The 57,671-nt window shown below is 46.8% G+C and carries 42 protein-coding genes (1 of these 42 cut by a window edge); 32 read left to right on the forward strand and 10 right to left on the reverse strand.

From position 1 onward, the window contains the following. The 6 genes from argJ to argH form a co-directional block, all read left to right on the forward strand. On the forward strand, positions 1-257 hold the 3' end of the coding sequence (argJ, locus tag B9N86_RS01865; protein WP_208917519.1) for a bifunctional glutamate N-acetyltransferase/amino-acid acetyltransferase ArgJ. 970 nt of this gene lie to the left of the window's left edge; only the last 257 of its 1,227 coding nucleotides appear in the window; its start codon lies off the left edge, out of view; its stop codon occupies positions 255-257. Positions 258-293: 36 nt separating this feature from the next. Beyond that, complete coding sequence (gene argB, locus B9N86_RS01870; RefSeq protein WP_208917520.1) at positions 294-1,130, forward strand: acetylglutamate kinase; 837 nt, start codon at positions 294-296, stop codon at positions 1,128-1,130. Positions 1,131-1,198: 68 nt separating this feature from the next. Next, positions 1,199-2,443 carry an acetylornithine transaminase gene (locus B9N86_RS01875; RefSeq protein ID WP_208917521.1) on the forward strand — a complete coding sequence of 415 codons (1,245 nt, stop codon included), beginning with the start codon at positions 1,199-1,201 and terminating at the stop codon, positions 2,441-2,443. Positions 2,444-2,501: 58 nt separating this feature from the next. After that, on the forward strand, positions 2,502-3,458 hold the full coding sequence (argF, locus tag B9N86_RS01880) for an ornithine carbamoyltransferase (protein ID WP_208917522.1): 957 nt from the start codon (positions 2,502-2,504) through the stop codon (positions 3,456-3,458). 61 nt (positions 3,459-3,519) lie between these two features. Further along, a complete protein-coding gene (locus B9N86_RS01885) occupies positions 3,520-4,752 on the forward strand; it encodes an argininosuccinate synthase (protein ID WP_208917523.1) in 1,233 nt (410 codons plus the stop codon). A gap of 421 nt (positions 4,753-5,173) precedes the next feature. Beyond that, on the forward strand, positions 5,174-6,592 hold the full coding sequence (gene argH / locus B9N86_RS01890; RefSeq protein ID WP_208917524.1) for an argininosuccinate lyase: 1,419 nt from the start codon (positions 5,174-5,176) through the stop codon (positions 6,590-6,592). Between the two features lie 142 nt (positions 6,593-6,734). On the opposite strand, the gene B9N86_RS01895 is transcribed toward argH, so the two are convergent. Next, positions 6,735-7,511 (reverse strand): alpha/beta hydrolase, encoded by a 777-nt coding sequence (locus B9N86_RS01895; RefSeq protein WP_208917525.1) that lies wholly within the window; start codon positions 7,509-7,511, stop codon positions 6,735-6,737. 769 nt (positions 7,512-8,280) lie between these two features. On the opposite strand from B9N86_RS01895, the gene B9N86_RS01900 reads away from it, so the two are divergent. Both B9N86_RS01900 and B9N86_RS01905 read left to right on the forward strand, forming a co-directional pair. Beyond that, positions 8,281-9,006 carry a bactofilin family protein gene (locus tag B9N86_RS01900; protein ID WP_208917526.1) on the forward strand — a complete coding sequence of 242 codons (726 nt, stop codon included), beginning with the start codon at positions 8,281-8,283 and terminating at the stop codon, positions 9,004-9,006. A gap of 73 nt (positions 9,007-9,079) precedes the next feature. Next, positions 9,080-9,805 (forward strand): hypothetical protein, encoded by a 726-nt coding sequence (locus B9N86_RS01905; RefSeq protein ID WP_208917527.1) that lies wholly within the window; start codon positions 9,080-9,082, stop codon positions 9,803-9,805. 138 nt (positions 9,806-9,943) lie between these two features. On the opposite strand, the gene B9N86_RS01910 is transcribed toward B9N86_RS01905, so the two are convergent. Beyond that, the gene (locus B9N86_RS01910; protein WP_208917528.1) at positions 9,944-11,374 is read right to left on the reverse strand and encodes a VanW family protein; all 1,431 of its coding nucleotides are present in this window, start codon (positions 11,372-11,374) and stop codon (positions 9,944-9,946) included. A gap of 206 nt (positions 11,375-11,580) precedes the next feature. Between B9N86_RS01910 and ftsE the strand changes: the two genes are divergently transcribed. From ftsE to B9N86_RS01935, 5 genes are all read left to right on the forward strand, one after another. Continuing rightward, positions 11,581-12,267, forward strand: a complete 687-nt coding sequence (gene ftsE / locus B9N86_RS01915) for a cell division ATP-binding protein FtsE (protein ID WP_208920045.1) — start codon at positions 11,581-11,583, stop codon at positions 12,265-12,267. Next, positions 12,257-13,174 (forward strand): permease-like cell division protein FtsX, encoded by a 918-nt coding sequence (gene ftsX, locus B9N86_RS01920; RefSeq protein ID WP_208917529.1) that lies wholly within the window; start codon positions 12,257-12,259, stop codon positions 13,172-13,174. The genes ftsE and ftsX overlap by 11 nt, the downstream gene beginning before the upstream one ends. Positions 13,175-13,269: 95 nt before the next feature. Continuing rightward, positions 13,270-14,580: a murein hydrolase activator EnvC family protein gene (locus B9N86_RS01925; RefSeq protein WP_208920046.1), complete on the forward strand. Its 1,311-nt coding sequence runs from the start codon at positions 13,270-13,272 to the stop codon at positions 14,578-14,580. Positions 14,581-14,689: 109 nt separating this feature from the next. After that, positions 14,690-16,159, forward strand: a complete 1,470-nt coding sequence (locus tag B9N86_RS01930) for a S41 family peptidase (protein WP_208917530.1) — start codon at positions 14,690-14,692, stop codon at positions 16,157-16,159. A 142-nt stretch (positions 16,160-16,301) separates the two neighbouring features. Beyond that, complete coding sequence (locus B9N86_RS01935; RefSeq protein ID WP_208920047.1) at positions 16,302-17,630, forward strand: PDZ domain-containing protein; 1,329 nt, start codon at positions 16,302-16,304, stop codon at positions 17,628-17,630. Positions 17,631-17,876: 246 nt separating this feature from the next. Here the strand turns inward: B9N86_RS01935 and B9N86_RS30545 are convergent, their stop codons facing one another. From B9N86_RS30545 to B9N86_RS01945, 3 genes are all read right to left on the reverse strand, one after another. Beyond that, entirely contained in the window at positions 17,877-18,008 is a 132-nt protein-coding gene (locus B9N86_RS30545) for a hypothetical protein (RefSeq protein ID WP_280174964.1), read from the reverse strand. 536 nt (positions 18,009-18,544) lie between these two features. Next, positions 18,545-19,192, reverse strand: coding sequence for a response regulator (locus tag B9N86_RS01940; RefSeq protein ID WP_208917531.1), 648 nt, complete (start codon positions 19,190-19,192; stop codon positions 18,545-18,547). Between the two features lie 275 nt (positions 19,193-19,467). Further along, the gene (locus tag B9N86_RS01945) at positions 19,468-20,637 is read right to left on the reverse strand and encodes a sensor histidine kinase (protein ID WP_208917532.1); all 1,170 of its coding nucleotides are present in this window, start codon (positions 20,635-20,637) and stop codon (positions 19,468-19,470) included. A gap of 193 nt (positions 20,638-20,830) precedes the next feature. Here B9N86_RS01945 and B9N86_RS01950 point away from each other — a divergent pair, with 193 nt between their 5' ends. From B9N86_RS01950 to B9N86_RS01960, 3 genes are read left to right on the forward strand one after another with little or no spacing between them, the layout of a single operon-like run. Continuing rightward, complete coding sequence (locus tag B9N86_RS01950) at positions 20,831-21,766, forward strand: ABC transporter ATP-binding protein (protein ID WP_208920048.1); 936 nt, start codon at positions 20,831-20,833, stop codon at positions 21,764-21,766. A 43-nt stretch (positions 21,767-21,809) separates the two neighbouring features. Continuing rightward, positions 21,810-22,979, forward strand: a complete 1,170-nt coding sequence (locus B9N86_RS01955; protein ID WP_208917533.1) for an ABC transporter permease — start codon at positions 21,810-21,812, stop codon at positions 22,977-22,979. Then, on the forward strand, positions 22,972-24,129 hold the full coding sequence (locus B9N86_RS01960; protein WP_208917534.1) for an ABC transporter permease: 1,158 nt from the start codon (positions 22,972-22,974) through the stop codon (positions 24,127-24,129). Before B9N86_RS01955 ends, B9N86_RS01960 begins: the two co-directional genes overlap by 8 nt. A 208-nt stretch (positions 24,130-24,337) precedes the next feature. On the opposite strand, the gene B9N86_RS01965 is transcribed toward B9N86_RS01960, so the two are convergent. Both B9N86_RS01965 and B9N86_RS01970 read right to left on the reverse strand, forming a co-directional pair. Continuing rightward, the gene (locus tag B9N86_RS01965) at positions 24,338-25,126 is read right to left on the reverse strand and encodes a flagellar motor protein MotB (RefSeq protein WP_208917535.1); all 789 of its coding nucleotides are present in this window, start codon (positions 25,124-25,126) and stop codon (positions 24,338-24,340) included. Further along, positions 25,110-25,904 carry a flagellar motor protein gene (locus B9N86_RS01970; protein WP_208917536.1) on the reverse strand — a complete coding sequence of 265 codons (795 nt, stop codon included), beginning with the start codon at positions 25,902-25,904 and terminating at the stop codon, positions 25,110-25,112. Before B9N86_RS01970 ends, B9N86_RS01965 begins: the two co-directional genes overlap by 17 nt. A 201-nt stretch (positions 25,905-26,105) precedes the next feature. On the opposite strand from B9N86_RS01970, the gene uvrB reads away from it, so the two are divergent. After that, entirely contained in the window at positions 26,106-28,097 is a 1,992-nt protein-coding gene (uvrB, locus tag B9N86_RS01975) for an excinuclease ABC subunit UvrB (RefSeq protein ID WP_208917537.1), read from the forward strand. A 103-nt stretch (positions 28,098-28,200) separates the two neighbouring features. After that, positions 28,201-31,086: an excinuclease ABC subunit UvrA gene (gene uvrA, locus B9N86_RS01980; protein WP_208917538.1), complete on the forward strand. Its 2,886-nt coding sequence runs from the start codon at positions 28,201-28,203 to the stop codon at positions 31,084-31,086. Positions 31,087-31,395: 309 nt separating this feature from the next. Here uvrA and B9N86_RS01985 read toward each other — a convergent pair whose 3' ends face one another. Then, a complete protein-coding gene (locus tag B9N86_RS01985) occupies positions 31,396-33,024 on the reverse strand; it encodes a nitrite/sulfite reductase (RefSeq protein ID WP_208917539.1) in 1,629 nt (542 codons plus the stop codon). A 398-nt stretch (positions 33,025-33,422) separates the two neighbouring features. Between B9N86_RS01985 and B9N86_RS01990 the strand changes: the two genes are divergently transcribed. The 5 genes from B9N86_RS01990 (at position 33,423) to B9N86_RS02010 (ending at position 40,920) form a co-directional block, all read left to right on the forward strand. Beyond that, a complete protein-coding gene (locus B9N86_RS01990; protein ID WP_208917540.1) occupies positions 33,423-33,638 on the forward strand; it encodes a DUF2759 family protein in 216 nt (71 codons plus the stop codon). 285 nt (positions 33,639-33,923) lie between these two features. Beyond that, positions 33,924-34,955, forward strand: a complete 1,032-nt coding sequence (locus B9N86_RS01995) for a S1C family serine protease (RefSeq protein ID WP_244563115.1) — start codon at positions 33,924-33,926, stop codon at positions 34,953-34,955. Beyond that, positions 34,955-36,889: a copper amine oxidase N-terminal domain-containing protein gene (locus tag B9N86_RS02000; protein ID WP_208917541.1), complete on the forward strand. Its 1,935-nt coding sequence runs from the start codon at positions 34,955-34,957 to the stop codon at positions 36,887-36,889. The genes B9N86_RS01995 and B9N86_RS02000 overlap by 1 nt, the downstream gene beginning before the upstream one ends. A gap of 160 nt (positions 36,890-37,049) precedes the next feature. Continuing rightward, entirely contained in the window at positions 37,050-38,135 is a 1,086-nt protein-coding gene (locus B9N86_RS02005) for a DNA alkylation repair protein (protein WP_208917542.1), read from the forward strand. A gap of 271 nt (positions 38,136-38,406) precedes the next feature. Then, positions 38,407-40,920 (forward strand): U32 family peptidase, encoded by a 2,514-nt coding sequence (locus B9N86_RS02010; protein ID WP_208917543.1) that lies wholly within the window; start codon positions 38,407-38,409, stop codon positions 40,918-40,920. Between the two features lie 94 nt (positions 40,921-41,014). Here the strand turns inward: B9N86_RS02010 and B9N86_RS02015 are convergent, their stop codons facing one another. Continuing rightward, entirely contained in the window at positions 41,015-41,785 is a 771-nt protein-coding gene (locus B9N86_RS02015; RefSeq protein WP_208917544.1) for a MerR family transcriptional regulator, read from the reverse strand. Positions 41,786-41,873: 88 nt separating this feature from the next. Between B9N86_RS02015 and B9N86_RS02020 the strand changes: the two genes are divergently transcribed. Together B9N86_RS02020 and galU are read left to right on the forward strand one after the other, a co-directional pair. Next, a complete protein-coding gene (locus B9N86_RS02020; RefSeq protein WP_208917545.1) occupies positions 41,874-42,578 on the forward strand; it encodes a CPBP family intramembrane glutamic endopeptidase in 705 nt (234 codons plus the stop codon). 95 nt (positions 42,579-42,673) lie between these two features. After that, positions 42,674-43,564, forward strand: coding sequence for a UTP--glucose-1-phosphate uridylyltransferase GalU (galU, locus tag B9N86_RS02025; RefSeq protein ID WP_208917546.1), 891 nt, complete (start codon positions 42,674-42,676; stop codon positions 43,562-43,564). 65 nt (positions 43,565-43,629) lie between these two features. On the opposite strand, the gene B9N86_RS02030 is transcribed toward galU, so the two are convergent. Then, on the reverse strand, positions 43,630-46,089 hold the full coding sequence (locus B9N86_RS02030; protein ID WP_208917547.1) for an O-antigen ligase family protein: 2,460 nt from the start codon (positions 46,087-46,089) through the stop codon (positions 43,630-43,632). Between the two features lie 718 nt (positions 46,090-46,807). Here B9N86_RS02030 and B9N86_RS02035 point away from each other — a divergent pair. From B9N86_RS02035 to B9N86_RS02065, 7 genes are read left to right on the forward strand one after another with little or no spacing between them, the layout of a single operon-like run. Next, on the forward strand, positions 46,808-49,843 hold the full coding sequence (locus B9N86_RS02035) for a glycosyltransferase (protein WP_208917548.1): 3,036 nt from the start codon (positions 46,808-46,810) through the stop codon (positions 49,841-49,843). Beyond that, on the forward strand, positions 49,840-50,784 hold the full coding sequence (locus tag B9N86_RS02040; RefSeq protein ID WP_208917549.1) for an NAD-dependent epimerase/dehydratase family protein: 945 nt from the start codon (positions 49,840-49,842) through the stop codon (positions 50,782-50,784). The genes B9N86_RS02035 and B9N86_RS02040 overlap by 4 nt, the downstream gene beginning before the upstream one ends. Positions 50,785-50,793: 9 nt before the next feature. Further along, positions 50,794-52,401 (forward strand): glycosyltransferase family 61 protein, encoded by a 1,608-nt coding sequence (locus tag B9N86_RS02045; protein WP_208917550.1) that lies wholly within the window; start codon positions 50,794-50,796, stop codon positions 52,399-52,401. Position 52,402: 1 nt separating this feature from the next. Then, positions 52,403-54,337, forward strand: coding sequence for a class I SAM-dependent methyltransferase (locus tag B9N86_RS02050; protein ID WP_208917551.1), 1,935 nt, complete (start codon positions 52,403-52,405; stop codon positions 54,335-54,337). Positions 54,338-54,368: 31 nt separating this feature from the next. Beyond that, positions 54,369-55,148 (forward strand): ABC transporter permease, encoded by a 780-nt coding sequence (locus B9N86_RS02055; protein WP_208917552.1) that lies wholly within the window; start codon positions 54,369-54,371, stop codon positions 55,146-55,148. A gap of 15 nt (positions 55,149-55,163) precedes the next feature. Beyond that, positions 55,164-56,471 carry an ABC transporter ATP-binding protein gene (locus B9N86_RS02060; RefSeq protein ID WP_208917553.1) on the forward strand — a complete coding sequence of 436 codons (1,308 nt, stop codon included), beginning with the start codon at positions 55,164-55,166 and terminating at the stop codon, positions 56,469-56,471. 11 nt (positions 56,472-56,482) lie between these two features. Continuing rightward, the gene (locus tag B9N86_RS02065; RefSeq protein ID WP_208917554.1) at positions 56,483-57,667 is read left to right on the forward strand and encodes a glycosyltransferase family 61 protein; all 1,185 of its coding nucleotides are present in this window, start codon (positions 56,483-56,485) and stop codon (positions 57,665-57,667) included. Positions 57,668-57,671 lie beyond the last annotated feature (4 nt).

Below are 57,671 nucleotides of genomic sequence, written 5' to 3' on the forward strand. Positions count from 1 at the left end.
GGGGCCGGATTATCGCCGCTGTCGGCCGTGCAGGTAGACCGGTGAACCCGGAAACGGTGGACATTGCCATCGGCCCGATTCAGGTGTTGGAGCAGTCCAGCCCGATTCCTTTTGATGAGGATGCTGCACTCGCATACCTGCAAGGAGATACAGTTAATATCGATGTGAATCTCCATATTGGAAGCGGGAGTGCAACGGCATGGGGCTGTGATTTGACTTATGATTACGTTCGAATTAATGCGGCTTACCGGACATAAGAGCTGCATCTGAGAGTGACATAGGAGGGGAACGGTATGGAGACGATCGCTGACAATCGTACGGAGCAGCCGCAAAACGCGGCAATCGTAGAGAATTTTGTGATGAAGTGTGGAGGGAGTACGCTTGCTGCGCTGCCTGAAGCTTTTTTTGAAGATCTGAAGAAGCTGCAGCAGAAGGGTGTGACCCCTGTCATCGTGCATGGAGGCGGACCTGCCATTTCCGAGAATCTGGAGAAGCTCGGGATCGAGACGGAGTTCGTGAACGGTCTGCGTAAAACAACTGAAGAAGTGCTGGATGTGGTGGAGATGGTGCTTGCGGGTAGCATTAACAAACAGATTGTACGCCGTATTCAGAGTGCCGGAGGGCAGGCACTTGGGCTGTCCGGTTCGGATGGAGGATTGATTCAGGCCAAACTGGTAGTGGGTAGCGCGAAGGTCGGCTGGGTCGGCGATGTAACTGAAGTGAAATCATCTATTATTACAGGTGTGCTGGATATGGGATATATGCCCGTCATTGCTCCAATCGGCGTCGATGCTTCGGGACAGCGTTACAACATTAATGCCGACACGGCCGCAGGAGCAGTTGCTTCTCATCTCGGTGTGAACCGCATGATCGTGGTGACGGATGTACCGGGGATTATGAAAGGCTCTGGCAGCGAGAAAAAAGTTCTTCCTACTGTAACTGTACAGCAAATCGAGGATATGATCGGGACTGGTGAAATCTACGGCGGCATGATTCCAAAAGTGAGAGCAGCGATTAGCTGCATCCACGGCAAAGTCCGCGAAGTCGTGATCGTTGACGGCAGCGAACCAAGCGTGCTGAGCCGAGTGTTGTCCGGAGAGGTCATAGGGACGCGCATCGTACGCATGTAGTCTGGAACGAAATACCCCGGCCGGAACCATCCGGCCAGAATACGTTAAGGGACAGGAGTGTGGCAGGAATGAGCAATAGTGGTGAGGTACAGTTGAGTGGTGGAACAAGCTCGAACGGAGCAGCAGCGGAAAGCTCTTTGTTTCCAACCTATGCAAGATACCCGATCAGCTTGGTCAAAGGGGAAGGCAGCTGGCTCTGGGATGACAAAGGCAATAAATATCTGGACTTCATGTGCGGCATAGCGGTAACGAATCTTGGGCATGCACCGGTGAAGGTAAAGGAAAAGCTTAAGGCACAGCTCGACGAACTGTGGCATGTATCCAACCTATTCCACATTCCCGGTCAGGAGAAAGCAGCTGCATTATTGACTGCAAATACGTGCGCCGATGCCGTCTTCTTCTGCAACAGCGGAGCGGAAGCGAACGAGGCTGCAATCAAGATTGCCCGCCGTTATCATCAGAAGGTAAAGGGCACGGGCCGTTACGAGATTATCACGTTTACGCAATCCTTTCATGGACGTACGCTGGCAACACTGACGGCTACAGGTCAAGACAAGGTGAAGGATGGCTTTCTTCCGCTTCCTGCCGGATTCAAAAGCGTACCACTTCATGATCTCCCCGCACTTGAAGCGAATATCAACAAGGATACAGCTGCAATTATGATTGAAATGGTGCAGGCTGAAGGCGGCGTCTATCTCGTGGAGCCGGAATATATGAAGGCTGTGGATCAACTTTGCCGCAAGCACGGACTGTTGCTCATTATTGATGAGGTACAGACCGGCATGGGCCGTACAGGCAAGTTGTTCGCACATGAGCATTACGGCATTGAACCTGATATTTTTACAGTGGCAAAAGGACTCGGATCGGGATTCCCGGTTGGCGCGATGCTTGGTAAGGGTTATCTGCGTGAAGCCTTTACAGCGGGCAGCCACGGCTCGACCTTTGGCGGAACGCCGCTCTCGATGGCTGTTGTGACCGCAACGATCGAGAGTATACTGGAGGAGCAGGTGCCGCAGCGGGCTGCGGAAATGGGACAGTATCTAACCGAGCGTCTGAACGCGGAACTCGGAGCCCTTCCGTTTGTAAAAGGGATTCGCGGAATGGGGCTTTTGGTCGGAATTGAATGTGCGGAGCCTGTCGGGGATATCGTTCTTGCAGGTCAGCGCCGCGGTCTTCTGTTCGTAACAGCAGGTCCGAATGTGATCCGTCTGCTGCCGAATCTGCTCGTGACGAAATCAGAGATCGATCAGGCAGTGAGCATTCTGGCACAGCTTATTCATGAACATACGGCAGCCGCAGTGAACCCAATGTAAATGTAGTTTTACCGTGATACAATGGATAAATCAAGCAATGGTAAGGAGGATGCAGCATATGACCCCGAGTGGACAAGTGCAGGAGTTGACCTTTAAAGGACGCGATATGATCGAGCTTGATGATTATACGACAGAAGAGATTCAGTATCTTCTCGACTCAGCCATCGAGATCAAGCGCAAGCAAAAGAACGGTGTGGTATACCAGCCGTTCAAAGGCAAGACCATCGGATTAATTTTTGAAAAATCATCCACACGGACGAGAGTCTCATTCGAAACCGGCATGTTCCAGCTGGGAGGCCATGCGCTCTTTTTGAGCAAAAATGATATTCAGCTTGGACGCGGCGAGCCGATCAGCGATATGGCGCAGGTGTTGTCTCGTTACCTGGACGGCATCATGATCCGTACCTTCGGGCATGACAATGTCATCAACCTTGCCCGTTATGCATCGATTCCGGTCATTAATGGACTCAGTGACATGGCGCATCCGTGCCAGGTTCTGGCGGATCTTCAGACGATTCTTGAGCATAAGGGTACGCTGAAAGGTCTTAAGATGGCATTTATCGGAGACGGCAATAATATGGCGAATTCACTGTTGATCGGAGGCGCCAAGATGGGCATGCACGTAGCAGTTTCCAGCCCAGATGGATATGAGCCGGATGAGCGAATCGTTCAGCTGAGCCGGGAAATCGCCAATGAGACCGGAGCAGAAATTACGGTAACGCAGAATCCGCTGGAAGCCGCGAAAGATGCTGATGTGATCTATACGGACGTATGGGCAAGCATGGGCTTTGAAGAAGAGCAGAAGCAGCGGGAAGCTGCGTTTGCGAGCTATCAGGTCAATGAAGAGCTGGCCAAGGTTGCGAAGCCGGATTATCTGTTCTTGCACTGTCTGCCAGCCCACCGCGGCGAAGAGGTAAGCGAGGGGGTCATTGACGGCGCGAATTCGGTTATTTTTGACCAGGCGGAGAACCGTCTGCATGCTCAAAAAGCATTGATGGTTGCTTTGATGGGTTAAATGGCAGCAGTAGAAATAGAATCAGAGGATGTACTAGCGATATAGAGAGGGAGTTTAAATCATGGCAAAACAAAAAATCGTACTGGCGTATTCCGGCGGTCTGGACACGTCGGTTATCCTGAGATGGCTCAAAGAAACCTACGATGCTGAAATTATCGCATTTACGGCTGATATCGGACAAAAGGAAGAGCTTGACGGCTTGGAGGAAAAAGCGTTGGCTACCGGCGCTTCGAAAGTATATATTGACGACCTTCGTGCAGAGTTCGCTGAAGATTTCATCTATCCGATGTTCCAATCCGGCGCTCTTTATGAAGGTCAGTATCTGCTCGGCACGAGCATTGCACGTCCGCTGATCGCGAAGCGTATGGTTGACATCGCCCGCGCTGAAGGTGCAACAATGATCGCGCATGGTGCTACGGGTAAAGGAAATGACCAGGTTCGTTTTGAACTCGGTGTAGCAGGGCTTGCTCCTGACATTGAAGTGATTGCGCCTTGGCGTATCGAAGAATTCCGTAACAAGTTCCCAGGACGTGCCGAGATGATTGCTTATGCAGAGGAGCATGGCATTCCGGTAACCGCATCGGCAGCGAAATCCTACTCTATGGACCGCAACTTGCTGCATATCAGTTATGAGAGCGGCGTGCTTGAAGATCCATGGTTTGATGCGAGTGCACCGGAGAGCAAGGACATGTACCTGCTCAGCGTGTCTCCTGAAGATGCTCCGGATGAAGCTGAATACCTGGAGCTGGAATTTGAAAAAGGGAACTGTGTAGCACTGAACGGCGAATCGCTCAGCCCGCTCCAGGCGATGGAGAAGCTGAACGAACTCGGTGGCAAGCATGGCATTGGACGTGTGGACATGGTAGAGAACCGTTTTGTTGGTATGAAGAGCCGTGGCGTCTATGAGACTCCAGGCGGAACGATTCTGTTCACCGCTCACCGTAAAATGGAGTCCATCACGATGGACCGTGAAGTGATGAACCTGCGCGACAGTCTCATTACCCGTTATAGCACGCTTGTGTATAACGGCTTCTGGTTCGCACCGGAGCGTCTGGCTCTGCAGGCACTCGTCACAGAAAGCCAGAAGAACGTAACCGGAACCGTTCGCGTGAAATTGTACAAAGGCAACGTGATTGCGGCTGGTGTGAAAAGCCCTGTCAGCCTGTACAATCCTGACATCGCTACGATGGAAGCGGACCCGACACAGGCTTATGATCAAGGCGATGCTACCGGATTTATTCGCTTGAACGCATTGCGTTTGAAAGTGGCTACCGGCGTAGACCAGAATCAATAACCATTGCGGACTGACGTTCCGCTATTTTATGGTTTTTGTCTCAATTGAGAAAGAATGAGGACAGTAAAGCCGCTATTTGCTTATAATCGTGTTCATTTGAGCATGATTTAACCTGATAGCGGAATCTGAGTCCTCGAATACATTAAAAAGCTTCTTATTGGCATAAATAGCGGATCTACAGTCCGTAAAGTCTTACCGCGTGCCTTTCCCGGCGCCCGGTGTAATGACAGGCTGCTGCACGATCAGCGCCAGACGTCGGTGGATATCGTAGTTCGGCTAGCAATTACAGTATCAACTATACTTAAACAGGCGAAGGCCGTTTCATGTCAGATGGTAATGTGAAGCATATCTCTTATGGGATGAGTTTCATAGCCGCGGCGGGAGACGGCCCTCTGCCTTAAACGAAAGTGGGGCAAACGTAGTGAGCAAGTTGTGGGGAGGACGTTTTACGAAGCAGACCAATGCTTTGGTAGAACAATACACAGCATCTATCGGTTTCGATAAGCAATTAGCCGAGGAGGATATTCAGGGCAGCCTTGCGCATGTATCCATGCTGGGCAAATGCGGCATTGTGCCGCAGGAGGATGTTGAGAGCATCAAGTCTGGTCTGAACAAAGTGTTAGAACGGATTCGTAAGGGCGAGATTGAGTTCTCGGTTTCCGACGAAGATATTCATATGAACATCGAGAAAAATCTGATCGAAGAAGTGGGGCCTGTAGGTGGCAAGCTGCATACAGGACGCAGCCGGAACGACCAGGTCGCAACTGATATGCATCTGTATTTACGCAACCGCGTTGTTGAGTTGACCGGTATGTTGCATGAACTGCAGACGGCGCTGATCGGACAGGCCAAGGACAATCTCGACACGATTATTCCAGGCTATACGCATCTGCAGCGGGCGCAGCCGATCCTGTTCGCACATCATCTGATGGCTTACGTGTCCATGTTCCAGCGTGACATTGGCCGTCTGATCGACAGCTACAAGCGGATTAACATCCTGCCGCTGGGTGCAGGTGCACTCGCAGGAACAACTTTCCCTATCGATCGGCATTTTGTAGCGGAGCAGCTAGGATTTGACGGTGTATATGAGAACAGTCTGGATGCCGTGAGTGATCGCGACTTCATCCTGGAGTTCTTATCGGATGCTTCCATGATTATGATGCACCTCTCCCGCCTGAGTGAAGAACTTGTGCTGTGGAGCAGCACGGAGTTCAATTTCATCGAGCTGGATGATGCATTCTGCACAGGCAGCAGTATTATGCCGCAGAAGAAGAACCCTGACGTGCCTGAGCTTGTCCGCGGCAAAACCGGACGTGTATACGGAAATCTGATGGGTCTGTTCACAGTCCTCAAGTCGCTGCCGCTCGCCTACAATAAGGATATGCAGGAAGACAAAGAAGGCATGTTCGACACCGTAGCTACACTTGAAGGTGCGTTGCAGCTGTTCGCACCGATGATCGCAACGATGAAAGTGAACAAGGGCCGGATGCGTGAAGCCGTGAATACCGACTTCTCCAATGCGACAGATATCGCAGACTTCCTCGTAGGGAAGGGGCTTCCGTTCCGTCAGGCGCATGAAGTGATTGGCAAAACTGTGTTGTACTGTATCCAGAACAACAAGTTCTTGCTTGACCTGACATTGGAAGAGTTCCAGCAGTTCTCACCGTTATTTGACGACAGCATCTATCAGGTGTTGCAGCCGGAGACGGTCGTTAACGCCCGTAACGTATACGGTGGCACGGCTACGCCTCAGGTGAAGGCAGCTATCGACCGTGCGGAGCAGGCTTTATCGGTGTCGGCTGAATGGATTCAGGCTCATTCCGCAGGAGCGAATAAGTAAAAAATATCAGTTTGACCCGCAAAATATCCGCAGTTTAAAGGGGTGCCCCAAGTAGATTGTTCTACAATGGGCACCCCTGTTTAATGTTCAAAATAGATTTAAAAGTGCATGTAACTTCAACGGGAGTCGGCTCAGTTGTGGCTCAGTCCTTGCGAAGCGGCAGCCAGTTCAATACGTCTTGGATTTTGTCATCCCAATAACCCCAATCATGTGCGCCGGGACCTTCCGCATAGGTTAAATCCAGCGATGTATCCTGGCAGGCTTTCAGGAACGTCTGGTTGTCATCATACAGAAAATCTTCCGTTCCACAGCACTGATACAGTTTTGGCTTTGGTCCTTTGGATTGGTCCAACTGCTGCAGAAGTGACAGAAGATCGTTGTCGCTTCCCTGAATCGGGCTGTCTCCAAAGATCATTTGCATCTCTCGGTTAAGGCCATCGTTCAAAGAACTTCCGGCCAGATCCAATGCACCGGACAAGCTGGCCGCTGCTGCAAACATCTCAGGTTTTCGCAGTCCAAGTTTGAAAGCACCGTATCCGCCCATCGACAGCCCGGCTACGAAATTATCTTCACGCTTATCCGATAGCGGGAAGAAGGAACGGGCCAGAGCGGGAAGCTCCTCACTGATAAAGGTCCAGTATTTGCCGCCGTATTCCATGTCTGTGTAAAAACTGCGATGTACTTGTGGCATGACGACCGCGATTCCCATAGATGCTACATATCGCTCGATGGATGTCCGGCGCAGCCAGATGGAATCGTCATCGGATAAACCGTGAAGCAGATAGAGTGTGGGATGGCGATGCGAGCCTGCACGATTTTCCATGCCGATTTGTGTAGATGTGTTCTGTGGGAGAATGACGGTCATTGTTGTACTAAGTCCGAGTGCTTCCGAGAAAAAATGACATTGCATAAGTGCCATGCGAAAATATCCCCTCTCGTTTCTTATAGTGGTCTATAAAACTAATGTAATCGATGAACATGGCCGTAGAATATATGGCCGAGCTTCCTATTTATCTCAGATGATAGCATAAAAAATGATAATATGTATTATAAGACTTCATATGTAGCAATGAAAGGATGTCTGTTATATGACGAATGACGTTCTTATAGATATTTTGAACAAGTATGGAATACATGAGCCTGTTATTAAATTTCTAAGACATAATGAAAATAGGACATACAAAATTGATGACGCAGTTAGTGGAAACTCATATTTACTTCGGATTCATCAACCCATTAAAGATAATATGACAGACCTGCAGCATACATATCAAACCGCTGCTATGTAAGGTTATCGGTGGGTGTTCTTTTAGTACTTCTCCGTCTCTAGACGGAGATGAACTTCAGCCAAAAGAACGTTTGCTGTTTAGTCGGCTTATGTTACATTACTGGTAAATAGCTTTATGACGGGTAAACCATCTAGTGGAACTATATAGATTGAACTAAATAGAAATACTTCAACGGAGAAGGCGGAATTATTTTGGAGAAGCGTAGCGTTCGACCGAAAGCTTTCCACAGGAAAGCTCGCATCGGAAGCATAAGCTGCCCCCGGGTTTCAACGGTTGTATAAATACATCAAAGAAATCTGGGGGCACAGAGATCGGAAGAATAATCCGCATTCGTAGTGATGCTCAGGCTAAGAATCTTTAGTTCAACTTATATAGCGTGAAGAAACGGGGGATATTGCAGTGGAAGAGTTCGTACAAAAACGTGATAACTTGCATATTGCGGGAGTTGGAAAAACAGAGGGAGGCGTGTACGCCAAGGTTCAGCTGGATGGAATGGGCACGGTCGGCGGGAGTCTGGACTGTGATGATTTTATTGGAAACGGTTCGGTAAGTGTCAAAGGTGCACTTACTGCAAAAAAAGTCCGCATTAATGGTACTGGAAGTGTGGACGGCCCCATGGATGCGCTGGACGTGAATGTGGGCGGTTCCGCCAAAATAAAATCTGATGTACGTGCACGAAAGATGACGGTGAGCGGTCGATGTCATATTTACGGCAAATTGACTTCAAAAAAAATAGAACTGAGCGGAAGTCTGAAAGCGGAAAATATTCAAACGGAAAACATCGAGGTAAAGGGAGGATTTCATGTAGAGGATGTGCTTCAAGCGGATACGATGGAGATTAAGCTGTATGACCGCTGCGAAGCTCGGGAAATCTATGGAAATTACATTACGGTGCGCAAAAAAGGAAAACATATCTGGGAAAAGCTTTCTTTTTCATTTCGGCCATCTCGCTTGTATGTTCGATTCATGGAAGGAAATAGGGTGGAGGTGGAGCATACGGAGGCGGACATTATCCGCGGAAACCGGATCATTCTCGGACCGGGTTGTAATGTGCGATTGGTTGAATACAGAGAAGAGCTTATTCAAGACCCCTCTGCAGAGGTTGGAGAAGTACGCTTAATTTGATCTGCAACCGAAGCGCTGTTCAGCGCTTAGTAACAACACGTATATATTAGGATGCTGAAAGGGGGAACTCTGGGTGACAGTATATGAAACAGAGGTAAGACAAAATGTATCAATCATGGGCAACGGGACCTCTAACGGAGGGATTCTGGGTAAGCTGCGTGTTAATGGAGATGGCCGGATTTATGGAGATGCAGATTGTTTGATATTTCGGTGCAACGGAAGCGCTGAGGTGGAAGGAAGTTTGCGCTCCCGGGAAACCCGGGTTAATGGGCAGCTGAACGTAAATGATAATCTGGAAGCAGAGCAAATGAAGATTAACGGTGGATTGAAGGCGGGCGGCAGTGCCCGTATCGGCCATATTCACGTCAATGGAGATTTGTTGATCGGGAACACGTTGTCATCTGTAAAGCTGACGGTAAATGGAACCTTGGAGGCCCGGGATGAGATTGGTGTCGAGAACTTGACAGTTAGAGGGAAAATTAAGGCTGGCAGAGCGCTGTATGGCAGAGAGATCAATATCAAGCTCCACGGCGGTTCTTCCCAAGTGTCCAGAATGACGGGCGAATCTATTTCAGTATCTATTTCTCGTCTTGCCAGAGTAATCGGATCACTCCACATAACTAGCCTGAAGACCGGACATATTGAGGGTGACGATATCTTTCTAGAAAATACGATAGCAGACACAGTCCGCGGTCGGAGGGTGACTATAGGCCGGGGGTGCGTCATTGGGCTGGTTGAATACAGCGAGGAACTGAGGACGGACAGGAGCGCGGAGATTTTGAATGCTGAACGTATATAAATATAAAAAGTGAAAAGGTGTTAAAAAAAGAACAGAGGCATGAAGTGCCCCTGTTCTTTTTTGTGCGTATTGCTTCGCACCACGTGCAGTTTCCAGCGTGAGGTGTGGCGTTGTATGACGGCGGTCGACCACATGAGACTACGGATTGCTGACTCCATCCTCGACAACGGGTGCTTTAGGCAGGTCTCTTGCGCCAGGCAACTCACCATTCGACGGATTCATACCGACGATTGTGCTTTGTCCCCGATAAATGTCGCGGGAAATTCGAATGCGTTCGGTTACCTTTCCGTTAACCTTCTTGATACGGTAGGTTTCTACGACATACCCGGGTTTGCCATTCTGCAGTACCCTGTGTTTGCCGGGAGATAATGAGCCGTCTCGGACATACTTTAGCGGAGCAGGAATACCCTGCACGATTTTTGATTCGAGTGAATAGACGGTGTCTTTCGGAAAAGTTCCGAAAAACTTGAGTGTCAGGGTCCGACCGGTGACCTCGGCGTGGATCAGCAGATGCTTGCCGGTATTGTTGCGGAATCGGAAATTAATGTACCCTTCAGCAAAGGTGGCGTCCTGACCCTTGGGCAAATAATTGACCGGAAGGGAATGGCTTCGGCGTTCCGTCACTTCGAGTCCGGTCAATAGAACGGCATTGTATACAGTGCTGGACACTTGACAGATTCCTCCGCCAATCCCCGGCACGAGCTTGCCGCTAACGATGACCGGCGCTTGCTTGAAGCCGAATTTTTGCCGGGCTCTCTCCACCACTTCGGCATAGTTGAATTCATCGCCCGGTTTCAGAATCATCCCGTTCACGGCTTTGGCGGCAGCCGTGATGTTATGTACTCGGCCCGGACCGCTTGCGCCTAGTTGGGTAGAGAACTGTATGATTTTCCGTTCGATGCCCTCAGCTTGCAGAGATTTTACCGTTACATCCGGTACAAGCAAAGTGAGAGGCAGCTCAACCATAATGATCTCAGGGGGATCAGACTGCAGAACAGAGAAATCGCTAGGAATGGCTGCCCCAAATCGGTCGCTAAGCGCCGTCCAGTCAATCCGGAACGTCGTCTGCTCAGGTATGTAGCGCACGATGTCGCCGGTAATGCTGCGTACCGCATTGACCGGTTCTCCGAAGCGGTCTTTTTCCCATTCCGTGTGGAATCTCTTCTTTAGAGTATCGAGATCCCAATCAGGGTAGATGCTCCAGATTTTCTCGAACTGGTACCGATATAAAGCCCGTTCCCACAGGTCTCCCTCAGTGAACTTGGATACAGCGCTACGGAAATCGTTCGCTTCATACTTCACCCCGGCTTCCCTAAGGCTAAGCGTCTCCTCCTCTCCATTAAGATGGTCCCCGAAGAATTGCACCTGAATCGATTCCATAGCTTTTAAGCGTTCGTCTAGTTCGTTTAGAACCTCACGAGCGGGCCTTCCTCCGATGTCCCAGCCAGATAGCATGACGCCTTTAGGCAGGATATTTTGATTGGCATAGAGGGCCAGTCCGCCATAACAAATAGACCCGATTAACAGCACACTAATGACAACGATAAGACCAATGTGAATTTTTTTCATGCGAAACCACCTTTTTTGCTTCTGATTAACCGTAGTTCAAGCACCTTTTAATGTATATGTCACAGGGCCGATAAACTTTCGGGTACTCAAAAGGTAACAAATTTGTTACAATGAGTGATGTCATGAGGATTTTTATTGGATTTTAAAGGAATTACATGGAAAGTGTCGAAAGTATAAGGGCTAATCAAGTAATGGGAAGTGATGAAGTGATAGAAATGCAGGATGTGTGGAAGACCTATCCGAACGGCACCCATGCACTTCAAGGGGCCTCGGTAAAAATCGACCGCAATGAGTTTGTTTACGTCGTCGGACCATCCGGCGCTGGTAAATCGACATTTATGAAACTCATCTATAGAGAAGAAGTACCTACCAAAGGGCAGATTTCAGTCAACGGATTTAATATCGGTAAGCTGAAACAGCGCAAAATCCCTTATGTTCGGCGTAATATCGGGGTTATCTTTCAAGATTTTCGACTCCTGCCGAAGATGACAGCTTATGAAAATGTAGCCTTTGCTATGGAAGTAATTGAGGCGCCTACGCGTCTGATGAAAAAGCGGGTCATGGAAGTCCTTGATCTTGTGGGGCTGAAGTCCAAGGCAACCCGCCTACCGGCTCAATTGTCCGGCGGGGAACAGCAGCGGATTGCTATAGCTCGGGCGATTGTGAACAATCCGTCTGTGATTATAGCGGACGAGCCTACAGGCAACTTGGATCCGGAGACTTCGTGGGGAATTATGCAGTTGCTTGATGAGATCAATTTCCGGGGAACAACCATCGTGATGGCAACCCATAACAAAGATATCGTAAATACGATGCGTAAACGCGTTATCGCCATTGAACAAGGACAAATTGTCCGAGATCAGGTGAGAGGGGAGTACGGATATGACTTTTAAAACCTTCCTACGGCACTTGCGGGAAGGGGCCAAAAGCGTATTCCGGAACGGCTGGATGTCCGTAGCGTCTGTAACCTCAATCGTAGTGTCATTATTTATTTTGGGCGTATTTATTTTATTAGTATTGAATGTAAACGCATTGGCCGATAAAGCCGATAGTGAAGTACAGGTGAGCGCTTATCTTAATCTGAACGTCGATGAGAAGATGCGCGAGACTATCCATAAAGAAATCAAGGCGATGCCTGAAGTCAACTCTATCACTTTTGTTTCGAAAGACGAGGGAATGAAGGAGCTTACCGAAAGCCTAGGAGAGGAAGGCAAGGATATGCTGGACGGGTTCAACACTAAAGACCAGAACCCTTTGCCGGACTCATTTGTCATCCAGGTTATCGAACCTACTACAGTTCCTTTTGTAGCCGATAAGATTAGCGCGCTTAACAAGAAACACCCGGAGCAGCCGATCATGAGAGTGAAATACGGGGAAGGTACCGTTGAAACGCTGTTCAAAATTACCCGTACCGTACGTAATATTGGATTTATTTTTGTTGGCGGACTCGGCCTGATGTCGATGTTCCTGATCTCCAACACGATCCGGGTTACGATATTGGCCCGCCGCCGCGAGATTGGCATCATGAAGCTGGTCGGAGCGACGAATAATTTCATTCGCTGGCCGTTCTTCGTGGAAGGTGCCTTGATCGGGTTCATGGGCTCGTTGGTTACAGTTGGCGTGTTATTCTTCGGATACAACCGTCTACATAACGCGGTTAAAGGTGATATTACCCTGTCGCAAAGTTTGATACCGCTGGGAGATATATGGATGCTGCTTGGGGGATTGATACTCCTACTGGGAATGCTGATTGGCATTTGGGGCAGCACGATGTCTATTCGCAAGTTTTTGAAGGTATAACCTTATAACTGTTGAGATCGTCTAATAGTTTCAATTTATTTTTAAGTATCATGAAATCTTTAACTAGAACACTGAAAAAGGATGGGGAGCGCAAGTTGAAAAAGATCGCCGCCGGATTAGCCGCCTTACTATTGGCCGCAGTCGTATTCCAACCCTCAGTCGGATTAGCCGAAAACAAAACATCTGCTGATGTTGATCGTGAAATCAAAGCGCTTCAAGAGCAGGTCCGTCAGGCTCGCAACCAGAAGAACAAAGCTGCAGAAGACAAGCAAGAGGCGCAGCATTACAAGAATAAGACAAACAAAACCTTGAAATATGTAATGGACCAGATCGATATCGTCAGCGGCGAAATTACCAAAATCACGATGAAAATTGATGAAACGGAAGAGGAGCTTCACGTGACTGCGCAAGAACTGAAGTCAGCTGAAGAAAGAATCGCAGCCCGTGAGAAACTTTTAGAGAAGCGTATTCGTTTAATATACATGGATGGGGAAGTTTCCTATCTGGATGTGCTTTTGTCTTCGACAAGCTTTACAGATTTCCTGGATCGTGCAGACTCGCTCAAGACTATTGTCGATCAAGACCAGGATCTTCTGGTTCAGCATAAACAGGACAAGATCCTCGTGCTGGACAAGAAAAAAGAGTTGGAGGGCCAATACGCCAAGGCTAAGGACCTGTACGCTCAGATGGAAGACCATAAACATGAGCTGAATGAGAAAGAAAAAGAGAAGAGAGTTCTCATTGCCGAGTACGACCAGAAGATTGAAATATCTGATGATATTTCTGCTGAGCAGGAGCAAATGCTTGTCGCGCTCGCTACGAAGCGTTCCAATCTCCAACAGCAAAGAAATAAGCTCGCAGCGGAAGAAGCTGCACGCAGAGCGGCTAAAGCAAAAGCTGAAGCCGAGGCAAGAGCTAGAGCAGCAGCTGCAGCAGCTGCTGCTGCGAAGAAAAAGAATACGGTCGCCTCGTCCAGACCTTCAGGCGGTGGAGGTTCGTTTACGGGCAATGGAGGTCCGTTCGCTATGCCTGTATCCGGTGCTTACCTGTCTTCCGGCTACGGACCACGTACTCACCCGGTCACCGGTCAAGTAATGTCGATGCACACCGGGCAAGATCTTGCCGCACCTGAAGGAACAGAAATTAGGGCAGCAGAGAGCGGCACTATCATTCTTGCTGAATGGTGGAGCAGCTATGGCAATACGGTTATTGTCGACCATGGCGGCGGTGTATGGACGCTTTACGGTCATATTCGCAACGGTGGCATCAAAGTAAGTGAAGGACAGCAGGTCAGCCGCGGACAAAAAATTGCTGAGGTTGGTTCTACAGGACGAAGCACAGGTCCTCATTTGCATTTTGAAGTGCGGATTAATGGCTCTGCTGTAAATCCGACTCCTTATCTGTAGTCAAGAAGTATAACCGCTGTATAAATATTCCCCGGAAGTTAATCATATACTAGGATGACCGGGAAGCTGCGAAGCGAAATAGCTGATACGTACAAAGGCGGTGAAATCCATGTTAAGAAAAAGAACGGTCGTATTTCTCGTTGTAGCTGCCATGCTGTGCGGTGGACTTCTGACGATGATGTTCACGCAACTGCCGAATCTTGCAGGTTCGAGTGCTAGCGGGGAAGGCCTGCTGGCTAGCATCGCGAAGAACGGGTTGGAACAGGAAGAAGCCAAGAAGATTGGTACCGCCCTCGACTTAATTGAAAGCAATTATTACAAAGATATTGACCGGGACAAGCTGGTTGATGGAGCGATTAACGGAATGATGGAATCACTTGGTGATCCTTACTCCAATTACATGGGCAAGGTGCCAGCAGCTCAATTTGAGGAAAGCATTGAGGGCTCGTTTAGCGGTATTGGTGCAGAGGTTTCCTCGGTTGATGGTAATGTTGTGGTCGTGTCCCCAATCAAGGGATCGCCAGCAGATAAAGCCGGCATTCGGGCCAAGGACGCGATTTTATCGGTTAACGGTGAATCATTACAAGGTCTGGATTTGAATGCTGCAGTGGCCAAAATCAAAGGTCCGAAAGGCTCGAAAGCGGTCATCAAAGTGAAACGCGCAGGAACGTCCGAGCCAATCGAATTTGTAATTATTCGAGATAACGTAAACCTGGAAACGGTTAGTGCCAGAATGGAGAGCAATAAAGTTGGTATTATTGAGATCTCACAGTTCTCCCTTAATACAGGTGACCGCTTTAAGGAAGAGTTGAAAAAGCTGGAAGCGCAAGGGATGGAAGGACTCGTGATTGACGTACGGAACAACCCGGGTGGTGTGCTTGCCGTTGTCATCGATATTGCTGAACAATTCGTGCCGAAAGGCAAATTGATCGTCCAGGTTGAGGATAAAGATAAGAAACGGGAGAAGCATCCTTCTAACGGAGAATCCAAACCGTATCCTGTTACGGTGTTGATGAACAAAGGCAGTGCCAGTGCTTCTGAAATACTGGCGGGTGCGCTGCAACAATCAGCCGGAGCTGTATTGATCGGTGAGAACACATTCGGTAAAGGTACGGTACAGACTAGCTTTGAGAAGCAGTTTGGAGACGGAAGCCTGCTTAAGGTAACGATCGCCAAATGGCTGACACCTAACGGTTCATGGATTCATGAAAAAGGAATCAAGCCTGATTTAAAAGTAGATCAGCCGGATTATTTCTTAGTTGCACCGATTGATAAGAAGAAAACATTGAAATATGATATGAACGGTTCTGACGTGATGAACGCCCAGATCATGCTCGAGGCAGTCGGCTATAAGCCAGGCCGGAAGGATGGTTACTTTGACCGGGCTACTGAAAAAGCTGTGAAGAGCTTCCAAAGCAGCCAGAAGCTTAAAGCAGACGGAGTGGTGAATACCGCAACAGCGGAAGCCCTTGAGGCTGCGTTGATCAAGAAGATTCAAGATCCGAAGAATGACAATCAATTGAATCGCGGAATCACCGAAATCCGGGAGGAAATCGCGACCAAGGCGTCGAAGAAATAGAAGGCTGAACTTTAGCCTTCTTTTTTTCTTGAGATTTAAGAAGAGGATCGTGCACTGCTCCTAGCGCGTGGTGTGGCATTACATGACTGTGGTCAAATATGTTTTGGAGGAGCGTCTTAAGAGGAAGGAGTGTGACAAGCTTTTGGAAACAGCCAAAGAGTTGCTGTGGCTCGGATTGGATGCAGGATTACAGCTGTTAATGCAGCCGTTTTATTATATTTCTATTATTTTTATTGCATTGCTTTATCGCAGACAGGTACTTTTGGAGCGTAAGCTGTTTCATGTACGTCTAAATGGTTGGGGAATGCAGACGTGGAGAACATTTCTTGGAGGGCTCGTTGCCGGGATTGCCGTTTCGATTGTAATGGCCTTTCTCGGAATATCCCTCACCTTTGCAGCCGTCATATGCATATGGGTAACGGCGCTTGTACTGATGCTGTTCCGGGTGAGATTTTTATGCTTTGCCTATTCCATAGGCGTGCTCGGTATAATCCAGTTCGTATTAAGCTGGTTTCCTGAGTGGCAGCCTGAGGGTCTGCTGGGGAGTGCGATAACTACGATAAGCAGCCTCGATATTCCTGCACTGCTTGCTTTAGCAGCTGTGCTTCACTTTGCAGAAGCGGCGCTTGTTGTACTGCAGGGCTCGAAGTTTGCAACACCGCTGTTCCTGGAAGGGAAGCGGGGTAAACTGGTGGGCGGTTATCACATGCAGAGCTTCTGGCCGCTGCCACTCTTCCTGCTGATACCGGCTTCCGGTGGCAGCATGGTATTGCCTTGGACGCCGTTCTTTGGCGGTGAGGCTTGGAGCGGCGGGTTCAGTATGCTGGTGCTGCCCGTACTGATCGGCTTTGGAGAGATGACACACAGCATGCTGCCACGGCAGAAGGCTGCAGTTACATCCAAGAGACTTGTTGTTTACAGTGCTGTGGTACTTGTACTGAGTCTGCTTGCCGAGTGGTGGTCGCCGCTTATGATTATCGCTGCTATTGCAGCACTGGTCCTACATGAAGGACTGGTCTGGTACAGCCGTAACGAGGAGAATGAGAGGAGTCCCGTTTTTGTTCATCCATCGCACGGTTTACGTGTACTGGCAGTGCTGCCGGGAAGTCCTGCGGATGAGTTGGGCATATTGGCAGGTGAGACGATTCTTAAAGCGAACGGGACACTTGTTCACAACAAGGAACAGCTGCATGCTGCGCTCCGCCAGAATTCGGCGTTTTGCAAGTTGGAGGTTCAGAATCATCAAGGTGAGAGCAAGTTTATGCAGCGGGCGATATATGCCGGTGACCATCATCAGCTCGGAGCCATCGTTGCACCGGACCCAGACGACAACTTGTCGGTGAAGTTGAAGCCACTTAGCGTGTTTGCTCTTCTTGGGATGAAGCTGAACGTGAAGAATAAGGTGGCTGCCAATCCTGGGCAGACGAAGGCCGATTCAACGCCGGACAAGCCAGAAACGGTCGAGGTTTAGAATGGGTCAGAATAAGACTTAATGGAATCTAAAAAGCGATCTTCCTCGTTTATTACGAAGGAAGATCGCTTTTTTAGTGATTTAGCTTAGCTATAACAATTATACATCACTACGCGTATGAACCTTCGCTCGTGTAGAATGCCACTTATTCATATCATCCTACAGGGTTTGGGGTTGATCGCCGTCATGTAACAACGTACCTCTCTAGGGGCTGCGCGCGGTACAAATGTTGTATAAAATGCAACTTTATTTCGTCATACAGCGGCGAAGTCCGGATTGTTGTATTCCATACAACAATCCGGATAGGAAATCATCGATTTTCCTCTTTACAGGATGAATTGCTGTAGAATCTACAACAATATCAGTAGGTTCAGTCATTTTGCTCTTCCAAAGTTGTATGTTATACAACAGTTACTTATCACATCATGCTATCGGTGGAGTTGAGGGCTAGAGAAAGTCGGCTCATCCTGGTTATCGTCTTTGGAGGATTGTACACATGACCGAGCAGCTGAGGCTAGAGGTTCAGTTGCAGTGAAATAGCTTACCGTACCGCTAAAAAAGGGACTCTCATGTGAGAGTCCCTTATGGTACAATATGGCTTGTATAGCACAATTTGTGGTGGGTATACACAAGCCTCCAGGAGGGGGTGATGTGTATGAACTTCTCTTTTTCCGATGTCATCATTTTTGCGGCATTTGTTGTCGCTTTACTGACGTATATCGATTCAAAAAAGAAGTAACCCGCCACAGGTTGAAGGCCTAACGGGTTACTTCTCACGATTCATCTGAGGAGGTTATCCCACCACAAATGCTGTACTTTGGGAGCAGCTGGCCGGCTGCTCCTTATTTATTGTTATCTTAGCATATGAAGGAATATACCTCAAGTTACTTCAACCTCTGTTCCGCAGGCGATCCCTACACCTTTTTCAAATAGAAAATGGCGATTTGCGTTCGGTCCCGTAGACTTAGCTTCCCTAAAATTTCGGTTACATAGTTTTTAACGGTACCTTCGCTCAGGAACAGCTGGGCTGAAATTTCCTTGTTCGAAAGGCCGTCTGCAATCAGGGAGACGATATTTTTCTCAGCTGGTGTGAGACCATAATGGTCCAGTGCAGCAGGCTCCGTCGGAGCGTTGTGTGAGGTCGGCCGGAGCATCCCGGTCAGCTTGCGGGCGATATCGGGATGAATGAGCATGTTGCCGTCATGGACCGTCTTGATGCCTTGAATGATCCGGTCCGGTGGAATGTTCTTGAGCAAATAACCGCTGGCACCGTTTTGCAGCGCTTCGACGATATAATCGTCGTCGTCAAAGGTGGTCAGCATCAGAACCCTCACATCCGGGAACCGCTCTCGAATCCGTTTGGTTCCTTCGACGCCGTCGCATACCGGCATCCGGATATCCATCAACACGACGTCTGCCCTAGCCCCGCCCTCAAGCAATTCCAGCGCCTCGGCTCCATGAGCAGCAGCTCCGATAACCTCCACTTCAGCATCCATGCCGACTAACAGTTTCAAGCTTTCTCGGATAAACGGGTCATCGTCCACAATCAGTACAGATATCATATGAACACTCACTTTCTATCTTATCATCAAACAATATAGATGATTTAAGAAAAGAATTATGCTGACTAACGAAGGGGGCGGAACAATTCTGGAGAAGCGGAGCGGTCGCTAAAAGCTTTCCATAGGAAAGCTGCTTCGGAAGCATATGCTGTCCCCGGATTTCAACCGCAAGGCGGTGTTCATCAGGAAATCGGGGGGCAACAGCGATCGTAAGAATGTTCCGAACACGTAGTTGTTGACAGCAATAATATTTTCTAAATCATTTATACTCTTCCCTACACAATCTCGCTCTTCCGGTAAACAGGCAGCCGCGTGATGACGGTAAAAGGCGTCTGCCGGTGGATCTCCAGTGTCCCTCCGATGACTTTGGTACGCTCCAGCATACCGCTAAGCCCGATGCCCTGTTTTCCGATCCCGGAGCTTTCCACAGCTAAGGCTTCTTCGGCTGCGACCTCCCCGTTGTTCGAAACCTCCATACAGATCTCGTGATCCCCATAACGGAGAAGTACATCCACCTCGTCTGCATGCCCATGCCTGATCGCATTCGTAATGGCTTCGCGTGCATTTTTGTACAGGACAACCTGCTGGCTCGGGTACAGTGGATACGACGCGCCCTCCACAAGAATACGGGTCCGGATTCCGGTTTCACGTCCAGTTTCTTCAAGCAGGCGATCCAAGGAATAAGCATCTGTCAGCTGCCTGCCTGGATTCATTCGTTTGACCGCAGACCGCATTTCATCCATGCTGGCCCCGATTTGATCACGGATCTGGTATAGCAGCTCCATCCCACGGGCATTATCCTGCGGCACGGTGTGAATAGCCGCCTCCATCATCATTTTTACCCGAATCAACCGGTGTCCGATGTCATCATGAAGCTGCCTGGAAATCCGGCTCCTTTCCTCAGCCTGCGCGGCGCCTTCTACCTGGTGGGCGAATTGCTGCATTCGGCTGCGGGCCTCTTCCAGTTCGAAATGTTTACGTTTAAGCTCATCGTACAGCCGCAGTGTTTCCTCTCGGCTTCCCGAAGTGTTAACCAGTATGCCGATGAATACAGCGATTAGGATCAACAGGAAATTGGCAGAGATAAGCCATAAGACATCGTAACCCTGAAGTGATACATTCAGTACCAGGAAATGGATGCCGAGGAGGATGTACCGAAGCGGTACATTGGACAAGACCAGATACGTGCAAGCGGTCGACAAAGAGATAAAAACCATCATCAAGCCGTACTGTTGGCACAGCCAACCCGAGATAATGAACTCCAGAAAAGCTGCGGTGATGATGACCGGACTTGCATTGAAGTAACGGCCAAGCACCGCCAAAGCAAGAAATAACAGGATAAAGAGGGTGTACTGGTCATAATGGTCGATTCTGTCCACATATAGCCCTGCGGCAGCGGGGAGGAGAATAAGACCAAAACGAAGTGAGGTCAGTGAATAACGCATATATGAAAAGACATCCTTTTTCCATGAAATAGGACCTATATTAGTTCGCTTCATTATAGCACAACGCGTGCTTCTGTCAGAGGTGACTTTGGTCACCCGAGAGGATGACTTAATCTACCTGCGGAGGAGATTCTGATCCGGTACAATAAAATCAAGAAAATGGAAAACGGAAATCAGAATGGAGCGAAGAACAATGGCATTCTTACAAATGAACGATGTGGTCAAACGCTATGGAAGTAAGCTTTCAGTGGATCACTTGAATCTGACCATAAACGAAGGCGAAATCTTTGGACTGCTTGGACCCAACGGGGCCGGCAAAAGCACGACGATCAATATGATCTGCGGACTGCTCAAAATCGATCAGGGCAGCATTGAAGTGGACGGCATCTCCATTATGGACCGACCACTGGAAGTTAAAAAAAGAATTGGACTCGTCCCTCAGGATCTTGCGCTGTATGAGACAATGTCCGCTGCCGACAACGTGTCCTTTTTCGCCAAGTTGTACGGTCTCCGGGGAAAGCTGCTGAAAGAACGGGTAGAAGAGGCGCTGACGTTTGTTGGCCTGCAGGACCGGGCGAAAGATGCACCCTCGACCTTCTCCGGCGGCATGAAGCGGAGATTGAACATCGCTTGTGCCTTAACCCATCATCCGAAGCTGATCATTATGGACGAGCCGACCGTCGGCATCGATCCGCAATCCCGAAATCATATTTTGGAATCCGTAAGAAAGCTTAATGAAATGGGCTCTACCGTAATTTATACCAGCCACTACATGGAAGAGGTTTCAGCGATCAGCGACCGTGTGGCGATTATGGATAAAGGGCATGTGATTGCTTTTGGCACCCAGCAGGAACTGAGAGAGCGGGTCGCCCATGAAGAGAAAATCGTGTTGACTGCCGAAGGCATCACACCAGCCATGGTAGATGAACTGACCATACATCCCCGAGTGTCCCGGGTTCATCGGGATGAGCGTGTTCTGGAGATCTATCTGCCGTCCGCGCAAAATGACCTGCAGGATGTTTTGTTTATTTGCAGCAAGCATGAGGCGGTTATCCAAAGTATCCAATGCGAAGAACCGGATCTTGAGACGCTTTTCCTCAGTCTGACGGGTCGGACGCTGCGCGATTAGATTTCAAGGTTGAATAGGGGACAATGCGAAGGAGGGAACCACAGTGAATATAAGAACCATTACATGGTTTGAACTGAGAAGAATGTTTCGTAGCCGGGCGGTAGTGTTTAACCTGTTCCTGCTGCCGATGTTATTGATCTTTATATTGGGTACGGCGTTATCAAGTTTTTTCGGCGGCATGGAGGACTATGTCCCTGAGCAGGTGAAGGTGGGAATCATCGGCGTGGAGTCCGGCGAGTCGCTTCCATCAAGCTTTAGGACCTTTATCGAGGCGCCAGAGATTGCAAAAGTGCTAGTTCCATCCATGGGACTTACGCAGAAGGAAGCGGAGAGCAAGCTCCGCACAGGCGGTATTGACTTTGCCGTCACGGTACCGGAGGACCTTGATACTCAGATCTTTTCGGGGGGGAAAGTCCAATTGGAAATGCTCCTTGGAAAAAACCGCACGCGCAATTTGATTGCGGAATCGATGTTCGGCGCTTTTATGGATGAGGCCAACAGTAAGCAGGCGCAGGCCGTTATTGTGGGACCGCAAGTGCTTACGAACAGCAGCTCCGCTGTGAACGAACGCCCTTCATATGTAGAAACCGGCAAGCTGAATGACCAAGGCGAGACTTACTCGGCCGTACAGTATTATGCCGCATCGATGTTAATAATGTTTCTGCTGTACTCGGGTTTAACTGCGAGCAACAGCTTATTTTCGGAAAAAGAAAATCATACGCTGTATCGGCTGCAGTCGACACCGGTCTCTAGCGCGACTATTTTTGGGGGCAAAATTCTGGGATGCAGCGTTGTGACGGTGATGCAAGCCATTCTGATCGTTGTAGGCTCTAGCTGGATGTATGGCGTAAATTGGGGGGACCATGTCTGGCTGTTAATGCTGGTATGTGTTCTGATTACGATGACTTCCATGACCATTGCGATCATAGTTTCGCTGGTTACCAAAACTGCCTCGACGGCAACCGCGATTATTCAAGCTGTGGTCATTGCCATGACATTCCTGAGCGGAGGATTTACGCCGCTTCCGGTGGATTTCATTCAGGCTTTAGGTGAGTTCACCGTGAACCATTGGGCGCTGCAAGGAATTCTGCGCATGATGCTAAACGCAGAGTTATCTCAAATTTTAACGTGTGTCGGGGTCTTGGGCGCAATCTCGCTCGGTTTATCTGCCGCGGCTATGATCGCTTATCGAAAGGTGGGTTACCATGCATAGTCTTACCATCGCTTGGCAGATGATCAAACGGACGCTAGGCCGTAAAAAAGGCTGGATGTCCTTTGTTATCATTCCATGTGTCGTCGTTACAGCAGCTGTAGCGCTCCTCGGAAATGAAGGGACGACCAGCATAACGATCCCTTACATGAACTCGGATACCGGTCCTGCGGGCAAGCACCTGATAGAGGAATTAAGTCGCACGAAAGAGTTCATTATGAAGCCAATCAGTTCGGAAGAGGAACTCAAGCAGTCCATCATCCGGCAAAAAGGGAAGATCGGCATTATGATTCCAGAGAACTTTAGTGAGGCTCTTCTGGCAGGAGACACACCCACAGTAGAATTGTATGAGCTGTCCAGCAGCGAAGCATCCTTTATGGTCAATACGACGGTAAATGGAACGATCGGACGCATGGGGGATGCTGCCACCGTCATCCGCAATGATGCTGATAAGAATCAGGATCCACAGGCTGCATTTGAGGACATATTGAATCAGACGCAAAAACACCAGGTTGAGGCCGTCAGCACGGATATGGGGCTGTACGCCAAGCCGGGTCTGAACAACGTAACGGGTTTTACTCTCATGTTCATGATGGGGCTCATCTCCAGTGCAGTTATGCTTATCGTGGAAGACCGGAGAATGCGCACCATGTCACGTATCTTTACCGCTCCGGTTCGCTCGTATCAAATTGCGCTTGGGAACTTTCTCGGCAGTTTTGCTTTAGGTGCTTTACAGGTTCTGTTCGTATTAATCCTGACAAAATATGTGCTTGGTTATGAATATGGTATTCCGTTTTTCATGCACTTCTTAACCCTGACAGCGTTCATGCTCGTCGCGATGGGCATAGCTAGTACCATTGCAGGGCTGATCCGCAATCCTCAAAATGCCGGGATGCTCAATTCCTTGATCATTACACCGACGTGCATGCTTGGTGGCTGTTTCTGGCCGCTGTCGATCATGCCGGATTTCCTGAAAAAAATCGCCAACTTCATTCCTCAGAAATGGGCAATCGAAGCGGTGGAAACGGCTGCTTCAGGTGGTACGCTGGCGGATATCCAACTGCCGCTGCTTATCCTGGGTTTGATGGCGGTTATCCTGCTGGGATTAGGCTCCGTAATTCTGCGACCTAGCGAAACGAGTGTAAATGCGTAAAAGATGATCCGCCGGAGCAGGTTTCCTTGAACAGAGGAATCTACCGAAGGAGTCTAAGGTTTTAACAATACAAAAAGGATCGGTTCTCTAAAAAAGAGGACCGATCCTTTTGCAATCATATTGAATTTCATTACTCGCAGAAACGGCTGCAATCTTTATAAGGATGGCAATGCCGTTTCTTCTTGGTTATATACGCCTCGATCTACGTCTACTGTCGCAACTGTCTCAATACCGTGATTTCAACCCGGCGGTTTTTCTGCCGCCCCTGAGCGGTAGTGTTATCGGAGGCGGGACGGGTGTCGGCATACCCTGCATATTGAAAGATGTCAGGGCTCAGTTTGCTCACGTCGAGAAAATAACGCAGTACCGACATGGCACGGGCACCGGAAAGCTCCCAATTATCTTTATAGAAGGGACCTGCAGGTACGTTGTCAGTATGACCTTCGATGCTGACCGTTGTATTGAGATCACGGAACAGACTGGCGAGCTTGCTGAGCACCGGATCAGCACCTTCTTTCAGCTCAGCTTGACCGGGATCAAACAGGAAGCGGTCGCTGAGCGTGATTGCAATGCCCTGAGGCTCATCCGAAATAAAAATGTCGTTATGAAGTTGATTGTCCTGCACATATTGTTTAATTATATTCATGAACTCCGCGAGTTCTTCCTCCTGCTTCCGGAAGGCGAGCTCCCTTTCGGTCATTGGTTCGGGGTCCTTCTCTCCGGTAGCTGCTGGCGGCGGGTTCTTGTGTTTCTCGGTGTCCGCCGTGCCTGTTAGGCCGGATCCCTGCTCGAGGATGGAGTCTCCGCTCCGGAAGGTGGATTGTAGAGAATCGGTGACAAGCTTGTACTTTTCAGTATCCAGTCGGCTCATGGCATACATGACGACAAAAAAGATCAGCAGCAGTGTGATCAGATCGGCATACGTGATCATCCAGCGGTCTCGCTGGTCGCCGCCAGCGTTCTGCTTACGGCGGCGTTTTCTAATCGGCTGTCTCATGAGCCGTCCCCCTTGCTTCTGGGATAATGGAGAAGCCGGCAGAAGCATAAGAAGCCAGCTTCTTGCGCACGAGAAGTGGGTGTTCCCCGTTCTGTACCGCTAAAATACCTTCAAGCAGAAGTTCCATATTCTGAATTTCTTCTTCACCACGTGCTTTAATTTTGGATGCAATGGGAAGAAAGATAATATTGGCACTTGCGACACCGTACAGTGTGGCCGTAAAGGCGACGGCAATAGAGGGACCGAGCTGTGTCGGATCCTGAAGATTACCGAGGACATGGATCAAGCCCATGACGGTACCGATAATTCCCATCGTTGGGGCGTAGCCACCGGCAGACTCAAATATTTTGGCGTGATTTTCGTACTTCAGCTCAGTTGCCTGAATCTCAAGCTCAAGAATTTGCTGAACGAGCTCGGCATCGGTACCGTCGACGACCATCTGGATTCCTTCCCGCAAAAAAGAATCGGGGTGATCTGAAGAAACCTGCTCTAGGGCGAGTACGCCATCCCTGCGGGCGACAGATGCCATGCTCACGATGTCATCAATAAGCCCCTGAGAAGAACGGTTCCGGTGTCCGAAGGCAATTCGGAGACCTTCCGGAATTTTACGTAGACGGGAGGCGGGGAAGCTGATCATGACAGCGGCAAAGGTGCCACCAAATACAATCAGCGCAGCGGTAGTCTGCAGCAGTCCGCTGATATGTCCTCCTTCCCATAAGAAACCTCCGATTAATGCGACAAGACCGGCTAATATTCCGATAACGATAGTAATATCCATAGCACTGAACCATCTCCTTTATATATGAAAATTGTATATATAGTGTTTGCATAGAAAAAACGAAGAGAGTATAATAGTAGGGGAACACGCATTCTTATTTATTGGATGTTTAGGGATGAATTTCCCTTCCATATATTATCGGGAAAATTCGACATAACCTTTAGTATACCTATTCTAGACGATAAGGGTGATATTGGACAAATGAGCGATATCGTTGTCAGTACCAAATCCTTCGAAATTGAGTCGGAATTTCAGCCTCAGGGTGACCAGCCCAGGGCGATTACCGAATTGGTTGAGGGGATTCAAGAGGGCAAGAAGCATCAGACACTGCTTGGCGCTACCGGAACGGGAAAGACATTCACGATCGCGCAGACCATTGCCAAGTTAAACCGGCCTACGCTGGTCATTGCGCATAACAAGACACTTGCCGCACAGCTGGCAAGCGAGTTTAAGGAGTTTTTCCCGCACAACTCTGTTGATTATTTCGTGAGTTACTACGATTACTATCAGCCGGAAGCTTACATTCCGTCCTCGGACACGTACATTGAGAAGGATTCAAGTATTAATGAAGAGATCGATAAGCTGCGCCACTCCGCAACGAGCTCACTGTTCGAGCGGCGGGACGTTATTATCGTGGCTAGTGTATCTTGCATATATGGTTTGGGTTCACCGCAGGAGTATGGAGAACTACTGCTCTCTTTGCGGGTAGGTATGGAGAAGCCGCGCAATCAGATTTTGTCGCGGCTTGTTGATATTCAGTACCAGCGAAACGACATTAACTTTGTGCGCGGCACGTTCCGTGTGCGGGGTGATGTCATCGAAATCTTCCCGGCATCCAAGGGAGAGCATGCCGTCCGTGTAGAATTGTTCGGTGACGAGATCGAACGAATTACCGAGATTAACGTTCTGACCGGGGAGCTGGTTGGCGAGCGCGAGCATGTTGCGATCTTCCCGGCATCTCACTTCGTTACCCGGGAAGAGACAATGCGTGTTGCACTTGTCAATATCGAACGGGAGCTGGAAGAGCGTCTTGAGGTACTGCGTGCCGATGGCAAGCTGCTGGAAGCGCAGCGGTTGGAACAGCGCACGCGTTATGATATCGAAATGATGAAGGAAGTCGGCTTCTGCTCCGGTATCGAGAACTATTCCGGACCGCTAACGTTCCGGGAGCCAGGGGCAACCCCGTTTACTCTGATGGACTATTTTCCGGATGACATGCTGATTGTTATCGATGAGTCTCATGTGACGCTGCCGCAGATCCGGGCGATGTATAACGGTGACCGTGCACGTAAAACCGTTCTGGTGGATCACGGTTTCCGTCTGCCATCGGCACTGGACAACCGGCCGCTGCAGTTTGAGGAGTTCGAGGATAAGGTCAACCAGATTGTATATGTGTCTGCGACCCCGGGGCCGTATGAGCTGGAGCACTGTGACACCATGGTGGAACAGATTATCCGTCCGACAGGGCTTCTTGATCCGCTGATTGATGTAAGACCGTCCGAAGGACAGATTGACGACTTGATCGGTGAGATTCATGAACGGATCGAACGCGATGAGCGGGTGCTGGTGACAACGCTGACGAAGAAGATGGCAGAGGACTTGACCGATTATTTGAAAGAGATCGGAATTAAGGTCCGCTACTTGCACTCCGATATTAAGACATTTGAGCGGATGCAAATTTTGCGGGATCTTCGCCTCGGTACATTCCACGTGTTGATAGGTATTAACCTGCTAAGAGAGGGGCTTGATCTTCCGGAGGTGTCCTTGGTTGCGATACTGGATGCTGACAAGGAAGGCTTCCTCCGCTCGGACCGATCGCTGATCCAGACGATCGGTCGGGCGGCGCGGAACTCGGAAGGTCGGGTTATCATGTACGGTGACAAGATCACCGACTCCATGGATAGAGCGATTAAGGAAACGGAACGTCGCCGCAGCGTCCAGGAGGAGTATAACGAGAAGCATGGCATTACGCCGCAAACGATCCGCAAGAAGGTTCGCGACGTAATCGAGGCTACGAAGGTAGCCGAGAGCAAGGCGGATTACCTGACAGGTGCCGCCGGCAAGATGTCCAAGAAAGACCGCCAATCGGTGATCGAGCGACTGGAAGTCGAGATGAAGGAAGCTGCCAAGAATCTTCAATTCGAACGGGCAGCAGAGCTTCGCGATGCACTGCTTGAGCTGAAGGCTGAATAATTGACATTGGAATTGGCAGACCACCGTCTTTATAAGGACGGCGAAGCCGTTTCTACTTAAAATAATAGGTTGGCTGTGTGAAGCAGTGAGGAGATGATATCTTTTGGCAAGTGACAATATCGTGATAAAGGGCGCGCGTGCCCACAACCTGAAAAATATCGACGTAACGATCCCGAGAGACCGGTTCGTAGTGCTTACCGGACTGAGCGGCTCCGGCAAATCATCACTTGCGTTTGATACGATCTATGCGGAAGGACAGCGTCGTTATGTGGAATCCCTGTCGGCGTATGCCCGTCAGTTTTTGGGCCAGATGGAGAAGCCGGACGTCGATTCCATCGACGGACTGTCTCCGGCCATATCGATTGATCAGAAGACGACAAGCCGTAACCCCCGTTCTACGGTAGGAACTGTTACGGAGATTTATGATTATCTGCGGTTGTTATTTGCCCGCATAGGCCACCCTCACTGTCCGGAGCACGGCATTGAGATTACATCCCAGACGGTAGAACAAATGGTAGACCGTATCATTCAGTATCCGGAGAAGACGCGGCTGCAGATTCTCGCACCGGTTATTTCCGGGCGGAAAGGCGAGCACAAGAACCTGTTCGCGGATATTGCGAAGCAGGGCTTTGTTCGCGTACGCGTGGATGGTGAGCTGCGAGACCTATCAGAAAATATCGAGCTGGAAAAGAACAAGAAGCATACGATTGAAGTTGTAGTTGACCGGATTGTGGTAAAGCCGGATATTGAAGCCCGACTGGCTGATTCGATCGAGACGGCACTTAATCTATCGGGAGGACAGCTTCTGGTGGATATCATGGGTCAGGAGGAGCTGCGCTTCAGCTCCAACTTTGCCTGCCCGGTCTGCGGATTCAGTATGGACGAGCTGTCCCCACGGATGTTCTCTTTTAACACGCCGTTCGGGGCTTGCCCTGATTGTGACGGTCTGGGTGTCGAGATGATTGTGGACCCTGATCTGCTTGTACCGGATACAAGCAAAAGCATTGAAGACGGTGCTTTTCAAGCATGGGCGGGCGGTACATCAACCTACTATCCGCAGTTCCTTAGATCCGTGTGCGAACATTACAAGATTCCGCAGGATGTGCCGGTAAGCGAGCTGAACCCGGATCAGATGGATAAACTGCTGTACGGAACAGGCAGCCAGAAAGTGCATTTTAAATACGAGAATGATTTTGGGCAACGGAAGGAAGCAATGGTAACTTTTGAGGGGATTATCCCGAATCTGGAACGCCGTTACCGTGATACGAACTCCGACGGCATTCGCGAGCACATTGAAGGATATATGAGCACAAAGCCTTGTGATGTGTGTAAGGGACACCGTCTTAAGAAAGAAACCCTTGCTGTAACGATTAACGACCAGAACATGGCGTATGCCACGAGTCTCTCTATCGGGGAAGCCACACGTTTCTTTGAAAATTTGGAGCTAACCCCGAAAGAGAGTCAGATCGCGAACCTGATTCTGAAGGAGATCAACAGCCGACTCGGATTCCTGGTCAATGTCGGCCTGGATTATTTGACGCTGAGCCGTTCGGCCGGCACGCTGTCGGGTGGAGAAGCTCAGCGTATCCGGCTTGCAACCCAGATCGGTTCGAGTCTGATGGGTGTGCTTTACATTTTGGACGAGCCGAGTATCGGACTGCACCAGCGGGATAATGACCGTTTGATCTCAACGCTGGAGCATATGCGTGACCTCGGTAACACGCTGATCGTCGTAGAACATGATGAGGATACGATGATGGCGGCAGACTACATCATTGACATTGGTCCGGGTGCGGGAATCCATGGCGGTCAAGTTATCGCGCAGGGTACTCCGAAAGAAATTATGGAAGACGAGAACTCGCTGACAGGACAGTACCTGAGCGGACGCAAGTTCATTCCGGTTAACAGCAAGCGCCGCAAGACGGATGACCGCTGGTTAGAAATTCGGGGTGCCAAGGAGAACAACCTTAAGAATATCAATGTAAAAATTCCAATCGGTGTCTTTACCGCCGTTACCGGTGTATCTGGTTCTGGTAAATCGACACTCGTGAATGAAATTCTGTACAAGACGCTGGCGCGCGACTTGAACAAGGCACGGGTTCGTCCGGGTCAGTACCGTGAAATGCGCGGTCTGGAGCATATTGAGAAGGTTATTGACATTGACCAGTCGCCGATTGGCCGGACTCCGCGCTCCAACCCGGCGACCTATACCGGGGTGTTTGATGATATCCGTGATATTTTCTCCCAGACGAATGAAGCGAAGGTTCGTGGCTATAAGAAAGGTCGCTTCAGCTTTAACGTGAAGGGCGGCCGCTGTGAGGCGTGTCGTGGTGACGGAATCATCAAGATTGAGATGCACTTCCTGCCGGATATTTACGTGCCATGTGAGGTATGTAAGGGCAAGCGGTACAACCGTGAAACACTGGAAGTGAAGTACAAAGGGAAGAATATTTCCGATGTACTTGAGATGACAGTTGAGGATGCAACAGAATTCTTCGTGAACATTCCGAAGATTCACCGGAAGATGCAGACCCTCATGGATGTAGGTCTCGGATATATCAAGCTGGGTCAGCCTGCGACCACATTGTCCGGCGGGGAAGCCCAGCGGGTGAAGCTCGCTTCCGAGTTGTACCGCCGCAGCACCGGCAAGACGATGTATATTCTAGATGAGCCGACAACCGGTCTGCACGTTGATGATATCGACCGTCTGCTTGTCGTGTTGCACCGATTGGTGGACTCCGGCGAATCGGTCCTCGTGATCGAGCATAATCTCGATGTCATCAAGACAGCAGACTACCTGATCGATCTTGGACCGGAGGGCGGCAGTGGCGGTGGTACAATTATTGCCACCGGTACACCGGAGCAGATTGTGAAGGTGTCGGAATCCTACACTGGTAAATATCTTAAGCCGGTTCTGGAACGGGATACGCAACGGACGGAAGCTTGGAATCAAGAAAATGCGGTTAAAGAGGAGTCTGCGGCAAAGTAAGTGTAAGAATCAGTGTGCCTCCTCCATGACTGCAAGTCTAACGGCTCTGCATGAGGTGCAGGTCAATGGCGAGACTGGATGTAACCAGGCGAGAATCAACCGAAGTAACTTCTGGGGAGCTTTGCCCGCTTAAAAAACGATGTGTGACGGGTAATCATTCAGCGAGGGAAAAGCTTTACAGGAAACAAAAAGAACCGAAGCCTTGGTAACAAGGGCTTCGGTTCTTTTTTTGAAGATGAGAAAGTTAAACATTGAAGTAAAGCGCATCCTTATCTCGCAAGAAAAACTACCGCAAAGTGCGGACTGTGACTAGGAAGCGACCACTTCAGAAGCCAGAATTTCTGTCAGCTTCTCCTGGAATGCTGGTACACCGACACGCTGTACATATTCGAAGAAGCTTTCTTCCGGTGACAGGCGGTTATTTTTGTAGAACAACAGGAGCTGTGCGAGCACGGGCCCCACGTTATCCCCTTCGACCCGGCCTTTAAGCGCTTTGTTCAGCTGCGCTCCCGGTCCAAGCGATCCGCCAACTGCAATATCGAATGCGTCCACCATACCAGCTGGCGTTCTGATCAAGGCGCCTTGTAGACCGATATCCGCGATATGCTTTTGACCGCAGGAGTTCGGGCATCCGATAAAGTGAATACGAATCTTCTCATCGAGTTCAACGTGCTCGTCAAGATACTCCGCAACGACTTTCGCACGCTGTTTCGTTTCCACTACAGCAAGGTTGCAAAATTCGTTACCGGTGCAGGAAACCGTACGGCTCATAAAATGTTTCGGAGTTGGGGTAAGACGCTGAAAGATAGGAGCCTTGAGCAGCTCTTTAACCTGATGATTCGGTACACCGCTCAGGATGATGTTTTGCGACATAGTAGTACGGATTTTTCCATCCCCATAGTTGTCAGACAGATCCGCAAGCTGCACTAACTCACTGGCATTCAGGCGTCCTACCGGAACGTTTAATCCGACATAGTTAAACCCTTCCTGGCGCTGAGGGTGAACACCGTCGAAATACGCTGCTTGCCAGCCAATGGTTTTGTCTTCTCCCCGTGAAGGCAGTTCGCCGACCAGTTCCACAAGCCTCTCCTTGAACTTATCCGGGCCCCAATCGGCAACAAGGAATTTGAGACGGGCATGGTGCCGCTTCTCGCGATATCCATTATCACGGAAGATCGTGGTGACTCCGACGGCAACCTTCAGCGCATCTTCAGGACGGATAAAAATATCGAGCGACTGAGCCAGATGAGGTTTGGCAGAGAGGCCGCCGCCTACCATCGCGTGGAAGCCGATAATTTCCTCACCATCTATAACTTTTACCGCTGGAGTTAATGCTAAGTCGTTAATTTCAGCATTGGCGTTGTTGTAGCGGTTCGAAGAAATCGAAATTTTATATTTACGCGGCAGATTGGAGAAATCACGGTTCATCAGAAAAAAGCTGTTGATCTCCTCCACAAGCTCAGTTGTATCCATCAGCTCATGCGGATCAATACCTGCCAAGGGATTGCCAACAATCGTTCGCGGGCAGTCTCCACACGCTTCATAGGAGTATAGACCGACATCTTCAAGTCTTTGGAAAATATCAGGCAAGCTTTCAACGGTGAGCCAGTGAAACTGGATCGCCTGGCGTGTCGTCACATCAACCAGATCACGGCCATATAGTCTGGCGATATCGGCTAAAGCACGAGCCTGGGCCGTTGTCATGATTCCTGTATTGATCCGGACACGCATCATGAAATGTCCGTCCTTCGGCTTTTGCTGGTAAACACCGGCCCATTTGAACCGGTCCATATCATCGGCGGGGATGGAGTCAAAGCCTTCTACTGAATACTTTTCAATAATGGTACGGATTACGTCCAATCCGTCCTTCTCTAGCTTTACAAATTCAAATTTGTTCAGCTTGTCGGGGTTAGCCGTCCATATCGGTTCATAAGCCATGGGTATAACGCCTCCTGCATCATGATTTGAGTGTTATGTCATGCTGTAAATTTATTAATTCCGATTTGAATAGTGTGATATTGAAGTTGATATTATCACACATCATCGTGTCCGTAAATGAAAAAATGGATTTCTTTATCAAATTTTCAAATGGATTGTTTTATGGAATATGGAGTCGGCAGGCAAGCGGAAGAGACAATCTGATGAGATGATTTTAGGTTAAGTTCTTTTAGTCAAGGAAGGAATTCATAAAAAGCGTTGCATTAATGATTAAATATGAGAAAAAGTTGTGACTTTTTTACTTTTTTTGAGAGGAAGGGCTTGCATAAGGACGTGGGCGCGGATAACATAGAAGAAGATATGTAAAATGCGTGAGAAACCACGAGGAGGTTCGTTCTATGTTCCTTGCAGCAGCTGCGGAAACCGGTTCCAATTTTAAAACATTTGATATTTTCATGATTTTGTTTACGATCTTGATCTTGATCGGTGTAGTCCGCTTGTTAACTGCCCGTCAGAAGAATAAATTCGCAATCGCTTTCGGTGTTGTCAGTCTGCTCGTTTTTCTCTACTCGGACTATGCGATGATCATGAATTGGTTCAGCTCCAGTCAGTGAATGAACAAGATACATAAGAGGACGTCCCGCTGTTTCACAGTGAGGGCGTCTTTTTTTCGTCTATGTGTGTCTATTAGGATAGGATTTTGCACAATTGAAGGAAAAAATTAGGTGGAAATTAGGTCTTACAGCAATTGTACAGGCCATGCCCCTGTGATACATTGAGGAGTACACGTAGCCATGCAGGCTAACATGTGGAGAGGAACGGGTGAAGAGATGAAGATTTCTGGGAGTAAAAAGGTCGTAGGCACGCTATTGAGTATAACACTGTTGCTCAGCGTGGGGATGTCACCCTTTTCCGTGACAACGGCAGAGGCATTGTCCGTTAGCGAAAATACAAGCAGTACCAACTATACATACGAACAGGATCCGGTCCCGAAGGTGATAAAAAAAATGTCGCCCTCTGTTGTCGGAATCATCGGTAAAACACCCGGAGGAAACACTCAAAGTGGAGAAGACCGCTATAATCTTACTCATGGTACAGGGGTTATCTTCAAATCGGATGGTTGGATTATTACGAACGCGCATGTTGTCGATGGGTATACGGGTATTACGGTCGTTACGGCTGACAATAAAACATACAAAGCAAAAAAAGTATTTAGCGATACGATTAGTGATATAGCGTTGGTCAAAATCAACGCTAAATCGCTAACACCTGCCAAGTTTGCTAAGAGCAGCCGTTCGGCTCAGGTAGGTGAGAAGGTTATCGCCATTGGTACGCCGGTCTATTTCACGCTCCGCAATTCCGCGACGGTAGGTGTGGTCAGTGGCCTCGACCGGAGTGTGGACAGTTCATACCGGCTAATTCAGACGGATACGGCGATTAACCCCGGGAATAGCGGCGGACCGCTCGTTAACCTGAAGGGTGAGGTCATCGGCATTAATAGTATGAAGTTTTCTGGCTTAGAGGTCGAGAATATGGGTTTCTCCATTCCGACGGAAACTGTCCAATATGTGACCAGTCATCTGCTGAAGTACGGTGAAGTGAAACGGGCAGGATTGGGACTCGCACTGGAGGAAAGTTGGTCTGCGATCGTGGGCCTTCCGAGTGATGATCCGCTGACTGTCACAAAGGTGCTGTCGGCTCAAGCCAAGAAAGCTGGAATTAAGGAAGATGATGTGCTCTACTCAATCAATGGTAAACGGGTGTATTCGGTAGTGGACATCAATGAAATGCTGAAGGATTTTATGCCTGAGGCAAAGGTAAACGTGTTAATGCAAAGCGATGGGGATATCGTAAACCGCACGCTCACACTCAGTAGTGAAAATAAAACAGACGCTATTGCGGCTATAGCGGCAACAGGGGAGGAGCAGTAATGATGAAAGCAGAGAACACGGTTGTTCACAACAAAGTATGGCGTACATCCGCCGCACTACTGGCTGCCTTCGTACTCAGCGCCTCCTTATCGCTGCCGGTGTGGGGAGACTCGATAGAGAAACGGGTGCTCACCCTGCAGAAGGGAAGCAGTGCCGCTGTCGTTAACGGCGAGTCTTATACGATTGCCAAACCGTATATTAAGCAAGGCACGGTTATGGTTCCTGTCGGTGTGTTCAAAAAAGCATTCGGTAGCAAAATTAAGTTGGAAAGCAGCAGCCGCGTTCGGGTTCTCCAGGGACCACATGCTGTAGTGATGTCCATTGGCAGCACTACAGCATGGGTGGATGGGAAGAAGATCAAGCTAACGGTGGAACCTCAGATGGTGTCAGGTACACTGATGGTCCCTCTTCGTCCGGTAGCAGAAGGTATCGGAGCCAAGGTATATGCTGACAAAAACGGCAAGCTGAGCATCAGCTTGGACGTGACGGATAAAGATGAGTCAACACAGAACAATACGGGCATCGACGCTACGGCTGGCAAGACACGGATTGGCAACAGCTATTACGAATGGAGCATGAATTACCCTTCCGGCATGGTTATCGGAAGTGGCGCGGATAATGAGAGCGTTGCGGTGTTCTCCGATGCGACCGGACGTTATTATCTGGAGGTTCATGCCACGCCGCAGCAGGTGAAGCTGGATACCGAGGATCTTTTGCAGAGGCTGGTGAAGGACGCCCGCAGTTCAGGCGATATTGTTCTGGACCGGGAGATCGTGACGCGGGCAGTAGTGCCTTATGCACGCATTATTTCACGTGATTCGGAAGGCGTATTGTGGGAAGGCCGGGGATATTACGCGAATAACAAGGTGTACGGAATCTATTTCGCCGATGGGGATGCTTCACACTATAAGGATTTGGATAAATACGCCGGACTGCTTAATTCCTTCAAGCCATCCTTTAATGCAGGGGATAAGAGTCTAAAGGATCTTTCTTCGATTGAAAATGGACTCCGCAGTGTCGTGAATCCGGACTACGGTATTGTGGCGGGTGTTCCGGCAAGCTGGGCGGTCAACAATCAGGAGATGTTTTATGGAGATGAGGAGAAGGGCTATCTGTCCATAAGGGTGTCTACTGCACCTAAGGGAACGGAGGGTACGCTTAACGGCTGGGTTGATCAGATGAAGAGCTGGCTTTCGGAAGCGTTTGTCCCGAAGTCATACGAAGTGGTTGGATTAACCCCAGTGAATATTAACGATGTAAAAGGTCAGATTCAGGAGGTCCGCTACAATTTTGGCGACGGATGGACGACGGAGTACGAGGTCATGCTGCAAGAGAATGGCTACCGCTATTATTTAGAATATACCGTACCTGAGGGACAAGAAGAGACCGCCAAAGCATGGAAAGATGTGCTGAATTCGATATATATTGATTATGATGTTGTTCCAGCCGACTTTGGCCGGATCGATGATGAAGACTTTTTGATGGATAAATCTAAAGTGACAGTCAAGAGCTCGAACACTTATCGTTACAACGTGGCTATTCCGCGCTATTGGACAGCGATCAGTGACCGCTTTGATACATCAAAGGTAGAATACGGGTTCGTCGGAGGCAGCTTCGAGATAACGGCTGATAAAGAGACAGAGGCGGAATACGTAATCAGCGGGCTGAAGCAGTATTACAAGGAAGCAACTTCAGGCAGCAATAGTGAAGTTAAACTTCTCGGAACAGACAACATTACGTTTGCCGGAGTTCCGGCCGTATCGTTCAAGGCGCATCAGGTGAGGGATGAAATTGCGTATACGTCCAATCAGATCGTTTTTGAAAGCGGCGGTATAACGTACACCATATCGACGGTGCTCAATGATGCGAATGCTACGGAAGCCCAGAAACAAGCCATCGAGAAGGCACTGGCTTCGTTTGAATTGGTGAAGTAAGGGGTAGGCTATAATTAAGATGATAAATTATTAAGAGAATGAGTTTTCTTGGATAGTACCATTGATAAAGAGCCAAACAGTTCACCACTGCTTGGCTCTTCTTATCGTTAATTCTAGTGTGTATTGGGATATACTATTTTTCAGAGGAAGAGGGGACGAGATGAGAGAGTCTTTGAAAGATTTGTTTTCAACGTCTTTTGTGGAGTCGTTTGCTATTAAGGTAAAGAAGAAATATCCGGCTTTTAATACGGAGCAATTCAAGTCGCTAATTCACGATGAGGCTTGGGAGGCTGAGGAGTTCAAGCAGCGCATAAGGCATATTACACATGCTCTAACGGGGACGCTTCCGCTTTCTTATGTCGAAGCTTTAGAGGTTCTTTATGAGGTAGCTCCAGAATGCAGAGGAATTGAGCATTTGTTTATCCCTGATTTTGTCGAAGTGAATGGTATGGAAGATTTTGAACGATCTATGCAGGCGCTTCAGTTCTTTACTCAGTTCTCTACCTCGGAGTTTGCCGTTCGGCCGTTCATTATTCGGGAACAGGATAAGATGATTGCTCAGATGACAGAGTGGGCGCAGAGCGATAATGAGCATGTTCGCAGGCTTGCCAGTGAAGGATGCAGACCGCGTCTTCCTTGGGGGCAGCAGTTGCCTGAGCTAATCCGTGATCCGGGCCCTGTTTTGCCGATTCTGACACTGCTGAAGGAAGATAAGTCGCTGTATGTCCGGAAAAGTGTGGCTAACCATCTGAATGACATTTCGAAGGATCATCCGGAGTTGGTGTTAGACCTGGCAGGAAAATGGTACGGAGGTCATCCGCTAACGGATTGGATTGTAAGACATGCTTTGCGCACGCTGCTGAGACGGGGTGATGTGCGGGCCTTGGCGATTTTTGGATATGAAGAGCTTGAGGAGACCATGGAGGTTGCATCCCTGCAGGTGAAGCGTCCGGTCATTGCCGTGGGTGAGGATTTGGAGTTTTCTTTTATGTTAATCAACGGGAGTGATCAGGTGAGCTCGCTTCGAATTGACTATGAGATCGGGTACATGAAGGCGAATGGGAAGCAGGCGCCAAAGCGCTATAAATGCTCGGATAAGATGTACGCTCCAGGCGGCCATAAGGTAACGAAAAAGCAATCCTTTAAAGTAATCTCAACTCGGCGCTTCTATCCGGGAGAGCACAGTCTGGATATTTTGGTGAACGGAAAGAGGATGGCATCCGTTTCGTTTGTGCTGGAGGAGTAGCTGGTTGGGACGCTGACCTGGTGCAGCGTATGCTTTCGAAGTAAGCTTTTCTATGAAAGTACAGGGCTAAATTTCTCGTCCCTGCCATTTCATAGAAAAGCTTTTAGTATCCCCCCACATTTGGTACACTAGACAAGTTAAAGAACCATAGGTCTCTAGGGCGGTATGATTCGCGAAAGAGAGCTACTGTTGACGTTGGATATGTAATTTTTCTGAAAGTAATGAAGTATTTACAGTAACCGGCAGGACTTGCTGGTTTGGGAGGATATAGATGGATACAAAAGGTTTGCGAAGAGAAGACGTGGAGCTGCTGGCACCCGCAGGAGATTGGGACTGCATGCGCGCTGCCGTGGCAAACGGTGCGGACGCGATCTTTTTCGGTGTAGAGAAGTTTAACGCGCGGGCACGTGCCAACAACTTCCGGATGGATGAGCTGCCGGAGATTATGGGATTTTTGCACAGTTATGGTGTGAAGGGATTTTTGACGTTTAACATTTTGGTGTTCGAGAATGAGATGGAGGATGCCAAGGAACTGATTGACGCTTGTGTTGATGCAGGTGTGGACGCGGTGATTGTACAGGATATTGGTTTGGTGAAGATGATCCGCGAGATTTCTCCGGATTTTCCGATCCACGGCTCGACGCAGATGACGATTACATCCCCGGAAGCGGTGGAGTTTACGAAGCCTTTTGATATGGAGCGGGTCGTACTGGGCCGCGAGAATAATCTGAAGCAGATTCAAAAAATCGGTGAGCAGGCAAAGCTACCGATGGAAGTGTTCGTGCACGGGGCGTTATGTGTATCCTATTCTGGTCAGTGCTTGACCTCCGAGATGTGGGGTGGCCGTTCGGCGAACCGCGGAGAATGCGCGCAAGCATGCCGTTTGCCGTATGATCTCATGGTGGATGGCGTACAAAAGCCAATGGGCGATGTGGCATACTTGCTGTCTCCAAAAGATTTGGCGGCTATCGATCTTATGCCAGAGCTGATTGAAGCGGGCGTCATGTCCTTTAAAATCGAAGGACGTCTGAAAACTCCAGAATACGTAGCGAACGTGGTTAGCAAATATCGGAAGGTCATCGATCAGTATTTTGACGGAGATAATTCGAAGCCAAGCAAGGAAGACGTACGGGAGCTGCAGCAGAGCTTTTCGCGTGGCTTTACACACGGCTTCCTGGACGGAACGAATAATAAAAAGCTGGTGGACGGCACGTTCCCGAAAAGCCGGGGTGTATATCTGGGCCGGATAGAGCAGATTCTTCGCGACGGTGTGGTATGTAAGCTGGAAGCACCGCTGAAGCGCGGCGACGGTATTGTGTTTGACGCTGGTGATCCGACGAAGAAGGAAGAAGGCGGACGTGTATACGATGTCCGTCGTAAAGGCGTAAAGCTTGAGAACGAAGCCCAGGAAGACTGGATCGTTGACATCGTGCCGGGCCGCAGTGATGTGGATCTGCGCAAGCTGCATGTCGGCGACCGGATTTGGAAGACCAACGATCCGGCGCTCGACAAGCGTCTGCGCCAGACGTTTGAGACAGACAAGCCGTACCGGGTGTTCCCGGTACATGTGCGTGTCAGCGGCCGTCCTGGACAGCCGCTGTCGACCTGGTGGACCGATGTGCAGAAAGGCGCGACGGTCCAGGTGGATTCGGAGCTGGAACTGGAGATCGCCCAGAAGCGGCCGATGAACCGTGAGCTCCTTGAGGAGCAGTTCGGCCGCCTGGGCGGAACAGTGTTCCAGCTGGAGCAGCTTGACGTCGAGTTGTATGGAGACGTCATTGTCCCTATGCGCGAGCTGAACAACATCCGCCGCCGTGCGGTGGAGCAGCTTGCAGGCGAGCGTCCGAAGCCGCCCGTGTATGTGAAACGGGCGGTGTCGGTTTATGGCGATGCGGCGAAGCCAGCAGCGCCAGTAATGCGCGGTGAAGCGCAGCTTACCGCGCTGTGCCGCAGCCTACCGCAGGTTGAGGCTGCAATCGAAGCCGGCGTGGAGATGATATACGCCGATTTCGAGTTTATCAAGCAGTTCCCGGCAGCAGTAGAAGCTGTACATGCCGCTGGCAAACAGATTGCACTGGCTACGCCTCGTATTCATATGCCGGGAGAGAACGGCTACCACAACAATATATTGCGCCTGCAACCGGACGCCGTGTTGGTGCGCAACACCGGTGCGTTGTATTTCTACCTGCGCCACCGGATGGAGAATCCGGACAAGAAGCATCCGCGTCTCATCGGTGACTTCTCGCTGAACATCGCCAATCATAAAGCGGTCGATCTGTTCCTTGAAGCTGGTTGTGACGCTGTCACACCTTCGTATGACTTGAACATCCAGCAGATGGTTGATTTGCTCGGCAAGGCGGATACGTCCAATATAGAGATTGTTATCCATCAGCATTTGCCGATGTTCCATACGGAGCATTGCGTGTACTGCACGTTCCTAAGCGAAGGAACAGACTTTACGAACTGCGGCCGTCCTTGTGAGGAGCAGCGTGTATCACTTCAAGACCGGATCGGCATGTCTCACCCTGTACGGGTGGACGAAGGCTGCCGTAACACAGTATACAACGCTATCGAGCAGTCCGGTGCAGAATATCTGGCGAACTTCATGGAGCTCGGTGTATCAAGCTACCGTGTGGAATTCCTGGAGGAGACTCCAGAGCAGGTGCACGAAGTCATCGACCTCTACAACCGCGCTCTTCGCGGCGAGATCAGCGGCACACAGGTATGGAAGAAGCTGAAGGCGACCAACCAGCTCGGAGTAACGCGTGGGCAGTTGGTGAAGTAGGGTAGAAGCAGGCTAAACTCTACAAATATTTAAGAGCACGATTGAGGGATAAAGCCTCAATCGTGCTCTTATTATTATTTTACATATGAAATCATTATTGTTGCTTTTCCATGATCAACGCTGCTTCCGCTCGCTTATCTTGTTCCATAGCATAGGAAATACACCGCTCCACAAAATCCAGAACTTCCTCAGATACTGGGTACAGCCCGGACTTTTCTACAGGCTGTTTCCGTACCTCCCAGAACTTGTTCATCAGTTCCTCGTCACCTCCGAAGGTCTCGTTCGAAACCTCGATCAAACCTGAAGCGATTTGGTACCCTTCTTCTGACTCTGGCGCAATAGACTGCTCTACACACCATTTGATTCGCCGTAATAATGAAATGTATTGCTGGGTTGTCCGGTCGCTGTTACCGAGGTTGGGAAGAGCTTGTTTCAAAAACAGACGTTCATCATCTTCAAAGTAATCCATCCATTTTTTAGAGCTGGTTTTAGCGGTTCGTACGAGACTGGACACTCTCTCCCACGATATTGAACCTTCAAGATCCATCATATTGATTAAGGAAGTTGTGTTCGAAATACTGCTCTGAAGTAGGGTCAACTGTTCTTGGAGATGATTGTGATGTGCGATTAAAATATCCCGAAATGACAGCTTTTCCAGCACATTTTGGATTTCCTCGAGTGGCAGTGAGAGCGATTTGAGCAGTGTGATTTTTTCAAGGGTAAAAAGGTCTTGTTCAGAGTAGTGACGCCGGCCGTTATCGTCTTTAAAGCTGGGGGTGAGAAGACCGATCTGATCATAATAACGTAGTGTGCGGACAGAAACATTACTCTGCTTCGATACTTGCCCGGTGGTCCATCGATTCATGCTGTACCTCCTAATAAAAAGCTTGCAGGTGACGTTGCGTCACCTTATATAGTGAAATTATATCACAGGAGATAAAGGGGTATGAGCAATGAATAGCAGCGTGACGAGATGGAAGGAACAAGACAACTGGACATGGAAAGAGTTTGTAGCTTTGCTACTGCTCGAGTTTGTATTCGTAATCGGATTTATCAAATTTGTAGTAAAGCCTGCTTATACACAGTGGCTTGGAAACGAGCTATATTCGGGAACGTTGACGGGACTTACGATAGCAGTTGTTTTGATATCAGGTGTGTATTTTGTTGCACTTCGTCCCAAACGGTTGTCATGGAGTGAAGTGGGCATAAGATCATTTCCGGCGAAGGATTGGGGGCATATTCTCTTATGGACGCTTCTATTAATCGTTGGTAGTGTACTGGTCATGGTGCTTACTAGTTTTATCGGGAACACATATGAGAACAGTAAAACAGAGGCTATGCAGCAAAACGTAACCATATTCACTGTGTTTATCGCTTTTGTATCAGCAGCAATTATTTCACCGATTTATGAGGAAATATTTTATCGCGGCTTTTTATACCGCTGGCTGCGTACTCGCTTAGGAATGCGCTGGGCGATTCTGCTGAGCTCGCTGATCTTTACGGTTGTCCACATTCCAACATATAATGCGATGCCGGCAAACTTTTTGGGTGGTGTTGTCTTTGCATGGGCGTATGAGCGGAGTAATTCGATATGGCCGGCGGTTATCATTCATGGGTTGGTGAATGGGATTGCTGTGGTATTGACGGTACTTGGGTAGGTATATCTATGTAAAAGGTTCAGATGACTGATATAATAGTCTGAAAGACAGATGTTAGACAGATTATTCCATCCTATTCTGAAAGGAGCCCAGACATGAAAATACGTAAAGCCATTATCCCGGCGGCGGGGCTCGGCACACGGTTTCTTCCCGCAACTAAAGCCATGCCTAAAGAGATGCTTCCGATTGTGGATAAACCGACGATCCAATATATCATTGAAGAAGCAGTAGCATCTGGAATTGAAGATATTATTATTGTTACAGGCAAGGGTAAAAGAGCAATTGAAGATCATTTTGACTCTTCATTTGAACTGGAGCATAATCTGGCGGGAAAAGGGAAGTGGGGTTTGCTTGAGGAAGTGCGTCGTCCTTCTGAATTGGCAGATATCCATTACATCCGGCAAAAGGAACCGAAGGGTCTCGGTCATGCGATCTGGTGCGCCCGTAAGTTCATTGGAGACGAGCCTTTTGCGGTTTTGCTCGGAGATGATATTGTAGAGGCCAACGTACCGTGTCTAAAGCAGATGATAAACGTCTATGATACCTATCATTCTGCTGTGGTAGGTGTACAGCCGGTATCTTGGGATGAAGTGGATCGCTATGGAATTGTGGATGGGCGCGAAAAAGCTGACAGAATTTATGAGACATCCAGACTGGTAGAGAAACCTAGCAGAGACGAAGCGCCTTCTAATCTGGCTATCATGGGACGTTATATTTTACCGCCTGATATATTTGCTTTATTAGAAGGACAAAAGGCTGGGAAGAACGGAGAAATACAGCTTACGGATGCGCTCTCTACATTAGCTCAGTTAGAACCAATTCTAGCTTATCAATTCGAAGGAATTCGACACGATGTTGGTGAAAAGATAGGGTTTATAAAAACTAGTTTGCATTATGCGTTGCAGAAGGAAGAGTTACGTGAAGAACTTTTGGAATATATGGAAAAGGTGATGAATAAGGAGAACATACAAAGTTGTAGCTTGTAAATATAATAAAACAGCGGGGTAGCTCTTGGTAGGATGATTTCTACCAGAACTGCCCCGCTGTTTTTCTAAATTTGTAGCTCAGCTAACTGCTGAATTTGTTGTTTGGAATTCGGATTGACCTTCATCAGGTTGTCCATTAAAGCTTCATCGCTCTGTCCCTGCTTTTGAAGGGACGCAAGGTACCACTGAGCAATATCCTGATTGGCCGTCTGAGACAGATCTTCTTGAAGGCCGATCTTCAGGGTAGCTGCTGCCTTATCAGGCTGGTTGGTCATAAAGTACATTTTGCCTGAATTCAAGATCATTTCAGGAGTGTTTTCAAACGCACGGCCTTGGAGTTGTCCTTCCGGCAGTGTAGTGAGATGTTGAATACCAACCTGCACTTTCTCGAAAGCTTCGGTTCCACTCTTGAAGTACTTATCTTTTGCAGCCGTATCACCTGTTCCTAGTGCCTGATAGCCCAGGTCAAGTGCTTGGTTAATAATCCGCTCATACCATTCAATATCCCATTTAAATTTGTAGGCGTTAGCCGTAAGCAGATCGAATGCTTTATCTTTCTCATTCTTCAGTTCATGGCCTTGGATGAGACGATTGATCATGAACTTGTTGTACGGCTCGTCCTTCAGAGCTTTGTTCAGAAGATCAACCGACAAATTGTAGAAGCCCTCATCTTGTGTTTGTTTATAAGCTGAGTGATACAGAGACGACAGAATAAGCACGGAGTCCGGATGGCTTGGGCGTATACTAAGATCCTTGTCGAGAGGTGCCTTAATCTCTTCAAAAGATTCGCTTGTCTGGGCTAATTTTCGTGCTTCCCATGCCGAGCTGCTGGCCTCAATATATCGAATAGACGTAATCAGGATCACGATTGCACCGATCCCTACGGCAGCACTGTATATTCCTCTGGCTGTCGTATCTTTCACCTTCCATTTTGTCAGCGGCTTGCTGTCCATTACGGCAGCCATACCACCGAGTCCAAGGAATACTAGAATCCCCATAAATACATAACTTAAGTTAAAGTCCAAAATACTGTGCATCAATATGGATAACACAATAATCACATACAAGAAGTGAGAATTACGGCCTTCTTCATCGGCTTTCATGTATCCACGAATATATTTATAGAAAATATATAAGATAAACGACATGAAAATAAGGAATCCGACAATCCCGACTTCAATCAAATACTGCAAGAAGAAGTTGTGAGCCTGACGGCTGGTGTACGGGTTATTTTGATACTGTTCATAAAGCGAGGCCCAAGCTCCTCCGCCTGCTCCGAATATCGGATAATCGGCAACAACCTTCATCGCATCTTTATAAAATGTAAAACGTTCCAGAACACTGTGCTGGTTAAAGTTGATGTTATCCAGGCGGATAGCGATGTTTTGCGGCAGGATATTTTTCACACTCGTGCCGATGAATAAGAAAATCAGCAGTCCGCCAATAACAACGGAACCTACCGGAATCCATAGACTGGAACCTTTTTTTGCAGACCGTTTGTCTAGCACCTTATCTAGCATTGGAGCAACAAACCTCTGAATGACCCATCCGAGCAATCCGACTACTACGGATACCCCGAGCAGGATCCCCCAACCTTTGAGGGCACCACTGCTGCTAAACTTTTCATTCAGCTGCAGTCCCAGTTCAGTAACTGGCTTAGAGATGAGAAGCGATGCCACACCTGCAATGGCACAGTATAAAATCCACAGGATTTGCTTCGCTGGTTTCAGGAACACGAGCAGCAAAACGAATACCACTGGAAGCATTACAAGTCCGCCCCGAGACAATGTCAGCAGCAAGGATACAATGATTGGTACCAACATGAAGCTGTGGAATGCCTGGCTGTACCACTTACGTGAAGTAGTAATGAAGAATATAGCTGCGAACAAAAATGCCATCAGAAATGCAGCATATGTATTGGCGTACTGAAAAACGGAAGTTAAACGCAGACCGTTGGAGTCAACCATCACGGCGTTTGTGTAGATACCGTTAAGAACCGTATTGGAGAACCATTTTGCAATTGCACCTGCGGTCTTTCCTTGTCCAAACCAATGCAGCAGCCCGAAACCTACGATAAGATAAGCTACCGTCATGATTGTGGTCTGGATCACCCGGTTGCCCATTTTATCCCGGAGTAGATATAACCCGATGACGAATATAATGGCATAAATGCACTGAATGATGACCATGTTCATTGCGAGATAGTGAGAAGCAGCGCTGATTAACGAAATAGCATAAGTTAAAGGAAGTAGAAGTACACCCACCATCAGCAAATCCCGCTGATCCTCTAAGCGAATACTTTTATAGTACTGGGCGATCCATAGAAATAGCAGAATACAAGCGGCAGCAGCAGCCCAGAAGATAGGCTTCTCAAACTCTAGCATCTGGCCATTAAACAACGCGGTTTGAAACGGTGTCCAGGCTAGAAAGGCTATCAGACCAATTAATAATGCCCAAATAAATCCTGACGATTTTTCGACGTCTCTCGACCTTTTGGCATGTTTACCGTATACTGGATTAGACAAAGTTTACAAGTCTCCTTATGCTAAGATATGACAATATTTTAGCATAAGCTGAGAGAAGGAACTATAGACAACATTCTGTAAAGCAATAATAAGGACTAACTATCGACATGAAATGCCACTGTTTTTCTTTGTTGCAGGTGCTAGTAATGGAATGAGTACGAAAAGGTGTCCTTGCTTTCTCTAATGCAGGGTCTAAAAGAAAACTCTTCCCTTACTGGGTGTATGCCTTCTTGTGGCAACCATTTCTCATTCAACAGTCACCTTCTTAGGGAAGAATGATGAAATAACTCAGGAGGCCTATTCTAATCTGCCTTTTTTAAGAATCACCTCTGGTTTCCATTGGTATATCTAACGATTTACATTTTTTTACTTATTAAAATCAAGTGAAGATGGATTGGCAAATCAGTTACTGGCCCCACAATTTGGTATTTAATAGTTTCTGGACCCTTTTAGGCTTGAACTATAAGCAATTAGTTGATAACCATTGATTTTTACTTATAGGATACTAATTACTCTAGGTGCATGAATAATCGTATACATACTTATTTATTTCAATGGATATATTTGTTCGGGCAACCATTTGTATATTTATATATTTCGTATTGGCAACCATTATTTATATACCATTAGGCAAATGCTTGGAAGCGATGCAGTGGACTTAAAAGAAATTGCTACCTTAGAAGGGTATCTTCGAAGATTCTTAGCGGAGGGTTCATTCATGAATAAGATTAACCAATTTTATAATTTTATAATAGATGTTTTTAAAATTCTTTTCAATGGAGACAAGAGAAAGGTGATCTTTCGGAAAGCATACGCGATATTCAAGGAATTCGGTTTGATAGGTTTTGTAAGAGCGATAAAAAATAAGGTAAATAAACGACAACTATTAGATGGTATTGTTATTAAAGAAGAGGGAGAGATGGAGGGACTGCCCTATAGTGGACCCGTGTTCATTGCGGGGGACAACACTGGCCGTAAGCTCTTCCGGCAGCAACAGGAGGAGTACTCAGAAGCGATCATTGGACAAATGACTGAGGAGTTGGAAAAGAAGGTTTGCTTCAGCATCGTACTTATTCTGGGACGTACAGAGATAAGCATGTTGAAGAGGACTTTAAAATCCATTCAATCGCAAATCTATGGTCAATGGGAACTCTGGACAGTTGATATGGGATCTAAGGATAGGCGGGGGGTGAACCTCTTAAGTGGAGAAGCAGAAAAAGACTCTCGAATCCATTTGCTGGAGCTTAATGGGCAGAAAATGGAGAAAGCGGAGGCTTACAACCTTGCACTGAGTAAAGCATCGGGTGCTTATGTGATTTTTATGCATCCGGGTGATCAATTAACACCCGACGCTCTTTTTTGGGCAGCAAAAAGTTTGGACGACGGAGAGGACGTCGACCTTCTCTTCTCGGATGAATGCCATGTCGATGAGAGGGGTAACTGTTTTAATTTCTTTTTTAAACCAACTTGGTCTCCACTGTTGATGGTTAGATCCCCATATCCTGGGAACCTTTCTGTGTTTAGGAAGGCAGCTTTGCAGGAATGCGGAGAATTTGACAAAGGATTTGATAGTTGCGCGCTTTATGAAATGATATTGCGGCTCTCTAATTGCGGAGGAGAAATTCGGCACATTGAGCGGATCTTATATTTAACATACGCAATGGAAAAGACAGAAATAGTGCGCCGACGGGAGAAATCTAGTCGGATAAAGGCATTATCCCAACACATGTGGCGTATGAATTACCCAGCTTCCGTCTATGAGCGAGACGGACATAATTTTATATCCAAACGGCGGAGTGAAACTCCTCTTGTCAGTGTGATTATTGCTACAGACCATGCGATTGACATAATGAGTAGTCTGCCACAGTTGTTGCGGGATACTGCGTATCCCAATTATGAAATTGTTATTGTAGCAAATTCTGAATTATCAGAAGAAATCGGAGAGGCAATGCCAGGCTTAGGAGAACGGCTGATTCTTTTACCGTATGATGGACCTCTTAATAATTCGAAAAAATACAATCTTGGTGCAGCAACTGCCAAGGGAGAGTATCTTGTTTTTCTAAGTGACAATATGTATATAGCGCAGCGAGATTGGTTGAATCACCTTTTGGATATTTTGGATTTTCCAGGGGTTGGAGCAGTATCCCCTGCTGTGATTGACTCGGAAGGTAGAGCGGTTTATATGGGGGGGCGGATTGGTCAGCATGGCGGTAAGTTGTATGAAAGTACATTTCTGGGCCAATCATTTTACAGTAATGACGACCGAGCGCTGACTCTTCATATAAGCAGAGAAGCTAGCGTGTTAAGCAAATATTGTTTTTCGGTGCGAAAAGAAGTCTTTTTTCAGGTTGGCGGTTTAAATGATAAAGATACTTGGAACCGATACTTCGAGCTGGATTTTAGTTTCCGAATCCAAGATGAAAATCTCCGTTGCGCTTTTGTTTCGACAAGTGTTCTTTATCATAATGTAAGACCTGACGTGGAAAATAATAGTCCGCGAGATAGAGCATATTTGTATATCATAAAGCAGTGGCATGCTTATCTGGAAAGGGACATTTTGTTTACAGATAGCATGTTACAGTATAGTACAGACTGTGATAACCTGCCTAACCGTCTCCTCCTTCCCAAAAGCCTGCTTAAGGGTGAAAAGGGGAACATTCTGCTTATAAGCCATGAGTTGTCCCGGACTGGCTCACCGCAGGTTGTATTTGAGGCGGCTAAAGTATTGAAGGATCAGGGGTATTTTCCAGTTGTAGCATCTCCGGAAGATGGCCCCCTGTCGAGAGACATTTTGGCGGAGAAGATTCCGGTTATTATTGATCAGGATCTGTCGAAATACAGGGCTTATCGCCCGAATGAGGTGCCCAAGTCCATATCACTGGGTATTGATGACTTGTTGAGAAACTTTGATCTTGTGATTGTGGCCTCCATTGTTAGTCATAATTTTATCAACTGCTATAATGGATCGGATATTCCTTTTCTATGGTGGATCCATGATGGTGGGACGGGATATAGCTTTCTCGAAAACTATCTACCTAAGCATTTGAAGAGCAATGTTTCCGTCTATTGTGGTGGTAGATATGCACAGGAAATGTTGGAGAAAAGTCGGCCGAAATATTATTCAGAAGTACTTTTATATGGAGTTAAGGACTGGGCTGACATGAAAAAAATAATCGTCCAGCGGGAAAAAATACGGTTTCTATTTCCTGCAACTTTTGAGATAAGAAAAAATCAGTTGTTATTATTGGAAGCAATAGGCATGTTGCCGGAGGCTATTACGGAAAAGGCGGATTTCTTGCTGATAGGCAAAGTTGGTGATGAACTCTACTATCGAAGTGTAGAAAATAAGGCCAATGAACTTGCCAATGTCAGGTTATCCGGGCCAGTTCCATATGACAAGTTGATGGATATTTACTGTGAGACTGCCTGTGTGGTTGTTCCATCTATTGACGATCCCATGCCAGTTGTCCTGGCGGAGGCAATGATGATGTCCAAGATTGTGTTGTGCTCTGACATGACGGGAACGGCACGTTACATTGAGGATGGTGTAAACGGATTTTTATTTAGTAGTAAGAATGCTTCTGAGCTGAAAGAAAAGCTGGAGTACGTTATTGGTAACTTTGATACGATGAATGATGTACGCAAGGCAGGTAGGAAGACATACGAACAGTATTTCTCTCAAGAAATATTCACCGAAAATTTGGTTAGCGTAGTGGAGAAGAATATAATTCGCTTTACGGAGGATAATAAATGAAAAAGTATGTAGTCTTGGGTGGTAGTGGTTTTATTGGGAGGAATTTGGTCAGTAAGCTAAGCAAGGATAATCATGTGCTGGTAGCTGATAGATTTTGCAGACCGGAATTTGAGACAATGAAGAATATTTCATATATGAAATTTAACTTTACAGAAGAAGAGAGCTTTGCCCCGCTTTTAGATGATGCCGATACAATTATTCACTTAGTCAGCACACTGTTTGCCAAGGACGGTACGGAAAACCTAGGAGCTGAGGTATCGGCTAATGTTCTCTCTACGATTCGTCTTCTAGAAGACATGGTCGGTAGGAATGCAAGTCTTCTTTTCGTATCTTCGGGGGGGACGGTGTATGGGGAGGGGGGAGAATCACCAGCTTTGGAGGATGATGCAAAACACGCTTTCTGCGGATATGCTCTCACCAAAACCATGATCGAAAACACCTTGGAGTTATACAAAAATCAGCATGGACTCCGCTATCAGACCGTGCGTTTGAGTAATCCTTATGGCTTTATGAGCACTAGTGGCCGTATGCAGGGACTGATTCCAATCATGGTGAATCGAATTTTGCATGAAGAGCCGATTACCATATGGGGAGACGGAGAAAACATTCGGGATTATATCTTCATTGATGATGTTGTTGACGCAATTACGGCAGTCCTGAATTATGAAGGTCAGGAAAATATATTCAATGTGGGTACGGGGGTTGGTTACTCCAATAATGAGATTCTAAACTTGGTGATCGAAAAGCTAAGTCTGGAAAAGCCCCCATTTGTTCAATATTCTACAAGTCGTAAGTGTGATGTTAGAAAAAATGTTCTCAATATTGAAAAAATCACGAAATGTACGGGGTGGAAACCGAAAACTGGGATTGAGGAAGGGATTGAGTTGGTGATACGTGAGTATAAAACTAAAATTCAGTCCTCAATCCCAGTTGTAGAATAGGTGTACTATATGGAACATAATCTACAGTTTTTGAACTATGAAACAGCAAACCAATATCAGGAAATGATGGATCATAACTTTTTATGGCCGGATTGGGAACCCACTGCAGAATTCATTGAAGACGGGATAATTGTTCCAGTAGAAGCCTTTTATGATGAAGATGGTCTATATAGATATCGTGGTGGCGTGTTGGACACTGAGGGGGATTTCGTGAAATCTTCTGGTTTATATAAAGGTTTGGATGGCAAAAATAAATTCCTATCCATGGTGGAATGCCCTAATGTAGATTTGGATGATTGCGTGTATATAGACGAAGAGGTAGTTTATTATGGATACTTCATCTACCATTGGGGTCACTTTTTATTTGAGTCGACCAATAGGTTATGGTATTACTTGCAAGAAAATTGCAAAGCTAGGGGAATTCGACTTGCTGGCGTCTATAATGGTAAAAAGCCGGATGGCAATTTTGAACTTTTTCATAATTTGCTCGGAATAGAACAAAATGATTTGATCTTGCTGGATCGTCCAACTAGATTTAAACGTGTAATTGTACCTAAAGCTTCCTGTGTATTAGGTGGAACGCCAAACTTTTATTACTCTGAAGAATTTCTTGCGCCATTTAATAAAATAATGGACTCGGTTCCTGCGAGACCGGGCAGAAAAGTTTATTTGACTCGTACTAATCTGCAGGAAGGTAATACCATTGGCGAGGAAGAAATTGAGAATAATTTTCGTAGAAATGGATTTGACATTATTGCTCCAGAAAATGAATCTCTAACAACGATGGTTTCTATACTAAAGGAAGCTGAAGTTGTTGCTGGATTGAGTGGATCTAATACTCATAACTTACTTTTTTCTAGATCTAAATCTAAGACAATTATTCTTAACCGAATGCAGCATACAAACTATACACAAGAAATGGTGCATCAAGCTAGAAATATTCAGGCAGTATATATTGATGTTTATTCTACTTTTTTGCCGGTTACTCATGGTAATGGGCCATTCTTAGTATCTGTTAATGATCACTTATTTAACTTCCAAGTTAGTGTAGGGATGGTTCCCTACCATTATTCAGCGTATCTTTCAAATGATAGTATCACTAGGTTTCTGCAGAAATGGAGTACGGTGTACCATAACGAACCATCCGCGAATTTGTATTTCAATAATATACAAGAAGAATTTATTAATAAAACCTACTCATTTTTTGTGAAGAATGAGCGGGGGTTAAAACAAAAAGAAATAAGCAAAAAAATCAGTCTATTTCTATGGATTCATAAACTTGGACTGAAAAAAATATATGAAATTATTAACACTGATAAAAACAGTCTCTCTGATCTTAATGTTATTAGATATTCTTATTTTTTCGATGAGCAATGGTACCGAAAAAAATATATGGCAAGTACAAAAGATATCGAACCTGCTGCTCACTATCTCTATCATGGCTATAAAGATGGTAATGATCCATCTCCAAGGTTCTCCACAGAAGGTTATTTTCGTTTATATATTGATATTCTAGAAGGAGGGATTAACCCTCTGTGGCATTACGAAAAACATGGAAAATTTGAAGGTCGTCAGATTGTTCAATGTTCAAAAAGAAACTTGAAAAAGGATGGATAAAGTGGCAACGTTGAATTTAGATTATTCAACTGGTATAGACCAGTATGTAGATGATGAGGAAGATTTACTGTTAGCTCATTACCGAGGGGAGGCGCTAATTGAACAACCACGGAATAGTCTGTTTTATTTGACGACGAAAGAACGAGAAAACATATTAGGTTGGTATTCATTTCAGGACAAAGAAGTACTTGAAATTGGCTCTGGCTGTGGTTGCATAACAGGTACGCTTTGTGATTCTAGTAAAAGAGTCGTTTCGGTTGAGCAGTCACAAAAGCGCGCCCGAATTACTTTTGAAAGGCACAAAGAAAGAGAGAACTTGGAGGTATACGCTGGTAACATCACGGACATCCCTTTTGAGCAAAAATTTGATTATGTTGTCTTAATCGGTGTATTAGAATACGCACAGCGTTTTTTTTTAGAATACCCTGCGGACTCCTTTTTCTTGAAAAAGATTCGAAGTTTGTTAAAACCCGATGGCATTTTGCTTGTTGCAATTGAGAACCGTTACGGAATAAAGTACTTTGCAGGAGCAAATGAAGATCATCTGGGGGAACCATATGTATCTTTAGGCGGATATTCAAATAGAGATGTTAAAACATATGGTAAGAAGGAACTGGAAGAGTTGCTTGGAAATTGCGGATTTCCCGCTACGAAGTTTTACTACCCTTTTCCAGACTATAAATTACCATCTGTAATTTATTCGGACGAACAGCTACCTTCTTACACTGAAGCTGCGATGCTACCTATTTATACTTATGGGAATGCTGTTAATTTTTCAATTCAGGAAACAATGGCTGGAATTGTGAAAAACGGCCAATTTGATTTCTTTTCGAACAGTTTTTTAGTAGAAGCCGGAACGAATTTAAGTCAGTTTTCAGATATTACATTTGCTAAATTCCAACCGAAGAGGACAGAAGATTATCAGATTCTATCGGTTAAAAAGAATACAAATGATTTTGTTAAGAGCCCGATGGGCTCAAGAGCGAAAGAGCATTTAGAAAATTATCAGAAAATTCATGAAAAATTAGGAAAATCCGGCATTAAAGTGTGCAAGGTTCAAAAGTCTTCATCAGAAAAAGAGTGGCAAGCTGAATATATTGAGGGAAAGTCAATCTCCGAATTAGTCGACCTTGCGGGAGAGAAAAGTGGGGAAAAAGGTATCAAACTGGAAATTCAGAATCTTGTGGATTTCTTTTACAGCATCAGTGATTATGTGGTTTTGGATAATCCGGTTCTTGATGAATTAAAAGAGCTGTATGTAGAACCCACCTATGTTTTAAAGTACGGCTTAATGGATCTAAATGCAAGTAATATTCTTTATCAAAGTAATATTGGATATGTACTAATTGATCAAGAATGGGAAGAATCCAGACAAATCCCCACAGAGTATGCAATTTTAAACTCTTTAGGGTACTTATACTCAACCTGTCCTACTTTGAAAAGCTTTTACTCCTTAACAAGTCTTTTTGAAGAATTCGGTTTATCGCGTGAAAAGGTGTCTGTTTTGGAGAAAATCTCAGATTACTATTTTATAAAATCAAATCCGGTATTGGATGAGGAGAAATGTGAGATATTTGAACAACTCAGCCAATATGAGATTATTCAAGACTCTGGGGCTAGTTGGGCAGAAAAATACGCTTCGCTCTCTTCACATACCAAACTTATAGAGGATGAATTACATCATCAAAACGAACAGGTTGGATTTTTAAGTGAGCATTATAATCGCGTTGTGGAGCATATCAGGCAAATGGATGATCAACTTCAGGGGAGGAATGAAGAGGTCACCAATTTGAGTATTCACTACAATCGAGTAGTAGATCGTATTAGGGAACTGGAGAAGCAGCTTGATGAACGAAATCAACAATTGACAGATTTAAGTACAAATTACAACAGGGTCGTTAAGTTGCTAAACGACTCAGAAAAAAACGGGGATTAAGAGCGTTGCTTTAATTTAATGGAGGAATTTTATGTTTAAAAGATTGAAGGAAATTATTCAATATAGGGGGACCATTAATGGCCTTATCAAAAGAGATTTGAGAGGGCGATATAAAGGATCTGTCTTAGGTTTTCTTTGGAATTTGGTTGTTCCGTTGTGTCAGATATTGGTTTACATTTTGGTGTTCTCCCAAGTAATTCGGTATGATGTTCCAAACTACTATCTATTCTTGGTTGTGGCGATGATGCCGTGGGTGACTTTCACAGAATGTATGCAACAGGGGACAAGCAGTATTGTTAGTCAATCGAGCCTAGTTAGTAAAATCTATTTTCCCAATGAGATTCTTCCAATTTCAACAGTTATAGCAAGGTTTATTAATCTATTGTTAACATTTATTATTATTTTTGCATTATTATTTATTGGTGGATTAGGAGTCAATCCGGAGGCATTACTATATCTCCCCTTTGTTATTCTAATCGAATTTATTATGGCATTGGGAATAACGATTATTTTGTCGGCGATTACAGTATATTTTCGTGATGTGCAGTTTATTATTCAGATGTTACTAATGGCTGGGGTATGGGTAACGCCGGTATTGTTTGAACCGGATATGGTAAAAGGTTTCTTGGCCTCTATTATGGAAATAAACCCCCTCTCCCCTGTTATTACGGCGTTCCGTGATATTCTCTACTACAAAGAGGTCCCAGATATGCCAAGTTTGTGGATGACGGCTGGCTTTGCTGTAGTCCAATTGATTATAGCTATGTTTGTTTTCTGGAAGCTTGAATCTGGTTTTGCAGAAGAGATATGATTTAGGAGGCTAACAATGTCTGAAAATGTTGTAATTGAGGTTAAAAACGTAAAAAAGACTTTTAAGATATTTGCTGATAAGAGCCAAACGTTAAAAGGGCTCCTTTCCAATATTAAGCGGGCTAAGTTTGAGAGAAGAGAGGTTATTAAAGGTATTAGCTTTAAAGTAAGGAAAGGTGAAATTATCGGGCTTATCGGAAAGAATGGTTGTGGTAAAAGCACGACATTGAAAATGCTCTCCAAGCTCCTGAAGCCTAGTGAAGGGGAAATAACGATAAACGGGAGAGTTTCTAGTCTAATCGAGTTAGGTGCAGGTTTTCACCCGGATATGACTGGTCGTGAAAATATATATATTAATGCTTCTATTTTCGGCTTTTCAAAAAAAGAAATTGACGCCAAAGTAGATGAAATAATAATGTTTTCCGAGTTAGAGGAATATATCGATGCCCCTGTAAGAACGTACTCATCAGGTATGTATATGCGTCTTGCTTTTTCCGTTGCTACAAATATTGATCCAGAAATTCTCCTAATAGACGAAATTTTAGGCGTGGGTGACGCTTCGTTTCAAACTAAGTGTTTTAACCGGATTAAGGCCATGAAGGAAGCTGGGGTTACGATTGTGATTGTGTCTCATACCACTAACCAAATAGAAAATCTGTGCAATCGGGCTATCTGGATTGATAATGGACTTATCAGGGAAGATGGTCCGCCGCGCATTGTTTGCCCTCACTATTTGGAGGATATGGAGAATGCAAGGATGTTACGAGCTGAAATGGAATATAGAATGCTTATCGAAAATTGCCCCGATATTGAACAAATGAAGAAAGAAAATCGAAATCTAACGTGTCGTGATATTGCCATACAGTACGATCCTGATGCTCGAAGAAGTGGCAATGGTGATGTAGAAATTTCTTTTGTTGAGGTAGTTGACACTGAGAGTGTAGCCAAACAGGTGTTCGATAAGGGTGAGCCCTTTACTATTAATATGTCTTACCGAAGTGTTAACAGAGGTACATCGATCAGTGTGACTGTTGGTTTAGTCAGGGATGATGGTGTTCCTTGCTACGAGGTATCCACAGAGAGTGACACGAAGATGAAGTTTCAAGCCAGAAAAGAAGGACAGATTCAATTTCGTTTCCTAAATAACAACTTGGTGGATGGGAAATATTTTCTGAATATTTATATCTACGGAAGTAATGGGGTAGAGTATGACATTATCAGAAGAATAATTGCTATATCTGTTAAGGGAAAAGAGAAGAATGAATCAGGTGTTGTTAGTATGTCTCACGTTTGGGATGTCGACGGAATGATCATAGAGAAGTAATGGGGATAACTATGGGAAAATATGTAGATTTACATGTAGCTGAGGAGCACGTTAAAGCATACAGGGAGAATGAGACCCGAGACTACTTGAGAAAGACACCCCTAACTGTTAAAGAGGTGAAAGACGGTATTATTTTACCGACTAAGGGAGATTCATCAACTACTTGGGGACTTGGAGGAGTGCTTGATGAAAACGGTCAGTTCGTAAAAGAATCACAAACCAGGGATGGACATCTCTTTGGCGGCTTTTACGAGTATGAAAAACAATCTGTGCAACAATGCGATGAGACGGTTGTGTTTATGGGACCATTTGTAAGCCATTGGGGGCACTTTATCTGCGACCAGATTTCAAGGTTATGGTACATCCTCCCAAATATAAAAAAGTACCGAATTGCGTATTGCGGTTGGAACTGGGGATACGAGGAGACTAGTCTACACGGAAATTTTCTAGAATTTATGCATTTGCTTGGTCTTAGTAACGAGCAGTTGATTGATGTAAAGACGCCGATGCAGTTCCGCTCAGTTATCATCCCTGAATTTTCGTATATTGAAAGGAATTACTACACGGAAGAATTCAAAAATATCTATCGTACTGTTGTCTCGAATATTAAAGTGTCAGGCCTTGAGTCATATTCACATATTTACTTTACTAGGGGGGAATTTCCTGATGCGTTAAACAAAGAACGTGGGGAAAAAGACATCCAAGCTTTGTTTGCTGCGAATGGATACAAAGTTATTTCTCCTGAGAAACTGACACTAAGTGAACAGATTTATTATATGAGAAGTTGTGACTGTATGGCGGCTGTATCAGGTAGTATTACACATAATCTGTTGTTTGCCAAAGAAGGACAGAAGGTGATCGTGCTTAATAAAATGGAGGTGATGAATGGCTACCAGATGGTGATTGATAACATTATGGATGTGAATATTTCATGTGTTGATGTTTACGTTAAGATATTCCCTGTCTGTTTTGGGCTTGGGCCATTCTTGATAGGCTTTAGCCATAATCTGAAGGAGTTTGCAAAGGACAAAGGGATGAAGGTTCCCCCGAATTTGTTATTTAATTTTATATCAGTGATCAAAAGATATATTTGGTATTTCGCAAAATTTACTCGGATATATGCTAATAAGCATAACAGAAGTATGTTACTTTCTCAGCAGAGATCGGTTAGGGAACTAAAAAAACAATCTAAATAGAGTG

The organism is Paenibacillus uliginis N3/975 (assembly GCF_900177425.1).
Lineage (GTDB): Bacteria > Bacillota > Bacilli > Paenibacillales > Paenibacillaceae > Paenibacillus_AQ > Paenibacillus_AQ uliginis.

What these genes read in the sequence shown, in the direction of transcription:
- B9N86_RS02060 (WP_208917553.1), top strand. Translation starts at nt 55,164, where the DNA reads ATGTCTGAAAATGTTGTAATTGAGGTTAAAAACGTAAAAAAGACTTTT.
- B9N86_RS01885 (WP_208917523.1), top strand. Translation starts at nt 3,520, where the DNA reads ATGGCAAAACAAAAAATCGTACTGGCGTATTCCGGCGGTCTGGACACG.
- argB (WP_208917520.1), top strand. Translation starts at nt 294, where the DNA reads ATGGAGACGATCGCTGACAATCGTACGGAGCAGCCGCAAAACGCGGCA.
- B9N86_RS02055 (WP_208917552.1), top strand. Translation starts at nt 54,369, where the DNA reads ATGTTTAAAAGATTGAAGGAAATTATTCAATATAGGGGGACCATTAAT.
- B9N86_RS02040 (WP_208917549.1), top strand. Translation starts at nt 49,840, where the DNA reads ATGAAAAAGTATGTAGTCTTGGGTGGTAGTGGTTTTATTGGGAGGAAT.
- B9N86_RS01875 (WP_208917521.1), top strand. Translation starts at nt 1,199, where the DNA reads ATGAGCAATAGTGGTGAGGTACAGTTGAGTGGTGGAACAAGCTCGAAC.
- B9N86_RS01965 (WP_208917535.1), bottom strand. Translation starts at nt 25,126, where the DNA reads ATGAGACAGCCGATTAGAAAACGCCGCCGTAAGCAGAACGCTGGCGGC.
- argF (WP_208917522.1), top strand. Translation starts at nt 2,502, where the DNA reads ATGACCCCGAGTGGACAAGTGCAGGAGTTGACCTTTAAAGGACGCGAT.
- B9N86_RS01995 (WP_244563115.1), top strand. Translation starts at nt 33,924, where the DNA reads ATGTCACCCTTTTCCGTGACAACGGCAGAGGCATTGTCCGTTAGCGAA.
- B9N86_RS01895 (WP_208917525.1), bottom strand. Translation starts at nt 7,511, where the DNA reads ATGGCACTTATGCAATGTCATTTTTTCTCGGAAGCACTCGGACTTAGT.
- B9N86_RS02000 (WP_208917541.1), top strand. Translation starts at nt 34,955, where the DNA reads ATGATGAAAGCAGAGAACACGGTTGTTCACAACAAAGTATGGCGTACA.
- B9N86_RS02045 (WP_208917550.1), top strand. Translation starts at nt 50,794, where the DNA reads ATGGAACATAATCTACAGTTTTTGAACTATGAAACAGCAAACCAATAT.
- B9N86_RS01985 (WP_208917539.1), bottom strand. Translation starts at nt 33,024, where the DNA reads ATGGCTTATGAACCGATATGGACGGCTAACCCCGACAAGCTGAACAAA.
- uvrB (WP_208917537.1), top strand. Translation starts at nt 26,106, where the DNA reads ATGAGCGATATCGTTGTCAGTACCAAATCCTTCGAAATTGAGTCGGAA.
- B9N86_RS01930 (WP_208917530.1), top strand. Translation starts at nt 14,690, where the DNA reads ATGTTAAGAAAAAGAACGGTCGTATTTCTCGTTGTAGCTGCCATGCTG.
- B9N86_RS01960 (WP_208917534.1), top strand. Translation starts at nt 22,972, where the DNA reads ATGCATAGTCTTACCATCGCTTGGCAGATGATCAAACGGACGCTAGGC.
- B9N86_RS30545 (WP_280174964.1), bottom strand. Translation starts at nt 18,008, where the DNA reads ATGACTGAACCTACTGATATTGTTGTAGATTCTACAGCAATTCATCCT.
- B9N86_RS02020 (WP_208917545.1), top strand. Translation starts at nt 41,874, where the DNA reads ATGAATAGCAGCGTGACGAGATGGAAGGAACAAGACAACTGGACATGG.
- B9N86_RS01945 (WP_208917532.1), bottom strand. Translation starts at nt 20,637, where the DNA reads ATGCGTTATTCACTGACCTCACTTCGTTTTGGTCTTATTCTCCTCCCC.
- B9N86_RS01970 (WP_208917536.1), bottom strand. Translation starts at nt 25,904, where the DNA reads ATGGATATTACTATCGTTATCGGAATATTAGCCGGTCTTGTCGCATTA.
- B9N86_RS01990 (WP_208917540.1), top strand. Translation starts at nt 33,423, where the DNA reads ATGTTCCTTGCAGCAGCTGCGGAAACCGGTTCCAATTTTAAAACATTT.
- B9N86_RS01940 (WP_208917531.1), bottom strand. Translation starts at nt 19,192, where the DNA reads ATGATATCTGTACTGATTGTGGACGATGACCCGTTTATCCGAGAAAGC.
- B9N86_RS02010 (WP_208917543.1), top strand. Translation starts at nt 38,407, where the DNA reads ATGGATACAAAAGGTTTGCGAAGAGAAGACGTGGAGCTGCTGGCACCC.
- B9N86_RS02015 (WP_208917544.1), bottom strand. Translation starts at nt 41,785, where the DNA reads ATGAATCGATGGACCACCGGGCAAGTATCGAAGCAGAGTAATGTTTCT.
- B9N86_RS01910 (WP_208917528.1), bottom strand. Translation starts at nt 11,374, where the DNA reads ATGAAAAAAATTCACATTGGTCTTATCGTTGTCATTAGTGTGCTGTTA.
- B9N86_RS01950 (WP_208920048.1), top strand. Translation starts at nt 20,831, where the DNA reads ATGGCATTCTTACAAATGAACGATGTGGTCAAACGCTATGGAAGTAAG.
- ftsX (WP_208917529.1), top strand. Translation starts at nt 12,257, where the DNA reads ATGACTTTTAAAACCTTCCTACGGCACTTGCGGGAAGGGGCCAAAAGC.
- galU (WP_208917546.1), top strand. Translation starts at nt 42,674, where the DNA reads ATGAAAATACGTAAAGCCATTATCCCGGCGGCGGGGCTCGGCACACGG.
- B9N86_RS02005 (WP_208917542.1), top strand. Translation starts at nt 37,050, where the DNA reads ATGAGAGAGTCTTTGAAAGATTTGTTTTCAACGTCTTTTGTGGAGTCG.
- B9N86_RS02065 (WP_208917554.1), top strand. Translation starts at nt 56,483, where the DNA reads ATGGGAAAATATGTAGATTTACATGTAGCTGAGGAGCACGTTAAAGCA.
- B9N86_RS02035 (WP_208917548.1), top strand. Translation starts at nt 46,808, where the DNA reads ATGAATAAGATTAACCAATTTTATAATTTTATAATAGATGTTTTTAAA.